Annotated in this window: 61 protein-coding genes (1 of these 61 cut by a window edge); 9 read left to right on the plus strand and 52 right to left on the minus strand. The window is 47.8% G+C overall.

What is annotated here, in order from left to right:
* Positions 1–24: 24 nt before the first annotated feature.
* Together groL and groES are read right to left on the minus strand one after the other, a co-directional pair.
* Positions 25–1656: a chaperonin GroEL gene (groL, locus tag E8L90_RS20470; RefSeq protein ID WP_017246591.1), complete on the minus strand. Its 1632-nt coding sequence runs from the start codon at positions 1654–1656 to the stop codon at positions 25–27.
* A 55-nt stretch (positions 1657–1711) separates the two neighbouring features.
* Positions 1712–1996, minus strand: a complete 285-nt coding sequence (gene groES, locus E8L90_RS20475; protein WP_007721023.1) for a co-chaperone GroES — start codon at positions 1994–1996, stop codon at positions 1712–1714.
* Positions 1997–2254: 258 nt separating this feature from the next.
* Here groES and E8L90_RS20480 point away from each other — a divergent pair, with 258 nt between their 5' ends.
* On the plus strand, positions 2255–3574 hold the full coding sequence (locus E8L90_RS20480; protein WP_137031049.1) for a CAP domain-containing protein: 1320 nt from the start codon (positions 2255–2257) through the stop codon (positions 3572–3574).
* 66 nt (positions 3575–3640) lie between these two features.
* On the opposite strand, the gene E8L90_RS20485 is transcribed toward E8L90_RS20480, so the two are convergent.
* The 6 genes from E8L90_RS20485 to E8L90_RS20510 form a co-directional block, all read right to left on the minus strand.
* Positions 3641–4060: a hypothetical protein gene (locus E8L90_RS20485; RefSeq protein ID WP_137031051.1), complete on the minus strand. Its 420-nt coding sequence runs from the start codon at positions 4058–4060 to the stop codon at positions 3641–3643.
* 100 nt (positions 4061–4160) lie between these two features.
* Positions 4161–4940: a twin-arginine translocase subunit TatC gene (gene tatC / locus E8L90_RS20490; protein ID WP_137031053.1), complete on the minus strand. Its 780-nt coding sequence runs from the start codon at positions 4938–4940 to the stop codon at positions 4161–4163.
* A gap of 21 nt (positions 4941–4961) precedes the next feature.
* Positions 4962–5327, minus strand: a complete 366-nt coding sequence (locus E8L90_RS20495) for a twin-arginine translocase TatA/TatE family subunit (protein WP_137031054.1) — start codon at positions 5325–5327, stop codon at positions 4962–4964.
* A 61-nt stretch (positions 5328–5388) separates the two neighbouring features.
* A complete protein-coding gene (locus E8L90_RS20500; protein ID WP_137031056.1) occupies positions 5389–6390 on the minus strand; it encodes a molybdopterin-binding protein in 1002 nt (333 codons plus the stop codon).
* Entirely contained in the window at positions 6384–6899 is a 516-nt protein-coding gene (locus tag E8L90_RS20505) for a MogA/MoaB family molybdenum cofactor biosynthesis protein (protein WP_137031057.1), read from the minus strand. Before E8L90_RS20505 ends, E8L90_RS20500 begins: the two co-directional genes overlap by 7 nt.
* 131 nt (positions 6900–7030) lie before the next feature.
* Entirely contained in the window at positions 7031–7609 is a 579-nt protein-coding gene (locus E8L90_RS20510; RefSeq protein ID WP_137031058.1) for a 5-formyltetrahydrofolate cyclo-ligase, read from the minus strand.
* A gap of 106 nt (positions 7610–7715) precedes the next feature.
* On the opposite strand from E8L90_RS20510, the gene E8L90_RS20515 reads away from it, so the two are divergent.
* Entirely contained in the window at positions 7716–9650 is a 1935-nt protein-coding gene (locus tag E8L90_RS20515; RefSeq protein WP_137031059.1) for an ABC-F family ATP-binding cassette domain-containing protein, read from the plus strand.
* Between the two features lie 8 nt (positions 9651–9658).
* On the opposite strand, the gene E8L90_RS20520 is transcribed toward E8L90_RS20515, so the two are convergent.
* From E8L90_RS20520 to E8L90_RS20555, 8 genes are all read right to left on the minus strand, one after another.
* A complete protein-coding gene (locus E8L90_RS20520) occupies positions 9659–11896 on the minus strand; it encodes a hypothetical protein (protein WP_137031061.1) in 2238 nt (745 codons plus the stop codon).
* A gap of 468 nt (positions 11897–12364) precedes the next feature.
* A complete protein-coding gene (locus E8L90_RS20525) occupies positions 12365–13330 on the minus strand; it encodes an alpha/beta hydrolase (RefSeq protein ID WP_137031063.1) in 966 nt (321 codons plus the stop codon).
* A gap of 182 nt (positions 13331–13512) precedes the next feature.
* Entirely contained in the window at positions 13513–14595 is a 1083-nt protein-coding gene (gene tsaD / locus E8L90_RS20530) for a tRNA (adenosine(37)-N6)-threonylcarbamoyltransferase complex transferase subunit TsaD (protein WP_137031065.1), read from the minus strand.
* Positions 14595–15050 carry a ribosomal protein S18-alanine N-acetyltransferase gene (rimI, locus tag E8L90_RS20535; protein WP_137031066.1) on the minus strand — a complete coding sequence of 152 codons (456 nt, stop codon included), beginning with the start codon at positions 15048–15050 and terminating at the stop codon, positions 14595–14597. Before rimI ends, tsaD begins: the two co-directional genes overlap by 1 nt.
* A gap of 4 nt (positions 15051–15054) precedes the next feature.
* Entirely contained in the window at positions 15055–15777 is a 723-nt protein-coding gene (tsaB, locus tag E8L90_RS20540) for a tRNA (adenosine(37)-N6)-threonylcarbamoyltransferase complex dimerization subunit type 1 TsaB (protein ID WP_137031068.1), read from the minus strand.
* A complete protein-coding gene (tsaE, locus tag E8L90_RS20545; protein WP_137031069.1) occupies positions 15758–16228 on the minus strand; it encodes a tRNA (adenosine(37)-N6)-threonylcarbamoyltransferase complex ATPase subunit type 1 TsaE in 471 nt (156 codons plus the stop codon). Before tsaE ends, tsaB begins: the two co-directional genes overlap by 20 nt.
* A 5-nt stretch (positions 16229–16233) precedes the next feature.
* Positions 16234–17250 (minus strand): thiamine-phosphate kinase, encoded by a 1017-nt coding sequence (thiL, locus tag E8L90_RS20550; protein WP_137031070.1) that lies wholly within the window; start codon positions 17248–17250, stop codon positions 16234–16236.
* A 98-nt stretch (positions 17251–17348) separates the two neighbouring features.
* A complete protein-coding gene (locus E8L90_RS20555) occupies positions 17349–17810 on the minus strand; it encodes a SprT family protein (protein WP_137031071.1) in 462 nt (153 codons plus the stop codon).
* Between the two features lie 192 nt (positions 17811–18002).
* Between E8L90_RS20555 and E8L90_RS20560 the strand changes: the two genes are divergently transcribed.
* Both E8L90_RS20560 and cmpA read left to right on the plus strand, forming a co-directional pair.
* Complete coding sequence (locus tag E8L90_RS20560; protein ID WP_047074029.1) at positions 18003–18341, plus strand: hypothetical protein; 339 nt, start codon at positions 18003–18005, stop codon at positions 18339–18341.
* Positions 18342–18417: 76 nt separating this feature from the next.
* Positions 18418–18540, plus strand: coding sequence for a cortex morphogenetic protein CmpA (cmpA, locus tag E8L90_RS20565; protein ID WP_137031072.1), 123 nt, complete (start codon positions 18418–18420; stop codon positions 18538–18540).
* Positions 18541–18561: 21 nt separating this feature from the next.
* On the opposite strand, the gene E8L90_RS20570 is transcribed toward cmpA, so the two are convergent.
* From E8L90_RS20570 to E8L90_RS20645, 14 genes are all read right to left on the minus strand, one after another.
* Complete coding sequence (locus E8L90_RS20570; protein ID WP_137031074.1) at positions 18562–20724, minus strand: Tex family protein; 2163 nt, start codon at positions 20722–20724, stop codon at positions 18562–18564.
* Between the two features lie 97 nt (positions 20725–20821).
* On the minus strand, positions 20822–21610 hold the full coding sequence (gene sigB / locus E8L90_RS20575; RefSeq protein WP_137031075.1) for an RNA polymerase sigma factor SigB: 789 nt from the start codon (positions 21608–21610) through the stop codon (positions 20822–20824).
* Positions 21579–22073: an anti-sigma B factor RsbW gene (gene rsbW / locus E8L90_RS20580; protein ID WP_137031076.1), complete on the minus strand. Its 495-nt coding sequence runs from the start codon at positions 22071–22073 to the stop codon at positions 21579–21581. The genes sigB and rsbW overlap by 32 nt, the downstream gene beginning before the upstream one ends.
* A complete protein-coding gene (locus E8L90_RS20585) occupies positions 22073–22399 on the minus strand; it encodes an anti-sigma factor antagonist (RefSeq protein ID WP_137031078.1) in 327 nt (108 codons plus the stop codon). The genes rsbW and E8L90_RS20585 overlap by 1 nt, the downstream gene beginning before the upstream one ends.
* Positions 22400–22422: 23 nt before the next feature.
* Positions 22423–23424, minus strand: a complete 1002-nt coding sequence (locus E8L90_RS20590; RefSeq protein WP_137031080.1) for a PP2C family protein-serine/threonine phosphatase — start codon at positions 23422–23424, stop codon at positions 22423–22425.
* 5 nt (positions 23425–23429) lie between these two features.
* On the minus strand, positions 23430–23858 hold the full coding sequence (locus tag E8L90_RS20595) for an anti-sigma regulatory factor (RefSeq protein ID WP_137031082.1): 429 nt from the start codon (positions 23856–23858) through the stop codon (positions 23430–23432).
* Positions 23859–24066: 208 nt separating this feature from the next.
* Entirely contained in the window at positions 24067–24417 is a 351-nt protein-coding gene (locus E8L90_RS20600; protein ID WP_005830205.1) for a type II toxin-antitoxin system PemK/MazF family toxin, read from the minus strand.
* 3 nt (positions 24418–24420) lie between these two features.
* Entirely contained in the window at positions 24421–24720 is a 300-nt protein-coding gene (locus tag E8L90_RS20605) for a CopG family ribbon-helix-helix protein (protein WP_007721089.1), read from the minus strand.
* Between the two features lie 229 nt (positions 24721–24949).
* The gene (gene alr / locus E8L90_RS20610; protein ID WP_137031084.1) at positions 24950–26152 is read right to left on the minus strand and encodes an alanine racemase; all 1203 of its coding nucleotides are present in this window, start codon (positions 26150–26152) and stop codon (positions 24950–24952) included.
* Positions 26153–26154: 2 nt separating this feature from the next.
* Positions 26155–26595 (minus strand): hypothetical protein, encoded by a 441-nt coding sequence (locus E8L90_RS20615; RefSeq protein WP_137031086.1) that lies wholly within the window; start codon positions 26593–26595, stop codon positions 26155–26157.
* Positions 26596–26780: 185 nt separating this feature from the next.
* Complete coding sequence (locus E8L90_RS20620; protein ID WP_137031088.1) at positions 26781–27863, minus strand: hypothetical protein; 1083 nt, start codon at positions 27861–27863, stop codon at positions 26781–26783.
* A 745-nt stretch (positions 27864–28608) separates the two neighbouring features.
* On the minus strand, positions 28609–29646 hold the full coding sequence (locus tag E8L90_RS20635) for an outer membrane lipoprotein-sorting protein (RefSeq protein WP_137031090.1): 1038 nt from the start codon (positions 29644–29646) through the stop codon (positions 28609–28611).
* 244 nt (positions 29647–29890) lie between these two features.
* The gene (acpS, locus tag E8L90_RS20640) at positions 29891–30298 is read right to left on the minus strand and encodes a holo-ACP synthase (protein ID WP_137031092.1); all 408 of its coding nucleotides are present in this window, start codon (positions 30296–30298) and stop codon (positions 29891–29893) included.
* A gap of 154 nt (positions 30299–30452) precedes the next feature.
* Positions 30453–30707, minus strand: a complete 255-nt coding sequence (locus tag E8L90_RS20645) for a gamma-type small acid-soluble spore protein (RefSeq protein WP_341870815.1) — start codon at positions 30705–30707, stop codon at positions 30453–30455.
* A 158-nt stretch (positions 30708–30865) separates the two neighbouring features.
* Between E8L90_RS20645 and E8L90_RS20650 the strand changes: the two genes are divergently transcribed.
* Positions 30866–31117 carry a glutaredoxin family protein gene (locus E8L90_RS20650; RefSeq protein ID WP_137031094.1) on the plus strand — a complete coding sequence of 84 codons (252 nt, stop codon included), beginning with the start codon at positions 30866–30868 and terminating at the stop codon, positions 31115–31117.
* Between the two features lie 21 nt (positions 31118–31138).
* Here E8L90_RS20650 and E8L90_RS20655 read toward each other — a convergent pair whose 3' ends face one another.
* The 8 genes from E8L90_RS20655 to E8L90_RS20690 all read right to left on the minus strand — a co-directional run bounded on the left by E8L90_RS20655 (position 31139) and on the right by E8L90_RS20690 (position 37679).
* Positions 31139–31474, minus strand: a complete 336-nt coding sequence (locus E8L90_RS20655; RefSeq protein ID WP_137031096.1) for an ArsR/SmtB family transcription factor — start codon at positions 31472–31474, stop codon at positions 31139–31141.
* 96 nt (positions 31475–31570) lie between these two features.
* The gene (locus tag E8L90_RS20660; protein ID WP_137031098.1) at positions 31571–33190 is read right to left on the minus strand and encodes a GMC family oxidoreductase; all 1620 of its coding nucleotides are present in this window, start codon (positions 33188–33190) and stop codon (positions 31571–31573) included.
* A complete protein-coding gene (locus tag E8L90_RS20665; protein ID WP_137031100.1) occupies positions 33177–33779 on the minus strand; it encodes a gluconate 2-dehydrogenase subunit 3 family protein in 603 nt (200 codons plus the stop codon). Before E8L90_RS20665 ends, E8L90_RS20660 begins: the two co-directional genes overlap by 14 nt.
* A gap of 27 nt (positions 33780–33806) precedes the next feature.
* Positions 33807–34196 carry a hypothetical protein gene (locus tag E8L90_RS20670; protein ID WP_137031102.1) on the minus strand — a complete coding sequence of 130 codons (390 nt, stop codon included), beginning with the start codon at positions 34194–34196 and terminating at the stop codon, positions 33807–33809.
* 135 nt (positions 34197–34331) lie between these two features.
* Positions 34332–35624 (minus strand): arsenic transporter, encoded by a 1293-nt coding sequence (locus E8L90_RS20675; RefSeq protein ID WP_137031104.1) that lies wholly within the window; start codon positions 35622–35624, stop codon positions 34332–34334.
* A 106-nt stretch (positions 35625–35730) separates the two neighbouring features.
* Complete coding sequence (locus E8L90_RS20680) at positions 35731–36444, minus strand: SDR family oxidoreductase (protein ID WP_137031106.1); 714 nt, start codon at positions 36442–36444, stop codon at positions 35731–35733.
* 34 nt (positions 36445–36478) lie between these two features.
* On the minus strand, positions 36479–37030 hold the full coding sequence (locus tag E8L90_RS20685) for an NAD(P)H-dependent oxidoreductase (protein ID WP_137031108.1): 552 nt from the start codon (positions 37028–37030) through the stop codon (positions 36479–36481).
* 28 nt (positions 37031–37058) lie between these two features.
* Complete coding sequence (locus tag E8L90_RS20690) at positions 37059–37679, minus strand: ester cyclase (protein ID WP_137031110.1); 621 nt, start codon at positions 37677–37679, stop codon at positions 37059–37061.
* A gap of 171 nt (positions 37680–37850) precedes the next feature.
* Between E8L90_RS20690 and E8L90_RS20695 the strand changes: the two genes are divergently transcribed.
* On the plus strand, positions 37851–38189 hold the full coding sequence (locus E8L90_RS20695) for a winged helix-turn-helix transcriptional regulator (RefSeq protein ID WP_137031112.1): 339 nt from the start codon (positions 37851–37853) through the stop codon (positions 38187–38189).
* A 65-nt stretch (positions 38190–38254) separates the two neighbouring features.
* Here the strand turns inward: E8L90_RS20695 and pstB (E8L90_RS20700) are convergent, their stop codons facing one another.
* Positions 38255–39007 (minus strand): phosphate ABC transporter ATP-binding protein PstB, encoded by a 753-nt coding sequence (pstB, locus tag E8L90_RS20700; RefSeq protein WP_137031113.1) that lies wholly within the window; start codon positions 39005–39007, stop codon positions 38255–38257.
* A gap of 234 nt (positions 39008–39241) precedes the next feature.
* Between pstB (E8L90_RS20700) and E8L90_RS20705 the strand changes: the two genes are divergently transcribed.
* A complete protein-coding gene (locus E8L90_RS20705) occupies positions 39242–41290 on the plus strand; it encodes a methyl-accepting chemotaxis protein (RefSeq protein ID WP_137031115.1) in 2049 nt (682 codons plus the stop codon).
* Between the two features lie 53 nt (positions 41291–41343).
* On the opposite strand, the gene pstB (E8L90_RS20710) is transcribed toward E8L90_RS20705, so the two are convergent.
* From pstB (E8L90_RS20710) to E8L90_RS20725, 4 genes are all read right to left on the minus strand, one after another.
* Positions 41344–42117 carry a phosphate ABC transporter ATP-binding protein PstB gene (gene pstB / locus E8L90_RS20710; RefSeq protein WP_137033539.1) on the minus strand — a complete coding sequence of 258 codons (774 nt, stop codon included), beginning with the start codon at positions 42115–42117 and terminating at the stop codon, positions 41344–41346.
* A 19-nt stretch (positions 42118–42136) separates the two neighbouring features.
* The gene (gene pstA / locus E8L90_RS20715; RefSeq protein ID WP_137031117.1) at positions 42137–43027 is read right to left on the minus strand and encodes a phosphate ABC transporter permease PstA; all 891 of its coding nucleotides are present in this window, start codon (positions 43025–43027) and stop codon (positions 42137–42139) included.
* Entirely contained in the window at positions 43028–43975 is a 948-nt protein-coding gene (gene pstC / locus E8L90_RS20720; protein ID WP_137031119.1) for a phosphate ABC transporter permease subunit PstC, read from the minus strand. It abuts the gene before it with no gap.
* Between the two features lie 89 nt (positions 43976–44064).
* The gene (locus tag E8L90_RS20725; protein WP_137031121.1) at positions 44065–45000 is read right to left on the minus strand and encodes a phosphate ABC transporter substrate-binding protein PstS family protein; all 936 of its coding nucleotides are present in this window, start codon (positions 44998–45000) and stop codon (positions 44065–44067) included.
* 182 nt (positions 45001–45182) lie between these two features.
* On the opposite strand from E8L90_RS20725, the gene E8L90_RS20730 reads away from it, so the two are divergent.
* Positions 45183–45383: a DUF378 domain-containing protein gene (locus E8L90_RS20730; RefSeq protein ID WP_137031123.1), complete on the plus strand. Its 201-nt coding sequence runs from the start codon at positions 45183–45185 to the stop codon at positions 45381–45383.
* Between the two features lie 1105 nt (positions 45384–46488).
* Here the strand turns inward: E8L90_RS20730 and E8L90_RS20745 are convergent.
* The 8 genes from E8L90_RS20745 to E8L90_RS20780 all read right to left on the minus strand — a co-directional run bounded on the left by E8L90_RS20745 (position 46489) and on the right by E8L90_RS20780 (position 56200).
* Positions 46489–47037 carry a GerMN domain-containing protein gene (locus E8L90_RS20745; RefSeq protein WP_137031124.1) on the minus strand — a complete coding sequence of 183 codons (549 nt, stop codon included), beginning with the start codon at positions 47035–47037 and terminating at the stop codon, positions 46489–46491.
* A 14-nt stretch (positions 47038–47051) separates the two neighbouring features.
* A complete protein-coding gene (locus E8L90_RS20750) occupies positions 47052–48707 on the minus strand; it encodes an N-acetylmuramoyl-L-alanine amidase family protein (protein WP_137031126.1) in 1656 nt (551 codons plus the stop codon).
* Positions 48708–48879: 172 nt separating this feature from the next.
* The gene (locus E8L90_RS20755; RefSeq protein WP_137031128.1) at positions 48880–49356 is read right to left on the minus strand and encodes a hypothetical protein; all 477 of its coding nucleotides are present in this window, start codon (positions 49354–49356) and stop codon (positions 48880–48882) included.
* Positions 49357–49397: 41 nt separating this feature from the next.
* Positions 49398–49655 carry a hypothetical protein gene (locus E8L90_RS20760; protein ID WP_007721136.1) on the minus strand — a complete coding sequence of 86 codons (258 nt, stop codon included), beginning with the start codon at positions 49653–49655 and terminating at the stop codon, positions 49398–49400.
* Between the two features lie 128 nt (positions 49656–49783).
* Positions 49784–51379 carry a peptide ABC transporter substrate-binding protein gene (locus E8L90_RS20765; protein ID WP_137031130.1) on the minus strand — a complete coding sequence of 532 codons (1596 nt, stop codon included), beginning with the start codon at positions 51377–51379 and terminating at the stop codon, positions 49784–49786.
* 136 nt (positions 51380–51515) lie between these two features.
* Entirely contained in the window at positions 51516–53168 is a 1653-nt protein-coding gene (locus tag E8L90_RS20770) for a peptide ABC transporter substrate-binding protein (protein WP_137031132.1), read from the minus strand.
* A gap of 362 nt (positions 53169–53530) precedes the next feature.
* Positions 53531–55156, minus strand: coding sequence for a peptide ABC transporter substrate-binding protein (locus E8L90_RS20775; protein WP_137031134.1), 1626 nt, complete (start codon positions 55154–55156; stop codon positions 53531–53533).
* A gap of 240 nt (positions 55157–55396) precedes the next feature.
* Positions 55397–56200: a helix-turn-helix domain-containing protein gene (locus tag E8L90_RS20780; RefSeq protein ID WP_208759437.1), complete on the minus strand. Its 804-nt coding sequence runs from the start codon at positions 56198–56200 to the stop codon at positions 55397–55399.
* A 115-nt stretch (positions 56201–56315) separates the two neighbouring features.
* On the opposite strand from E8L90_RS20780, the gene E8L90_RS20785 reads away from it, so the two are divergent.
* The gene (locus E8L90_RS20785) at positions 56316–56765 is read left to right on the plus strand and encodes an SRPBCC family protein (protein ID WP_137031136.1); all 450 of its coding nucleotides are present in this window, start codon (positions 56316–56318) and stop codon (positions 56763–56765) included.
* Positions 56766–56822: 57 nt separating this feature from the next.
* On the opposite strand, the gene E8L90_RS20790 is transcribed toward E8L90_RS20785, so the two are convergent.
* On the minus strand, positions 56823–57129 hold the 3' portion of the coding sequence (locus E8L90_RS20790; RefSeq protein ID WP_137031138.1) for a peptide ABC transporter substrate-binding protein. Its footprint extends 1343 nt past the window's final position; the window shows 307 of its 1650 coding nt (coding positions 1344–1650); the start codon falls outside the window, past its right edge; it ends in the stop codon at positions 56823–56825.

Here is a 57129-nt window from a genome sequence, read left to right on the forward strand (position 1 = left end):
TGAAGAAAACGGCGAGCCGCTTTCTTACATCATGCCCATACCGCCCATGCCACCCATATCTGGCATGCCCATAGGAGCTTTGTTTTCTTCTGGTTTGTCAGCGATTACTGCTTCTGTAGTCAGGAACATAGCCGCTACGGATGCAGCGTTGGACAGTGCGGAGCGAGTAACTTTCGCCGCGTCAACGATACCAGCTTCGAGCATGTTTACATACTCTTCAGTAGCTGCGTTGAAACCGATGCCCACTGCTTCTTTTTTCAGACGCTCTACGATTACAGAACCTTCGAGTCCTGCGTTCGCAGCGATTTGACGAACTGGCTCTTCCAGGGAACGGAGTACGATTTGTACACCTACAGCCTCTTCGCCACCTACATTGATCGCTTCAACCGCTTTGATTGCGTTGATCAAAGTAGTACCACCACCAGGTACGATACCTTCTTCTACTGCTGCGCGAGTAGAGTTCAGAGCGTCCTCGATGCGAAGTTTCTTCTCTTTCAGTTCGGTTTCAGTTGCTGCACCGACTTTGATTACTGCTACACCGCCAGCCAATTTAGCCAGACGCTCTTGCAGTTTTTCACGATCGAAATCGGAAGTCGTATCTTCGATTTGTTGACGGATTTGTGTTACGCGGCCCTCGATGGAAGCCTTGTCTCCAGCACCTTCAACAACAGTTGTGTTTTCTTTTGTAACCACGATTTTGCCAGCGCGGCCTAATTGCTCCAGCTTAGTGGATTTCAGGTCTAGACCCAGCTCTTCTGTGATCACTTCGCCACCAGTCAGAGCAGCGATGTCTTGCAGCATAGCTTTGCGGCGGTCGCCAAAGCCAGGAGCTTTAACCGCTACAGCTGTGAAGGTACCACGCAGTTTGTTCACTACGAGAGTAGCGAGCGCTTCGCCTTCAACATCTTCAGCGATGATCAGGAGTGGTTTGCCGCTTTGTACAACTTGCTCGAGTACAGGCAGAACTTCCTGGATGTTGGAGATTTTTTTGTCAGTGATCAGGATGTAAGGGTTGTTCAGAACCGCTTCCATCTTGTCAGTGTCAGTGATCATGTAAGGGGAAGCGTAGCCACGGTCAAATTGCATACCTTCTACTACTTCCAGTTCTGTTACGAATCCTTTGGATTCTTCAACAGTGATTACACCATCTTTGCCCACTTTTTCCATTGCTTCAGCGATCAGGTTACCTACTTCTGGATCGTCAGCGGAAATAGCAGCTACTTGCGCGATAGAGGATTTGTTCTCAACCGGCTTCGCGATGGATTTGATTTCTTCTACAGCTGCACGAACTGCTTTTTCCATACCACGACGGATAACCATTGGGTTAGCGCCAGCAGTTACGTTTTTCAGACCTTCACGGATCATAGCTGCAGCAAGTACAGTTGCAGTTGTTGTACCGTCACCAGCGATGTCGTTGGTTTTGGTAGCAACTTCTTTAACCAGTTGCGCACCCATGTTTTCGTAAGCGTCTTCCAGCTCGATTTCTTTCGCGATGGTTACACCGTCGTTGGTGATCAACGGAGAACCGAATTTTTTCTCAAGAACCACGTTACGGCCTTTTGGACCGAGGGTTACTTTAACCGCATTTGCCAAAGTTTCAACACCGCGCAGCATGGAGCGGCGAGCGTCTTCAGAGAATTTGACTTGTTTAGCCATCTAAACTCAACCTCCTGTTATGTGTTTATTCGTTCGACTTCCTATGTTAAGAGCCTTAACCGATGATCGCGAGGATATCGGATTCGCGCAGCACGAGGTATTCTTTGTTGTCTACCTTTACTTCAGTACCAGCGTATTTGGAGAAGATTACTTTATCGCCTTCTTTTACTTCCAAAGCGATGCGCTCACCGTTGTCAGCAACACGGCCAGAACCTACTGCGATTACGCGGCCTTCTTGCGGTTTTTCCTTTGCAGAATCAGGCAAAACGATACCGCTTGCAGTCGTTTCGTCTTTGGAGATAGCTTCGATTACCACACGGTCACCCAATGGCTTAAGCACTAAAAACACCCTCCTCAAAAAATGTAGGTAAACAATATTTCTGTTGTTAGCACTCGACTGTTATGAGTGCTAACACCCAATTCCTATAATAATGAATCACTATGTACTTTGCAAGTAGTTTCCCTCACTTTTTTCCATTTGCAACTGCTTGACTACTCTTCCTCCTATTAAAATGCATTCTCTAGCAAAAAGGTTCTAGTATTCGGACACGCTCATATAAATGAAGCATAGAATCAGGCCTAAGGAGGGAATTGTTCCATGCACAAATGGCTCTGGATTGGCTTAATTGCCCTGGGAGTCTTGGAAATCAGCCGTCTCTTCACTTCGGATACTACTTCCTTTATACGGGTCAACCTTACCCCCGCCTCCATCTATTGGGATGGTCGTGAAATCGTCGCAAGCGAAAAGCCCGGATACCATATGGAGGAGGGTAAGGAAATACCGGCTTCCCTAGAATACGAAGGAACGCTATATGTACCTCTGTCCATGATCGGTCGCCACTTGAATAAGCCTATCGGTTGGGATGAAACTTCTCAAACTGCTTGGGTCGGTGAACCTCCAGTATTCACTAGCGGACATCCTGAAAAACAAACTGCACCCGATGCAGTCCCTGCCTCTCTGCCGCTTCCCCAAAAGCCTGCAACGACCAAACCACCTGCAGCCCCCATTCAGGGGGAAAAAACTAACGCGATTTTTGACATAGCTCTTGGCATGTCTTCTAAGGAAGTACACAAGCTATTGGGTGAGCCTGCCCGCAAAGAGCCAAGCAGTCTCGGCTATCAGTGGTGGGTGTACAATCGAGAGCCTGCCCGATACGTGCAAGTCGGCATCGCAAATGACAAAGTCGTCGATGTGTACTCGCTCGCTCCGACAGCAAAGCTGGGTAACATCGGAGTCGGCACCAGCCAGCAATCACTCGAGCGTCAGTTGAATGTACAAAACATCGTTTCTTTCTCTTTTCAGGGGGCACAAATCCAGATCACCAATCAAAAGCAGCAGCGCCCTCTCGTTATGAAAGACAGCACCCCCTACCTTTATTACTTGGACAAGCAGAATGGCAACAAGGTCACCGCCGTACGTATGATGGAAACGCAAATGCTGTTACGCGGCAGTTTTTACGAAACGAAATGGACCTATCAAGGTCAGGCACCCAATTTTGATCCCCCGCCGCTTCGTGTTGGTGAACGAGAACAGGTCAATGCTGCATCTGAGCGGCAAATCCTCGATCTGGTCAATGTCTCTCGCTACCGATATAAGCTTCCTCCCCTTCAATGGAACGAAAAGGCTGCCGATGTGGCACGAAAACACAGTATGGATATGGAGGGCAACAATTTCTTCGATCACATCTCTGCGACTACCGGGAGTAATCCATTTGACCGCATGAAAAGTGCCTCTCTGGCTTATAGCATGGCCGGTGAGAATATTGCAGCTGGCTACACGGATGCCATCGAAGCCCATGAAGGCTGGATGAACAGTCCAGGTCATCGCAAAAACGTACTCGAAAAAGGGTTCACTCAGTTAGGAGTGGGCGTTTTTACAGACTACTTCACTCAAACCTTCCTCACTCCCATGAAATAATCGAAAAGCCCGGTTTCGTCACTTTTATGGACGACCGGGCTTGTTTTTACAAGAAGAAGCACCACTTTACGGTAACTTCACTTGCTCCCTCAGATGGTCAACTTTTTTGGTAAACTCGACAACGACTGTCTCATATTCCTTCGTATGCAGAATCAGCCACGGACGACGCCCCTCTTTTTTGGGCATAATGACAAACATCTCTGCAATCATCGCATCGAGACTCGCGGATTTTAACTTCATCGACTTTGGGGGGACTAGCGGAATTTTTACGATCATGGCAGAATCCAACGATGGATTAAACTCCAAGACCCGTCCGCTCACACTCTGCAAAATCTGCTGGGCTTCCTCCTGAAATCCAGCTGTATTTTCAAAGCTAGCTACAACACGCTGCTTGTCCGTATCAAACAGTTCGATAGGCTCCCCCGGCCCGGCGGCATTAGCAGTACTCCCTGAAAAGAGTAACCCCAAACATACGATCAGCCACATATTCAGCACCTCCCGGATCATAACGTCCGTAGTATTTCCCAATTTCTGCTGAAATACAAAAAAGTCCTCTGCCACTCGGGACAGAAGACTTTTCTCATGCTCATTGTTGAACGGGTTCGTTTGTTTCCTGACTGCCGTATTCTTGTTCCCACGCTTCTTGTTCTTTCAATTGCTTGCGATAAACAATACGTGATAGCCAAATGCTCAGCTCGTACAAAAGCAGCAAAGGGATGGTCACAAGAATATCGCTGATAATCTCAGGGGGTGTTAAGGTAATCCCAACGACAGCCAGTGCAAAATAAGCGTAGCGTCGTGCCTTTGCCAGCCTCATTGGATTGAGGATGCGCAGTCTCGTCAGGAACATGACGATAATCGGCAATTGGAACAGTATCCCGAACGGAATGACCATATTAAACATGAAGCCAAAGTATTGCGCGATTCCGTAGTTCGGGTCTGCACCCATCGATGCTGTAATACTGGTCATAAACTGCATGACCATCGGGAAAACGACGTAGTAGCCAAACAGGATACCAACGATAAACAGAAAACAAGCCGCCGGGATGAAGTAAAGCGTCCCGCGCTTTTCCTGTACTTCCATCCCTGGCGAAACAAAACGCCAAACGTGATAAAGTGCTACAGGCAGTGTGATGACAGCGCCCACTATGAAAGCAACCTGCATGTAAACACGAAGTGCGTCTGACGGATGTAACGAGACAATGGGCACGCCATCCGCAATCGGTTCTTGCTTTAAATAATCCACGAGTGGACCGGCGAGAAAAAAACCGACGATCAATGCGACAATAAACACGGCCAGCACCCATATGATGCGCTTGCGCAGCTCCGTCAGGTGTTCTACCACTGTCATTTCCTGATCCTTCATGGTAACCACCAACCTTACCTGTTACGCGTTCTTCTGCTCTTTTTCCATTTGCAGGCGCTCTTGCTCCAGCTTTTCGCGGATTTCTTTTTCCAAGCGCTCGCGTTCCATTTTTTCACGAACTTCACGTTCAATTCGCTCCCGCTCCGTCGCTTCCTTCTCAACGATAACAGGCGTTGTTTTGGCAGACGCTTCTTTTGCTGCTAGCTCCTTGCGTTTTTTCTCCTCAGCGTCGTCTTCATCGTCGCTTGTCAGACTGCGCGTAGCATTTTTGAATTCTTTCAAAGTATGACCTACCGCACGTCCCAATTCCGGAAGCTTTTTCGGACCGAAAAGCACCAAGGCTAAAACTAGAATTAAGATTAATCCAGGAATCCCAATTGTGCTCATACGTGTTCACTCCTTTTGCTTGTGAAGTCGCTTGCTTTTCGTTATTTGCCAGTCTAACCAGCTAGCACTTTCGTAAACCACCATATCCGAGTCTTGTCATATCGGATGCCACAATTCGCTCCCCAGCCAAAATGCGCGGCAAAAATACATCAAAGGAAGTAAACGTTTCATGCATGACCGCTCCCGGCAATCCGAGAATCGGTACATCGCCTTTGTAAGCAACCATCAGCATGGAGCCCGGCAGCATCGGCGTACCGTAGCGCACTACTTCCGCTCCTACTCCCGCAATCGCTCCAGGCGTGCGGTCATCTGGATCAACAGACATGCCCCCCGTGACCAAGATCAGATCGACCCCTTCATCGAGGAACGAGTGAATCTGCTGTTCGATCGCTTCCTTGTCATCTGGCGCAAAACGCTGGTCTACTAGAGTAGAGCCGAGAGCTTCTACCTTGTTTCGAATGACAGGACCGAACTTGTCTGCAATCCTGCCAGAGAAAACTTCTCCCCCTGTCGTAACAAGTCCCACTCTTTTATCTTGAAACGTTTTTACTTGGACAATCGGTTCATCAAACTGTTTGGCCAGCTGCTCCAGCTCGATGATTCGAGACTCTTCCATAATTAACGGGATGATTCTCGTAGCTGCCAAAGTATGTCCCGGATGCACGACCTGATCGCCGTAAATCGTGGAGAACGCAATTCCTTCGAGCTTATTCAACGCATGGACAGCTTCCTCGTTGATTTTGGCTAAACCTGTTCTCGCGGCCTTCATCGACACCTTGCCCTCATAAGGGGGCGTCAAGGTCAAGCCTTGTCCAGATACAGCCTTCGCAATACGAATGCCCGCTTCTTCCTCATGGATGTAGCCTTCTGGCATCTCCAGTACATAAATATGTTCTTTGCCAATGGACAACAGCGGCTCAATATCCGCCTCGGTGACAACATGTCCTTTTTTAAACAAGCGTCCTTTGAATTCTCCAGGCAAAATTTGCGTCATATCGTGAGGAAGCATCATTCCGATCGCTTCACGCACTGGCACTTCCCGCATCTGAGGTTTTTCTACCAATGCAATCCTCCCCAATCTTCGTTTGCTTCTCCCGTTCCTTGCAAAATATGCAAAGCGTCGGACAGCATATCGCCAATCGCATTGAAACAGATTTCTACGCCTTTCGGATTTCCAGGGAGGTTGATAATCAACGAATTACCCCTCGTTCCTGCAACTGCACGGGTCAACATCGCCCGTCTGGATTGCTTCAAACCAGCACGGCGCATTTCTTCGGCCAAGCCTGGGACTGGTCTGTCAATGACCCACGCTGTCACTTCTGGCGTAACGTCACGCGGGCTAAGTCCTGTGCCCCCCGTAACAATCAACAGATCGCATTTTTCGCGGTCTACGAGTTCAATCATATGTTCTTTCAGATCTTCCATATCATCACTAACGGCACGGTATACAGCGACATCTACGTGAAGCCATTCCCTTGTCAGATGACGAACGATTGGCATACGATCGTCCACACGATCTCCTCTGGCAATCGAATCACTTGCAGAAATAACGCCTACCTTCCATTTGCTCACGATACATTCCTCCGGTTTCTCATTCGATAGTATTGTACACTTTTCTGTCAAAAACGTCTCGTCGTTTTTCCTTGGCGGATAGCACCATTCGCGACAGTAGAAGGCATGACATAGCTACTGACACAAAACATTCAAAAATGCAGAAGACCTTTTTCGGTAACAACTGCATCTAGCAAAACATCATGAGGCTCTAAGGGCACATGCTCCACAACCTGAATAGAGAAGCCGACTCCAACCAAGAACGGGAGCTTTTTCAGCGTTGCCAGGAAGCGATCATAATAACCACCGCCATACCCCATACGTCCGCCCTTGCTATCAAAAGCAACACCGGGAACAATGATCGCATCCAAGTGTGAAACGTCCGCTTCCTCTGCCAGAGCAGGGTCTGGCTCCCAAATCCCGTAGACTCCTTGCTTTAGCATGTGCGGGCCTGTATACCGATAGGGAATGAGACGTCTCTCGGCAACGTTTGTGAACGGTAGCCATATGTCTTGGCCTCGCTTTTTTGCCTCATGTAGAAAGGGCAGGATATCCAGTTCATCGCCAAAAGGATGGAAAGCCATAATTACTTTGGCATCAGCCAGCCTTTCATTAGAAAGCAAATGATCGCACACTTCTCTGGAAAGCTGCTCCCGTTCCTTTGCAGACATGGACTTGCGCCTCTCCAAAATATGGCTCCGCAGCTGTTTTTTATTCGTTTTTTGGTCCATGACAACCTATCCCTCTTTCGTCACACGCATGGGACATTCCCACGAGGCTTGTCCCATGCGCTCTCTCTAGGCTACACTGGCATTAGTATATAAAGAGGTGAATCCGATGATTTTGCTACAAGCTGAACATATAGAAAAAACGTACGGTATCGAAACCATTCTACAAGACATCTCCCTGCAAATTCAAACCGGGGAACGGGTTGGGCTGGTTGGCGTAAATGGTGCAGGCAAATCGACGCTGATGAAGATCCTCGCCGGCGAGCTAAGCTACGACAAAGGAATTATCCGCATTCCAAAGGATGTAACCCTCGGGTATTTAGCACAAAACAGCGGCCTTGAATCGGAACGATCAATTTGGGATGAGTTGCTCTCCGTATTTTCCCATTTGCAAAAGGAAGAGCTGGAGCTTCGTGAGCTTGAGGCCAAAATGGGAGATCCGGCTATTCTCGCTGATGAGAAGCGTTACCAGCAGCTGTTGGAAAATTACTCTCACCGCTCGGAAGCCTTTAAGGAAAAAGGCGGATACAGCTACGAAGGGGCGATTCGTGGGGTCTTGCATGGTCTGCGCTTTGCGGACTTCGATTACACGACGCCGATCCGCACATTGAGCGGCGGACAAAAGACTCGTCTGGCATTAGCCAAGCTGTTGCTCCAATCCCCTACCATTCTCCTGCTGGATGAGCCGACGAACTACCTGGACATCGAGACATTGACTTGGCTGGAGATGTATTTGCAAAACTACGAGGGCGCCATTCTCGTAGTTTCCCATGACCGTTACTTCCTGGACAAGCTCGTGACCGTGGTATATGAAATCGAACGGACACGCGCTACCCGCTATGTCGGTAACTATAGCCGCTTCCTCGATGAAAAGGCGGCTCGGCTCGAACAGGACCTGAAGCGATTCGAAAAGCAGCAGGATGAGATTGCCAAGCTGGAGGATTTCATCGCGCGAAACATCGCTCGGGCTACGACGACCAAGCGAGCGCAGAGCCGACGCAAGACGTTGGAAAAGATAGACCGCTTGGACAAGCCGATTATGAACAACAAATCCGTCCACTTCTCCTTTGATGTGGTGAAAATGAGCGGCACCATTGTGATGAAAGCAAACAACGTCGGGATTGGCTACCCGGATGCTGTCCTTTCTCAAGGCCTTACGTTTGAAATCGAGCGCGAAGAACGCGTGGCCTTGGTCGGTCCCAATGGTATTGGGAAATCGACGCTGTTAAAAACGATTGTGGAACAGTTGCCGAAGCTGCGCGGCGATATTCATTTCGGAAGTAATGTAACAATCGGGTACTACGACCAGGAGCATCGGAACCTGAACGAACGGAATACGGTACTCGGCGAAATTTGGGATGAATACCCGAACATGCTGGAAAAGGACGTCCGCACCTTGCTCGGCAACTTCTTGTTTAGCGGTGATGATGTACAAAAGAAGATCAGCGACCTGTCTGGAGGAGAGCGTGCACGCGTCTCTCTGGCAAAGCTCATGCTGAAGCAAGCAAACTTCCTGATCTTCGACGAGCCGACGAACCACTTGGATATTTTCAGCAAGGAAGTGCTCGAGAACGCCCTGTACGATTATCCAGGTACGATCCTGTTCGTCTCCCATGACCGTTACTTCTTAAACAAGATTGCCACCCGCGTCTTAGAGCTGACAGGTGATGGCGTGACCAGCTATTTGGGTAACTACGATTACTTTGTGGAGAAAAAGCAGGAGCTGGAAGAGCTCGCAGCCGAACAAGCAGCGCAGCCCGCAAAAAAACAAGGCGGTACCGTAGCGGCACAGCCTGAGAAATCCTCTTATGAGCTGGATAAGGAAGCGAAGCGTCGCGAGCGTCAACGTCAGCGCCGTTTGGAAGAGATTGAGGTCACGATCCAAAAACGAGAGGCCGACATTGTCAAATGGGAAGAAGAGCTCTGTCTCCCGGAAATTTATAGCGATCATGTGCAGGCAAAAGAACGCAACGATCAAATCCATGCTGCCAAGGAAGAACTGGAGCAGTTGTATGACGAGTGGAGTGCGCTATCAGAGGAGTAATCCCCTCTTCACGTAGAACAGCGCTCCTGCGCAGGCTCCTCCAAGGCGGCATAGAGAGCAGGAATCACCAGAAAGGTTATGCAGGTAGCTGCTGTGACGATGCCCGAGTCATTGAGGATCAGCCCAGCTAGTGCTCCCACAATGACACCAGCAAAGCCTTTGACCAAGTAAGGCGTGTCCTTCGCTAGATGGTGCAAAAAGCGGTCGTTTTTCAAGGTGAGAACGCCTAGAGCAATCAGGGAGACGACAAATGCTTTGCTCCAAATGGAAACGCGAATCAAGCGGAGATTCATCGCCAGCTTGCGTTCAATCATCTGCCCTACCTCGGACCATTCCCCATTTACAATCTGCTGGGAAAGACGTCCGACATGAGTCAAGGGCTGATCTGACATGAGACTGATTGCCATCAAACAGCATATACCCATAACCAGGCCGCCTGCCAACAGCAGGAGGCCTTTTTTTCCGATTCGCCAGCCCTCAAGACGTGACAATGCCACGGTAAATCCGATCAGCCCCGCAAGAAAACCGCCTGCGTCCGTTCCCAGGTTCGGTGCCACCATATAGTAAAGCACGACACTGTATATGACCACGGAGACAGCAGGCAACCATTTATTTTCCCCACTTAGCTCTTTTTGTCCCCCATGCATTCTCTCGTATAGCGAAGCCACAAGCATGATCGTGCTGCCGATCAGGACCCCTTCGTATTCATTTCCTAACCCGTAAAACCTTGCTCCGATTACTGGATCATATCCGAGGTACGATTGCCGCATCAAATGAGCGCCAGTCCATCCGTCTACCAGCAGAATGGCTGTCGTGACCCCGCTAACTGTCATCACGATTCGCTGGAGAGTATGAGCTTCCTGCCAAAAAGCCGCGATCAAGGCAGTCATGATGAGTCCTCCCAAGACAATCACGCCAGAAACCTGCCAGTCGAGCAGGCTCTCTGCCAAAAGCAATGCAGGAAACCATAATAAAGCCAGCAGCGCGAGACGTATTCCTCTACGAAGCCACAAAAGTCCTGCTCCTTCCCCCTTCCGACCGTACCACCAGAGAACGACCGCACACCCTACAATGACAATCTGCAGCATGACGTAGGTATAGAGCACTGCTGGCCGTGTCGCATATGTATGATGAATCTCGTCTACCTGATTCTGTAGGGCAGTGAGACCGTTCCCTTTTTCGGTACGTATAACATGACCAGCCAACCCTTTTGGTACGGATATGTCCAGCCAAGACAGTATAGTTGGTACCATATCCAGTCCGCTGACTAATCCCGACTGCCTCGTGGTAGATGATGTCAAAACTCCACTCGTTTTCTCTCCCCAAATCATCACTGGAGATAAGAGAGCCTTTTCTTTTGTCGCCATATGATTGACGGCTGGCGATGCCAATACAATGCGTTGGTGTGGTTTACGTTCCACAAGGAGCTGTTCAAGGAAAAGGGACAAGTCGCGCAAAACGTGCTGATACTGCCGGGTAAACTGACCTGGGTCCATATCTGCACTCAACTGGTATAGCCGGGATAAATCTGAGAGTTGTGCAATGATCAAGCCTGCTTGATGCTCATTGTGGATTTTCTCAAGCAAGTAAGCGTAGTTTGTCTTGATCCCGTACGGATAGCCACGAAGGAGCTCCATGCTTTTTGCAGAAATGTCCCCCGTCGGAACCCTTCCTTGTTGATCCATCGCAAACAGAACGGCATGTCTCTGTCGGGTATCCTCATAGTCACCATTTCCATATAAAGCGACCTGAATGTTGTTTGCTGCAAGCACGGTCCCAAGAAGCCCGATTTGCGCAGAATATGGTTTCTCCCGATTATCTGCCAAGAGCCGGAAAATACCCGGAAAAATGATCGAGGAGCGCGCTACCTCCGTCGCCTGATCACTGCCTAGCTCTTGCGCCCGTTCACCGGCTGTTTCCTTCGACGAGAGCGCTTCATACGGATGATAGCCTGTCCCGCTCTTATCCGAGTAAAGCGCTTGACCTCCGCTCCCCATGAGCAGATAGCCGTTTGCGGCTGTGCGCGATCCGGGTGTTCTTATGGACAGAGCCCCAGCTCCTGCACCATCCAACCATTTATCCACAGTCGATAACTTTTTTAGCTGCTCAAGATCATGAAACGACATCCCCTCCACAAACAGCATGATGACCTGTTGTTTTTCCTTTGCTACCAATGGTTTTCCTATATTTGTAGCAAGAGACAATATCAGGAATAACAAGTAAATCAATGCGAGTTTCTTTCTCACGAGTCTCCCTCCTGTTGATAACTCGACTTTTTTATCCACATTTTCCACAGAGTAATCCACAGGGTGTATGCGGTTTTCCCGGTCATTTTCTCGTGTTATCACCAGTATTCACAGGAGTAGATGTGAACAACCCAGAAAGTTATCCTGTGATGTGGATAAATTGTAGGTAGATAGACGGAAACAGCTGAACCTTTTTGCCTCTGCTAGCGAATATAGGAGTGTAATAGTTCTGGAGGAACGCCAAGAAGATTATCAGGAGAATGAGAGCTTCTTGCAGGAAGCGAAATTCGAGGAGTTTTCTGCGATTATGAAACAAATCGTCGATCTGAAAATGAAGGTTACGGTAAAGCATCTCTGATTTAACTTCAGAGATGCTCAGCTTGACGAGATAGCCTGGTATCGTGGAAATTCTGAGGGCATGGTCCAAGAGGTAGGGAAACAGGAGCCGGATGACTGGGGGAAGCCCGATTATTTGTCTTTACTGATCAGAGTAAGTGTTTCTACAATTTTCTTGAGAACGACCTCTTTATTCGACCAATGGATGTAATGTTGAGAAGCCGGAATTGTTTCCCGAACGCTCTTGTTAGACCAATGTAAAAGCTGCTGTTGCACTTCGTCCCAATCACTTCCACTCTCTGATGATAAAATCAGGAATGGAATATCTTTCAAATATCCTCCATCCATTACTACTTTCGCATTTTCATTCATGTGGCTTATAAAATTGAGATTACTAGAGTCCCCTAGATGCCTATAGTACATAGCGATATCGATTTCTTTCATTTCGTTTGGAAGTAAATCATAACGCAAATTTTCTCCAGCGAACGGGAGCAAAATGCCTGCACTCCCTAATGCTCTGGCAATCCCTGTGACTCGCAGTCCTGCCGTGAATCTATTTAGGATTAACGACTTGGCTTCTAAATCATTTGCATAATATTCGGGACTACCGCTATCCAGTAATAGGATTCCTTTTACTTCATCAGGATATTGCTGGGCAAAACGAATAACCTCCAATGAAGCAAGAGAATGTCCCACTAAAAGGTATGGCGGCGATTCATTTGCTTTTTTAAGTAGCTCATGCAATTCTTCCACGATCGTATCAATTGTCCTTGGAATGTTTGTTTTTTCACTCCAGCCAAACCCCGCACGATCATAGCTAACGGTTCTCGCATATTGCTGCAATTCTTGCTGGTAATAATAATAATCGGTAAAAGCATTGGGTGTTCCTGAACCTGCAATAAAAACAATAGTGGTATTACCCTCACCCAAACCGTATAAATGCATGTTGTGAGAATTGATTGTATATAAATTTCCTTGTGGCAAAAACTTACGAGATTCTTTGTCTATCATCACGTCTTGCCATATACTTCCGATACCTAGCAGTAAGAGTACCACTATTAAATTTTTCAGCATACGTTTTTTTACGGTAGTTTTCATCGCTTAGTCCTAGATTTTGAATTTAGTGACAAAACTCATTTTAGTTAGATAAGTTCATTTTATCATCAATGGAAGCTCTATGTAATTATAATAATTATAGTAAATTAACGCGGTGTCGCCTTAAAACCAAGTGAAATAAAAATGGCTGTCGACTTTCTCGACAGCCTGAGCATCCATTCACTCTATTGCTCTGAAAGCGACAAACTTGGGACTCCGTTCAAATCAAGGCCCTCAAACTGTCCTTTTTCATACTTGATAAAGCCTGCTGCCGCAATCATCGCAGCGTTGTCTGTGCATAGCGTGATCGGTGGGATCACCAACGGAATTCCTTCTGCCTCGCACCTTGCCTGCAACCGCTCACGCAATCCGCGATTGGCCGCAACGCCGCCAGCCAGCAATACCTGCTTCGCTCCATGAGAACGAGCTGCCCGAATCGTCTTTTCTACGAGCACTTCCGTTACAGAGTCTTGGAAGCTCGCAGCTAGATTCGCCGGTTCGATCGTCTCTCCTCGCTGAGCTGCATTGTGCAAGGTATTGAGCACAGCTGACTTCAAGCCACTGAAGCTAAAATCGTAGGAGTCTGGCGCAAGCCAGGAACGAGGGAGCGGTACATTTGCCTTTCCTTCATGTGCGAGGCGATCAATATGCGGTCCACCTGGATACGGCATATTCAGCGCTCGTGCTACCTTGTCGTACGCTTCCCCTGCAGCGTCGTCGCGCGTTTCTCCCAAAATCTCGAACTGACCGTGCTCCTTCATCCAGACAAGCTCTGTATGCCCGCCTGATACGACGAGTGCGATCAGCGGAAACTCCATTTCCTGCACCAGACGATTCGCGTAAATATGACCCGCGATATGATGCACGCCAATTAGCGGGATTCCTCTGGCCATAGAAATGGCTTTTGCTGCTGCCACGCCAACTAACAGGGCTCCGACAAGCCCGGGCCCGTACGTCACCGCAATTGCTTGGATGTCATCCAACGTTTTCCCAGCCTCGGTCAGAGCCTCTTCGATGGTAAGCGTAATGTTCTCTACATGTCTGCGAGAAGCCACCTCCGGCACGACTCCGCCAAACCTTTTATGGATATCGGCTTGGGAAGCGATGACGTTCGACAGTACCTCTCTGCCATCACGGATGACAGCTGCTGATGTCTCGTCGCAGCTTGTTTCAATTCCTAAAATATAAGTAGGAGCACCTGATTCCCTATGTGCTTCGTATTTTTGCTGTATGCGCTTCTCGTAGCGCGACGTATACGTCTTGTTCATTACAATGTCACCCACATAATGATTGCGTCCTCATTGTTATCTGAATAATATCTCTTGCGCCGCCCATGCTCTTTAAAGCCGAGCTTGATATACATGTTCCGCGCGACTGTGTTCGAAGGTCGAACTTCCAGCGTCATGCTATGGGCACCCTGCATCTTGGCAACACCCATCATTTTGATCATCAGTGCCAATCCAACCTTTTTTCCACGATATAGTGGATGGACGGCGATATTTGTAATATGTGCCTCATCGATCACGATCCACATGCCACAATAAGCAATAATCCGATTTTGATGAGCGACGACTACATAGCGTGCATTTGGATTTATCGTCAGCTCGTTGACAAATGCATCATGCGGCCATGGAGTTGTAAAAGCCAAACGCTCCAGCTCTGCCACAGCCCCAACGTCCTGCATCGTCATATAACGATATTCCAAATCGATTGGTTGACTCATGCTTTTACTCCTTTACGGCCCCCGCCTGCTTTTGGGCAAGCCACTTCGCTTCTGCTTCTGCCAGTTGCAAATACTCTGGAACCAGTTCATGCGCATTTCCGCCGTCTTGAAGCTTGCGCAGTGCCACATAGCCGATATGAGCAGCACGTGGGTGATTGAACGCTGGAGAAGCAAATTGCGCCTGATTCCCGAGCTCTTGCACAATTGTCTCCCGATGCAACCTTACATCTTCACCCAAGAACAAGATCGGCTCTCCTTGCGCCAGGTCTCGCAACAGTGGCAGCCATTCTCGCAGCAGGATGATTTGTTCTGTGGACTGCGCTCGCACCGCCTCCATGCCATCGGAACGATAACAGCCGGTATACACTTGACCTCTGCGCGCATCGAACAACGGTACAATCAATCCAGAGAAGCCTGTGGCATTCATGGCAATTACCTCCAGACTGGATACACCAATGACCGGGACATTCAGCGACCAAGCCATGCTTTTCGCAGAGGCAACGCCGATTCTCACGCCCGTATAGGAGCCCGGTCCGTTTGCCACCCCGAAGCCGCTGAGTTCCTCTGGCGCTGTTCCTGTTGCATCGAGCAGTTCACTGACGCAATCCATCAGACGCACGGAATGGTTTTTTTGCTGGTTCGTCGTCATTTCGGCCAAGACTCGCTCTTCCTCTACCACAGCTACACTTAGCACCAGATTCGATGTATCAATCGCCAGTACGCGCATCAAAATCAAACTCCTCACACAATTTCACATAACGATTCCCTTGAGGAACCAGCTCGATCATCCGCTGTTCCTCCCCTTCTCTACGCAGGAAGACGGTCACCCGATCTGTCGGCAGGACATCCTCGATCAAAGAAGCCCACTCTACGACACAGACACCTTCGCCAAAAAAGTAATCGTCCAGACCAAGAGAGTCTGGATCATCGCCTACCCGGTAGACATCCATATGATAAAGCGGCAAGCGCCCCTGATATTCTTTTATGATGGTAAAGGTCGGACTGTTCACTACTTGTCGGATTCCTAGTCCTTTGGCCAACCCCTGGGTAAAAGTCGTCTTGCCCGCTCCCAGATCCCCCTCCATCGCGAGGAAGTCACCTGGTTCAAGCAGACTTGCCAGTTGCTCGGCAAAGCGCTGCGTCTCCTGCGCTCCCGTGAGCCTCCATGTATAGCTCATCTCTTTCATCCACTCCTAAAATGGTTGAATCCCGCTTTGGGCAACGGGAGCTGTTGATCATCGCGCTGAAGCATCAATTCTGGTTCATGCCTTTTTTCTACCACCTCACCGATGACAGTAAAGGGTACACCACTAGCGGCAAATTGCTTGCTTACGGCTTCGTAGTGACTTTTCGCAAGCGTTCCGACCAATTGATAATCTTCACCGCCATAAAAAGCCCATTCCAGCGGATCTTTTTCTACATGCCGTGCATACTCCCGAACTTCGTCATGGATCGGTACCGTTGCAGCATCGACCAAGATCGATACACCACTCGCCTCAGCAATCTCCCACAGCTCTGAGGCCAGTCCATCACTGACATCATTCAGCGCACTGCATGCCCCTGATTCCAGGAGCAGTCTGCCCGCCTTTATTTGGGCAACGGGACGCTGATGGGCATCCATTAATGTCTCCCAAGGTAAAGAGACGCCTCTTTCAGCAGTCTCGCCTTGCAGGAGAAGATGTAGTCCTGCTGCAGAAGTTCCGACATGCCCTGTAACAAAAACAAGCTGCCCAGGCTTTGCCTGTGAGCGGCGAATGGCACGCCCTTTTTCCACCTCACCCAATACGGTCACACTCAGGTGTAGGGCATCAGGGGCGGAAACGGTATCGCCACCAATGACACGAACTCCATATGCCTGACAAGCCTCGTAGATACCTTCATAGATTTGCTGGCATTCGTCAGGTGTCCATTGCGGACTGACCGCGATACTGACAAGCGCATACCGGGCAACCCCGCCCATCGCTGCAACATCGCTCACATTGCTGATAACAGCCTTATATCCGATATCACTAGGATTCATCGTTTTCTTCAAAAAATGAACCGTCTCTACCATCGCATCGCAGCAGGCCACGACTTCCATTTCTGGTGCTGGGGAGAAGACAGCGGCATCATCCCCTATCCCGACGGTCAAACCGTTCCCTTCCTGCCCCGCAGAACGACTCGTCCATTGCCGGATCAGGGAAAATTCGTCGTGTGCCACTTCAAACGCTCCTTTTCCTTCGCGGAAAACATTTTTCGTCTGTTCATTATACCCCTGCTGTCAAAAGTCGCGCAAGAAAGCCAACACCCTCTGACTCTTTACGTCGTTAGCTCGTGCAGCAGCAGCTTTCCTTTGCAGCGTCCGCAACGATAGCGGCTCGGGTTCATCTTTCGTTTGCGTTTGTAGCTCATGCCACATGCCTTGCAAACCAGCTCGTAGCGATAAGGCAGGGTCGTCCGACCGTTTCCTACCTGTTGGCAGTATCGACTTCCCCCCACCTGGTGCAGAAGCAGTTGAAAATCCCGATCAGCGTGACGATACCCGCGCTTTTCTATGTGCAAATGATAATGGCAAAGCTCATGCTTGATGATCGCAATTAATTCCTCCGCACCATGCTCCTGCAAATGCTTCGGATTCAATTCAATGTCATGCGAGCGCAGCAAATACCTCCCGCCAGTCGTGCGCAATCTGCTGTTAAAGCGGGCCTGATGGCGAAAGGGCTTGGCAAAAAATTCGCTGGATATCTGCTCTACCAGCATTTGCAGTTCCGAATCGGTCATCTCATCTCCTCCGCTTCCTTCCTTTCACCATAGCAGTTCCAGTTGAAAAGTGCCAGACAGATAGGCTACACTGAGTGCAAATAAACGGTTGTGACCGTTTATTTGCCGACCGCATGCGGTCATATCCTGTTTAATGAAAAACGTCTAGACGTTTTTCACAAATACACGGTAGACAGAATGGTGGAGGAGCTCATGCGCTATTTGTTGTTGCAGTCCAGTGACGGACTACAGTTTGTCTCTTTGCCCGAAACGCATATGTACCAATTAATCGCTCTATTGAAACGACTTTACAAGGAAATTGACAAATTGACGATCACAGAGCGCCCGGAATTGCCTACGGTTCTGGCAGACTGTGCGGATGTGGAACGGTTAGAGAGCGGGCTTTCGATCGTAGATGGTTTGGAGTACGTCAGTGGTCTGGAGCGCCGCTTCGCTGCCCTACAAGAGACCGAGTATCCACTCATCTCATTATTGACAGAGATCCGGGCCCTTCAAGCCCAATTGGAGTATTTGCACGAAGAAGAAGAGTAAAGTAAAATTCTAGGCACCTCCTGCTCGTCTCGGCGCATACATTGCCTATAGACGAATATCTCCAGGGGGTACTTTCATGCCACAATGGATGCGCAGGCAGTTGCAACGTGCCTTTAATGGGAAGGACGTTCGCCAAATTCGTGTGCTCAACAGTTGCTGGTTCTTATATTTAGAAAAAAGTGGCGGCCGCCCTGACTGACAGGAGGCCGCCTTTTCACATTTATCCTTCCGTTGGTGCGATCATGGTCATCCCTACACGCTGACGTTTCTCGTCAATTTCTACTACCCATACATCTACGATATCGCCAACAGTCACCACTTCAAGCGGATGTTTCACAAAGCCCTTTTTCAAACGGGAAATGTGCACGAGACCGTCGTTTTTCAGACCAATATCCACAAACGCCCCGAAGTCGACCACGTTGCGCACAGTACCTTGCAGCTTCATGCCCACCCCTAGATCAGACAGCTGGAGGACATCACTTCGCAAGAGTGGTTTTGGCAGCTCATCACGCGGGTCGCGACCAGGACGCAAGAGACTGTCTACAATGTCTTGCAGTGTTGGCTCGCCAATCCCGAGCTTCGCAGCGGTCTCTTTTACATCCAAAGACTGTACGCGTTCCTTGCAGTTGTCACTGCCAATCTCCTGAGCGCTAATGCCCAGCATCGACAATAGCTGGTGGGTCGCATCGTACGATTCCGGGTGAATTGGCGTTTTATCCAGTGGATTCGCTCCATCCATCACGCGGAGAAACCCGATGCACTGCTCGAACGTTTTAGCACCCAAGCGCGGAACTGCCTTCAGCTGGGAGCGCTCCGTAAACTTCCCGATCTCGTCCCGTTTTTTCACGATATTCCCCGCCACTTGACGGCTGATCCCTGACACATATTGCAATAGAGAAGGAGAAGCGGTATTCACATCCACCCCGACATGGTTTACCGCAGATTCAACCACAAACTGCAAACTGTCTGCCAGTCTCGATTGGGAAACATCGTGCTGGTACTGTCCGACCCCGACGGACTTTGGATCGATTTTGACCAACTCTGCGAGCGGGTCCTGCAAACGACGCGCGATCGAAGCTGCACTTCGCTCAGCTACATCCAAGTCCGGGAATTCTTCCTTGGCCAGGGTGGAAGCAGAATACACGGATGCACCTGCCTCGTTCACGATGATGTACATTACCTCTCGCTTCAGCTCTTTTAGTAGCGTGGCAATGAACTGTTCTGTCTCGCGCGAAGCAGTACCGTTGCCAATCGCAACAACCGTGACTCCATAGGTTTCGATCATCTGCTTCACTTTCACTGTAGCCTCTGCCACTTTATTGGCCGGAGGGGTTGGATAAACGACGGCAACCTCGAGTAGTTTCCCGGTTTCGTCTACAACGGCGAGCTTACAGCCTGTCCGAAACGCCGGATCGACCCCAAGTACGATTTTGCCTTTTACAGGCGGTTGAAGCAGTAAATTGCGCAGGTTTTCTGCAAAGATATGAATCGCACGTTCCTCGGCTGCCTCTGTCAGCTCGGCGCGCACCTCTCGTTCAATAGAAGGGGCGATCAGACGTTTATACGCGTCCTCGACTGTCAAGGTCAGTAGATCGCGGGCAACTGTATCACGCGGAATGGTTCGTTTTTGCATCCAAGCCACAATCTCTACGACAGGCGCTTCAATGGAAACCTTCAAAATACCTTCGTTTTCTCCCCGATTAATGGCCAGTACCCGGTGTGGAACGACCTTTTTCAGAGGCTCACTATATGCGTAATACATTTGGTATACATTTTTCTCATCTGCTTCTTCGGCTTTCTGCTCCGTCAAAAGCAATCCTTTTTGCACGGAGCGTTGACGAACCCACTGGCGAATTTCTGGGTCATCAGACAGAAGTTCCGCCACGATGTCCATTGCTCCTTGCAGAGCTTGCTCAGTCGTCTCGACGCCTTTTTCCGGGTTGATATACGGTTTTGCTTCTTCTTCCGGATTCCCGGTTTTCGGTAAACTCATGAGGTAGTTGGCAAGTGGCTCTAGTCCCTTCTCCTTGGCCATGGTTGCACGCGTTCGGCGTTTTTGGCGATAAGGGCGGTACAGGTCCTCTACCTCTTGCAGCTTTGTCGCACGCTCAATAGCTGTGCGCAGCTCGTCCGTCAGCTTACCTTGCTCATCGATGAGCCGAACGACTTCTTCCTTCCGCACTGACAGGTTGCGTAAATAGCGAACGCGTTCCTCAATCGCTCGAATTTGTGTTTCATCTAGCTGCCCCGTCATTTCTTTGCGGTAGCGGGCAATAAAAGGAACCGTGTTTCCTTCATCCAGGAGGGCAACCGTACGCTCCACCTGGTGAGGTTTGACACCCGTATCTTGGGCGATTGTCTGGATCATCAACGTAAGCTCCATACCTGTCCTCCTGCGCTCATTCTTCGTCGTTTATTGTACCACATTTGCTAACAAGGACTGGAAAAAGGGAAGAAAAAAGAGGAGCCACTTGGCCCCTCTACGTCGCGGTTTCCAGCTGTTCCACTTTCAATGCTTCTCTCAGCTTGCCCAACGCCCTGCGCTGAAGGCGGGAAATATGCATCTGCGACATCCCCATGATGTCCCCCGCTTGCTTTTGACTCAAATTTTGATAAAAAGTTAATTGAATGATTTCCTTTTCACGGTGATCCAAAATTTGCAGGGCCCGCTCCAGCATCAGATTCTGCTCGACTGCTCCGTATCCTTCTTCCGTCGTCCCCACTAGGTCTAGTAAAGAAATAGTGTTGCCGTCCAGATCCGCTTCCAGCTCGCTGTCCATAGAGAGAGAGTGATAACTGCGCCCCATCTCCAATGTCTCTAGAATGGCTTCCTCTGTAACGCCGAGGCTGTTGGCAATGTCTGCAATTTGGGGAGATCGCTGCAGCTTGATCGTGAGCTCGTCGACCACCCTTTTGATCTTCGGGCTCAGTTCCTTTACTCTGCGTGGAACATAGACACTCCATGTCTTGTCCCGAATATAGCGCTTTATCTCCCCCACGATAGTCGGAATCGCAAAGCTCTCAAATGTCCGCTCAAAGCTAGGGTCGAACCGACGAAAGGAAGCAAGCAGGCCGATTAATCCAACTTGCACGAGGTCTTCATACATGACTTGTCCGCGAACAAACCTCTTCGCTAACGATTCTACAAGAGGAGTATAGGCCCTCACCAGTTGTTCCTGTATCGCAGGATCTTTTGTTTCACCATACAGGTGGATGAGCTCCTTCAACTCCTCTGGACTATATTTCTGCTTCCGAGATTGTCCAGTCATTGCCAGCCACCCCATCCTGCCGAACATACTTGGTCATGGAGACTACTACTCCTGATTCAGAGCGAATCTCCACCTCATCCATAAGCGTGTGGATGAGATAGAGCCCGAGCCCGCCCTCATCCAAATCCTCAAGGTTTTTCCCTGCATAAATCGGCGTCAGTTGCTCAGCAATGAGCTCATTTGAAAATCCAACGCCCTGATCGCTTACCTCGATCAGCAACCGATCTTCATAAACGTGGCATTGGATATGAATGGAGCCAGGATTCTCGATTTCCTTGTATGCATGTCTTACTACATTCGTGCATGCTTCTCCGACGGCAAGCTTGATATCCTCAATCTCTTCATAAGAAAAGCCCATGCGGTTGGCTATACCGGATACAGTCAGACGGGCTACTCCCAAATACTCCGCCTTGCTTGGCAAAGTCAATTGAATCACGTCTGCCAGAGGTCGATTTGGACCCATTACTCGCTCTCTCCTTTGCGGATGGCAATATGATCGTATAAGCCAGTGATTCGAAATAGCCTTTCCACACGCGGAGACAATTTGTGCACCTCAAATGTACGATTTCGTTGGAAGCACTCTTTCATAATCCCGATGAAAATTCCGATTCCGGTACTATCCATGTATTCTACTGCTTCCAAATCAACCGTAATGTGATTGATATCTGGCTTGGTGACGAGTGACATGAGTGTTTCCTTTACTTTCGGTGCTGTAAAAGCATCAATATCTCCACCAAGGACCACTCGGTGCTCAGTTTCAAGGCTCGTTGTCTGAATTAGCAGGTCCATCTGCGTCTCCCCCCGTACGTTGCTTAGGTTCTTCGAAGTACAATCATGGTGTAATCATCCAGCAGGTCAAACTGGGAGAGCAGAAGCAGTCTATTGTACAGGCCGTTTGCCATCTTTTGGGCAGATTCGCCCACCTCTTTTTGCAAATGGTGTACAAGCTCTTCCCTTTGCAAATAATATCGGTTATTTTTGCATTCTGTTACACCATCCGTCAGAAGAATCAGAACATCATTTATTTCTAAATGAATCTCCTGAACCTCGTATTCACTGTTTGGGCATAAACCGAGTGCATTCCCTCGCCCTTCGAGATCGTAAAACTTTCCTTCTGCCGACCTGTACAAAAATCCTGGCTCGTGTCCTGCCATCGCATAACGGAAACAGTGTTCCTTTGTGTCATAACTGCCAAACAGCATCGTCACAAACATGCTCGGATCAATATTTCTTCCCACGATCCGGTTTAAATGGTGCAGCATTTCATCGGGACCCAGCTCCATTTGTCCAAGGCTGTCTATCGCATATTTCACCATCGACATACACATCGCAGCAGGCATTCCTTTTCCGGTAATGTCTGCTATGGCGACACCAAAACGCCCTTCACTTTGCTCAATGAAGTCGTAATAGTCGCCCGAGATTTGTTTCGCAGCAATACTCACTACGCCAATCTCCAGCTCTGAATAGAGTGGAACCTCACTTGGCAAAAGTGATTGCTGCATCGCTTTCGCCACGGCTATTTCTGATTCCATCTGCTGATGGCGATTGCGCCAGCTATTTACGGATCGGTGCTCGTTCCCATATTCAATCATGACCTCTGTCAAAATGGAGAAGGAGGAGCGCACAAACTCTGGCACTTCCCCGAGCTGCTCAAGCGCTTGCGCATGCAAATCCGTTATTTCTTCTGGCGAAATATCTCGAGATAGCATCCATTTACCCAACTGCTGGGCTCCGTAAAGCTGGTCCTCCCCTTGAGCACTCAGGTAATCCCGAAGAATTTTTACATACTCTTCCTGGAAGCTCCGGGTTACCATCTATCTCATTCCTCCTTTACTTGATCGCTCCACTTCACAACAATGACACGCGTCCCTTCTCCCAGGGTACTGTGGATCTCAAATTCATCCATCATGCGCCTGACACCCGGTAATCCGGCCCCGAGGGCACCCGAAGTCGAATAGCCATCATCTAACGCCTGGCGAATATCAGGAATCCCTGGACCGCTGTCAGTGGCTGTTATTTTCAGGCCAATCACTCCTTCGCGCTCAATCGGTGAAATAGTGATCGTCCCCGTACCCGCATACAAATAAATGTTGCGAGCTAATTCAGAGATTGACGTGGCGATGCGGGACTGCGTGATCGTGCCAAAGCCAAACAGCTTCGACATGTTTCGCCCCACTTGCCGCGCCGTCACGATGTCTGATTCTTGTTCTATATTGATTGTCTCAGGAGAATAGTCTGCCACAACCAAAAAAACCCCTTCCGCCTCGCTTGGTAGGTAGAAATGAGTTTTTTCTCTACCTCGAAAAATAAATCATATTGTGTCACATTTTGTCTGATATTCTCTTTTCGAACAGTTCGATGTGCACCTACGAAATCCCTGCAAATTTGACAGCAAAAAACCACTTGCTTCACTCAAGTGGCTTTTCCTATCAAATAGTCTGATCTTTTTTCACACGTTAAAAATCAATGAGTCCTAAACTGATTTGCAAGGATTCATTAACCCGATCCATCATCTCGTCATCGAGATGCGTAATTTTATCAGTTAGACGTTGTTTGTCAATGGTTCGTATTTGTTCCAACAGAATGACGGAGTCACGATCAAATCCATAAGTTTTTGCGTCAATTTCCACATGCGTAGGCAGCTTCGCCTTTTGAATCTGCGCCGTAATGGCTGCGACGATGACCGTCGGACTAAATCGATTTCCAATGTCGTTTTGAATGACTAAAACAGGCCGTACGCCTCCTTGCTCAGAGCCAACGACCGGGGACAGGTCCGCGAAAAACACATCGCCACGTTTGACAATCACCAGTCACACCCCGCTAACTAAGCGGACAAGAGTATGGTCAGCCTCTTCTTCAGCGCCAAAAGCCTCCGATGCCATATTCAGATTGATCTTCGCCATCTCCATGTACCCTTTTTGCATGGTCTCACGGATTGTGCGTTTTTTTCGCTCTTTCAAATACAAATGCATCGCTTGACGAATAAACTCGCTGCGATTGGATTTTTCCTTTTGAATAACGCCATCCACTTCCTGAAGCAAGTGTTGTGGCAAGCTGATCATGATGCGTTTCGTGTTTGACTTCGACAAGACAAATCCACCTCCAACCATGACCGTAACTTCCATCCGCAATGCTGGTTCTAGAAAGAACAGCCAATATGAACAATACCATTATGTCGAATCCATTGCAAAAATATACCTACTGTCGCTTTTTCGGTGTGAAAACGTGAGTGTAAACAATCCAAAGATGCAGGTGAAGACTTCGTTTACCCAAAAAAGCCAGCTTTTTCGCTTAACTAGTATTCGTGTTCCACGGGAAAATTCCTGCTGATTTACCCTGCTAGTTATTTCCATTTTCGTAAGAAGAGTGCTTCATCGTCAATGGGTGAAATACGTCCGTTACTTTCTGGGCGCGCAAATAGAGGCGCGGAATTCGGTAATTCAGCATACAAGGAACCTCGTAATTGATGGTTCCCAGTAAATCGGCAATTTCATCCAAGGAAATTTCCTCGTCCCCTTGCTTGCCATACAAAACGACCTCATCATCGACATCTGCTTCTGTCGAATTCAGGCTGACCATGATTTGGTCCATGCAAACTCTGCCTGCAATCGGGTAGCGCGATCCGTTGTACAACACCTCACCACGATTGGACAAAAGGCGAGAATAGCCATCTGCGTATCCGATCGGCAGCGTTGCAATCCACTCGTCAGGCTGTGCTGTATACGTAGCACCATAGCTGACCGTGAATGGCTCATCTCCCTTTTTTACGTGGGCGATTCTGGTCTTGAGCGCCAGGGCTGGGGCAAGAGTGACATCCGCACGTTCTTTCATGTACAAAGAAGGATACAATCCGTATAAACCTATGCCTAAACGAATCGTATCATACCCCCAATCGGGAAATGCAATAGCCGCAGCCGTATTACAGCAATGAACGGTCGGCAATGCTTTATTTGCTTCACGCAGTGCTTGCAAAAAGGATTGAAACAAGTCGTGTTGTCGTCGCACATGGGTTGTATCTGGTTCATCCGCGCAGGCAAAATGCGTAAAAATGCCTGTCCACTTAAGCTTAGGGGATTCTTCAAGGGCACCGACCAACGCAAGCAAATCTTTCTTTGTCCGAACGCCCAAACGTCCCATGCCGGTATCGGTCTTCACATGAATCCCGACAGGCTTGTGATCGTTTTTCTGAAGAATGTCGTTCGCTTCCGTGATCCATTCGACGCTGTAAGCGGTTAACTCCACTTCCAGCTCGCTTGCAGTGACAATGGATTCGACAGGTGTGTATCCCAACACTAAAATCGGCGCTTTGATCCCTGCCCTCCGCAAAATAAGCGCTTCATCGAGCAATGCGACTGCAAGTGAATCTGCACCGCTCGCCAACGCTTCTTTTCCAACATGGACCGCGCCATGACCATACCCGTCTGCTTTCACAACAGCCATAATACCTGTTTTTTCTGGCAAATGACGTTTGAATGTCTCGAGGTTCGCCCGGATGGCATCCAAATCAACCTCTACCCAAGTGTCACGACAAAACGATTTCATTCCTATCTCCTCTTGTTCCCTTTTTTATAGTAAAACAAGCGTTCATTTAAATGACTGAGAAATTGCCTGGAAACCATCAGTGATTCCTTTTTGCCGCCTACAAGATAAAAATGACGGCCTTCATAAATTTGCTCGACTTCAGATAGCGGGTAGCTCTTTTCCTGTCCTGACATGGATATAATCAGGTGGGTCTTGGTCAGCTTGTACACCGGACGCAATACCGATTTGTACATAAACGGAGACAATCCAACAACAGCAATGGCAATGGCGAAAACAAGCACCTTGAATCGCGTGTCATTGGTCTGGAAAAATTGAGCGAGAATCATCATTCCCAGCACAAACATGATAGTCTCGTTAATGCGCATTTTCCAGCTTTTTCGCAGGAGCATGTCTTTGTAGGTCGATGCTTCCTGGTACAAAACTTCGTTAGACGGTTTCTTCATGTAAAGCATGCCACCTCATTCAATAAGTTACTCTGAATGTATCGTGTTTTCCCGCTGTGTGTCAATTCGCGGATTGTCCTTTCACCTCATTCGCACGTTGGTTTTTATGTACAAATCGACGCACATCGACCAATCCCAGAGAAAATAGAAAAGCAGATGGGATTGGCTCCCACCTGCTGACTTTTCTACTTGGATTTCTTCTGGTCTTTTTCCCCTTTTTCATGTCTTGGGAAAACGACTTTTTCAAAGCTGCCATCCACCATCTTTTGCACCATCGCTGTCAATTCCTCGCTGCGCTTGTCTGCTTGCTCCTGTGTGAGCTTGCCTGCCTTTACGGCTTCTTTCAGCTTAGCTTCTTGCTCACCTACCAAGAGCTTGATGACGTCATCCACTTTTACGCCTTGCTCCTTGGCGATGGTCGCCAATGATTTCCCTGCTTTTTGCTCTTCCTTCAGCTTGTCTGCATCCAGCTTGAGGAGGGACAGCAGTTCTTCATTTTTCCCGATACCCATTCCTTTACCCGGTCCACGTCCGTGATGCTTGTTTTGAACCATTTCTTTTACTCGCTCGCTCGCATTTTCATTCATCTTGTCTGCTTGCTTCTGCGTGAGCTTGCCTGCTGCTACCGCCTCTTTCAGCTTGGTTTCCTGTTGTTTTACCAACAAAGCCACCAGATCATCCACAGATACGCCTTGGGCCTCTGCGATTGTAGCCAGCGATTTGTCCGCTTTTAGCTCTTCTTGGAGCTTATCCGCATCCAGCTTTAAGAGGGACAGCAGTTCTTCGTTTTTCTCGAAGCCACCGATGAAGCCTCCTTTGCCGAAGCCTTTATCTGGTTTCATGTTTTCTACCTGTTTTTTTACGCGATCGCTCAGATTTTCAGACAGCTTATCTGCCTGCTCCTGCGTGAGCTTACCTGCTGTTACTGCTTCCTTTAGTTTGGCTTCTTGCTGTTCAACCAGAAGTGCGACGACATCAGCAGTGTCGACTCCTTGAGCTTGTGCAATCACTGCGAGTGTTTTTCCTGCCGCAAGCTCTTCTTTCAGCTTGTCAGCATCCAGCTTCAACAGCGAGAGTAGCTCTGTATTTTCTTTGAAGCCAACTCCACCGTGGTGGCCCATCTTGCCTGTTTTGAATTTTACTTCAGCGGGTTTATTCAATGAAGTTGGTTTTGCTGAATCGGCTGCCATTGCTCCGCCTATGCTCCCCAGACTCAGAACCACTGCCATCGTTCCCATCAGCATTCCCATTTTCGTTTTGCTAAACATATACACTCAACCCTTTCGTCTATGCTCGTGTAGTGTGCTTGTTCTTTGGTACAAGACCAAGTGTACATGGGTATTTTTAGATTCCCGTTTGAGAAAAAAGGAAAACTTGAGGGAAAATCGTAGAAAACTATGAAGGGCATTTGGGTTTGAGTCAACATAGTGGAGGAAAAGAAAAAGCACAGTTCTCTTCGACTCTGACACGCCAGCGGTGGTGATGGACTGTCCGTCTCCACTTCAAAAAGAGGACCGTCGAGCCAAAGCCACCCTACGGGCGGAAGTTTCTCAGAGAAGAAGTGTTCGACAAGCGTGGTCCTCTTTTTGAAGTTCCGACTGGGTAGGCGTTGTCAAGGTCTGCGAGCCCTGCGCTTTTTCTTTTCGCCAGCTTTTTGGATTCATCGCTCCCTTTAAAACTTGGAAGATCATCCTTTGAGTATCAACAGGGGGATTTTTCTTAGATAGTAGAACAAAGCCGCTTGGGAAGAAGTGCATTTCCAGTCCAAGCGCCTCTGGAGCCCACCTGAGCGTAGGATTGAATGTCGGGGAATTTCAGCTTCACTTATGAACTACTTCATCGAAACTTCTACGTTTGAAGCGCTCCCGACATTCAATCCGGAGCGGACAGTCTAACCCCTTGTAGGGCGTAGGCCGAAGCGTAGACTGGAAATGCGCTTCTTCCCCACCACTGCAGCTACTTTCCAAAGCAAGCAAAAAGAGGACGGCATTCACCGTCCCCTCTCCCACACTTTTATTTCGCGCTGAGGCCATATGTCGACTGTGCGACATTCACCATTTCTTCCTCAGGAAGATCCCCCGCGATTGTATATTCGATGCCGTCGAGCTCCCATGTCAGAAGTCGCTGATTTTCACCTGTCTGTGCAAGCACACCAACCGTAAAGCCGAGGTTTACAGGCATACCTTGCTCATACGACACGGATGCTGCTGTCGGGCGCCCTTCGATGACCTTGTAGTTGTAGGTCCCTTTGTAGGTCAAGATAACTTTTCTCTCCCCATCACGGGTGACTGGCTCGATATCTCCTTGCTTAACTCCTTCTGGTATATACGTAGGGACGATGACACCGAATTGGCTGTTCGGCTGTTTCACGACCTGTCCATTTGCTCGCGCCATTGTTGGGATCGTTGTCAACGAGCTCGTTGTCATGTTGCGCTCTTTGTCAAAGGAGTCTTTGTCAAACATAGGGTTGAACGAAAAATCAGTGAAATCAATCCGTACCAGCGGATTCATGCTAGCATCCATAATCTCGGCGTGCGTCGGTTTGAAATCTTCTGTCAGCCAAATTTTTTGCTTGGTCAAAGAACGATTGCCGCTGTAGTTCGCTTTCACTTCGAATACATACTGCTTTTCTTCCATCTTCATTTGGCGCTCAGTGTCATCGATAATGCTCTTGGCCAGCGTTTCGTATAGATACAACGGTCCGTTGTTCTCAGGCCAGCCACTTTGGAAGCGGAAGCTCTTGTTCAGATGAGGGGTCAGTACAAAGACTCCTTCATTGTTTCGCAAGATGATTTGTGTAATGCCACGCTGCTTCGAGGTGAGAGCTACCCGATAGTTGGTTGGCTTTTCATACCAGACCTGAACATCGTACTCCATGGGGGTAGAGCCTGTCTGCATGGTCAAAACAGCCTGAGACTTGTACCCAGTCATTTTTCCCAGCGTACCGTTCAGGTCGCTCACCACATCTTCTGGTGTTTTCTGACCGAAACAACCGCCGAGGAACAGGGTGAAAACCAACAATAACACCAGTGGTAAAGCTACCCGTTTCATTCAATGAACTCCTCCTTGTCAATATTTTCGACAAAGAAGGGCATCCCTGTCTATTTCCTGGGAAATCTGTCAGTCTCTCGCCCATGCAGCGCACATCGTGTCAATGGTTGCAAATGGATACGAAGTTGGCGATATATCGCTTGGATCGGCTACAGACTTAGCCTTCCTATGTAAGAGCAGGTAGTCCCTCCTGATCTACGCGATATAAATGTATGTCCATCCTCGTCCCAATATGCAGACAAGTTTATCGAGGTTGTTCAAACATCGATCGATCCTCTAGAATGACTTGTGCAATCGCATGCGTCTTGCTATGCGAAATGCTCACATGAATATGAATGCGGGCGGGGTCCAGATCGAGTTTGCTGTACACCTCGTGCTTTATGGTCATGACCGGCTTGCCCAAATGATTCGGGAGGATTTCCATATCCAAAAAGCTGAGTACGGCACCAATGCCTGTCCCAAGAGCCTTTGCTCCCGCTTCCTTGGCAGCAAATCTGCCTGCAGCCATTTCCGCCTGTCTTGTCTCTGACTTTCCATGCAGAAGCTGTTGTTCATCTGTGGTCAAAAAGTGTTTGATCGCACGCTCTTGTCTTTTTATCAAAGTAGCGATGCGCTCTATTTCCACTATGTCTACACCTGTTCCAATGATCATGAGCACTTGCCTCCTAGTGGCCTGATTTACGAATCACAGTATCATCCACTTCCACGCTTTTGCAAGTGCGAGGATAAAAACCACATTCCATGCATAGACTTTACGTAAAAAAATAAAACCCCCGCAAATTGCGAGGGCTTTTGTCCGCTGGCTCCTACTCAGTAGCTTGGCCAGAAGATTGTTGTGCAGCCGATTGTTGGTTTTGACGGCGAACTTCCGCAACATTTGTCTCACTTGCGAACTCAGTCGCAGCGCCTTGGGAAGCAGCGCGTTGTGCGGATTGTTGGTTCTGACTACGAACCTCTGCTGCGTTTGTTTCACTTGCGAATTCAGTCGCAGTGTTTGCTGCTTGGCTAGCTTGGTTCGCTTGGCCCATACCTCTGTTTTGTTTAGGCATCGTTACTTTCACCTCCTCGACGTCACTGAATATAATTTGTACAGCCCCCCATGTGTGTATCCATCCTTATTTTCCCAATTTGTGTTGTTGTTTACTTGCTTTGTCGCCACCGATCATTCATATTGGAAAGTGCAAGGCTTCTATTCTGCTTTTGAAAGGAGCAATTCTGTATGGCTCACAAGGTTATTATCTATACCCAAGTCACTTGCGGTCCTTGTCAGGAAGAAAAAATGTGGCTGACCTCAAACAACATTGCTTTCGAAGACAGAGACATCCGTCAAAACCAGGCTTATTTCCAGGAAGCCATTCAATTAGGTGCGAGCATGACACCTGTAACCTACATTGAAAAGGAAAACGGCGAGCAAACCGTTATCCACGGATTTGACAAGGAAGAACTAAAAAAAGCGTTGGATCTCAATTGATCCAACGCTTTTTACGACTGATCAGCCAAATGAAGGTTCACTTGCAGCTGATTTTTGTTTGACGATTGGCGACATATCCGGCAAGTTAGACAAAATTTGCTTAACTTCAGGTCCGCATTCTGCATTAACGGAGTAATATACCCACGGTCCCTTCCGACGCTCTTTGACCAAACCATGAGTTTTGAGCTTAGCCAAGTGCTGGGAAACAGAAGGCTGAGAAGTTTGCAAAATTTCCACGAGATCACGAACACATAAGGACTGTACTTGCAGGAGAGCCATGATCGTCAAGCGCGTCTTGTCACCAAGTAGCTTATAAGTCTCTGACAAAAACAGAACCTGCATCAAATCCATTTCCATAAGGATACCCACCTTTGCCTTACATATCTGTTTATCAGTATACTATATGGCTTATATGATGGGGAAGATAGAACGCAAAAGTTATGTGAACCCTGCTTATACATCTTGCTTTTTCATCGCCTCAATGATCTTGTCTGCAGTGCGCGCAGCCAGCGCCATGACTGTATTTGTCGGGTTGCTGCCACTCGAGGTAACGAACGTAGAAGCACCTGCTATGAAAAGATTGGGTATGTCATGTGACTGCCCATATTCATTCACAACAGAGGTCTCCCTGTCATTCCCCATCCGGCACCCCCCCATGAGATGAGCAGTATCAGACACCACATGCTCCGGCTGCCCCCCCATCGCTTCTATAATCCGGTTCATTTGCCCAATGGCATGCTTATAAAGCTGTTTGTCGTTCTCCTGATAACTGAACGTTACCGTAGGGACTGGCATACCGTATTCATCTTTTTCCCCTGAGAGCGTCACTTTGTTATCGGGATGAGGCAGTACTTCCCCAACTAAGGTGATCCGTGCGTACATATTGTAATCTAGCATGGTCTCTCGAAGTTGTTTTCCCCATAAATACGAGCCGTCTTCCCTCTCGGCAGCAATAGCAGCCGCCATCCCGACTGGACGTGACCCGTGTGCACTCAATGTATATCCGCGGGCAAACCCTCGTTCCCGGTCTGTCTCATAAAAATGCTGGGTCAAGGCAAGTACTGGTGTTCCCTTATACAACCGCACTTCCTCCGGGAGGCGTCCGTATACATCATGACTGGAGTGGGGCATAATGGCCTTCCCTACCCATCCGCTCGAATTCGCCAGCCCTTGCGGAAACTGCGCATTCGCCGAACTGAGCAGCAATCGGGGAGTCTCTACCACAAACCCGGCCAAAATGACCACACGAGCCATTTGCCTGTGCGTCAAACCATTATGGTTGAACAACACGCCACTGACCCGGTCGCCAGCCATTAAAATTTCCGTCACCATGCAGTCGGACAGCACCTCTGCCCCCTCCGCTATCGCTTTGGGGATATGATGAATCAACCCGCTGTACTTGGCATTTGGCATGCACCCTTGATTGCAAAAGCCACGATTGATACAGGGGGGACGTCCATCAAAAGGACCCGATAAAATCGCCAGAGGGGCGACCACACTCTCGATCCCGAGCTTCTCGCACCCTTCCCGGAACAGCTGGGCATTGGCACTGATGGGCTCCCGAACGGGGTACGGATACGGGCCTTGAAAGGTACCCCACGGGAAATGATCCGGACCTGAAACCGCAATCTCCCGTTCAATCTTGTCGTAATACGGGGCAAGATCCTGATATGTAATCGGCCAGTCTTCCCCTACGCCATCTACAGTCTTTGTCTTAAAATCACTCTCGTGGAACCGCAGGAACACCCCTGTAAAATGCACGGTGCCTCCCCCAATTCCTCGTCCTGAGTTGTTATGCCCCAAACGCAGTGGGTCTTTGCCTGCTACCAGCCTCGTTTCCTGCCAGGCCAATCTCCGCATCGACAGCTCATCACTGGCAAAATCGTGTTGCGGGTCCCAAAACGGCCCTGCTTCCAGTACGACTACACGCAACCCGGCCTTTGCCAACTCATAAGCCAGTACTCCCCCTGCCGCTCCAGCACCTACGATACATACATCTGCGTCATCAGCGTACTTTCTTTGATCCACAGGAGTCGGGCGATGAGTAATCGTATGATGGTCATGACTCGTCATTTGCTTTCGCCTCCCATGGGTCCGTCAATCCTTTTTCCACCCGTACATAGCCGCGCGGATAAGCGGGTCCGCCGTAGCCAATATCCGACCAAACCAACGGATGTGAATAGTACGCACTGACTGTGTCATGCAGCAACCGCTTGAAAAAATCTGCGGGAGCAAGGTCTTTCCACGCCTCCTGGTTTTGGATGCCCCCATTCGCGATGTGCTGAAGAACAGCATCCTGCTGGTCTAGCTTCAACGCAACAAAATCAGTTCCATAAGCAGCATGGCTCTCCGCATCAATCCCTTTCAAGCCAGAGCGATAGAGCTCTTTTTTGGGCGGAAGTCCGACTTTTCGTTGCGACTCGCCGATATTACTAGCCGTCGTATTATCCAGATGCTCCACCACAAAGGTCAGCACCTCCAAACGGTGATCATGGACCAATACGCCTACGACTGTCTGCAAGAGTAAGGATTCAGGCTTCGTAAAAAATTGGTTGGCAATCGCAGGCATTCGTCTGGCCCCTACTACTTTCCTGGTGTGAGCATCCCACTCTGTATGCTGGTCCCAAACATCATAGGATGGGTAACGTCCAGGCTTCTCCATGTCCTCTCACCCCTTCGAAAACGATTTTTACCAAAACAGCGCAAGAAGCCCTAATGCTGACATTGCTGTGATCAGTAAAGGAAGAATCACAGGAGGACCGACAAGAAAATTTTGACCTTGTGAATAACCTCCCACACGCTGCCCAACCCCGACCGTATGCAAATAGGCTCCGTACAAACCACCAGCCACACCAACCACCATCATCAAGGCAAACACCCAACGCAGCCACCCCGCATTCACAAACGATAAAACAATAGCAGTAACCGCAAATACAGGGAGCTCAAGCACAGGAATCCACATTGCCCAATGTCGGAAGTTTTGTCTGGAGTGAAAAAGTGTGACCTGAACCGCAATCAGGGCAAACGCCAATCCAGCAAAAAGAATGAGTACGCGTTCGATCGGCCAGCCATGCCACATGGAAACATCCTCCTTTTTATGTACGTTGCGCCTATTTTTTCCGTCCTTGCCAGGTCCTATTCTGCCTATTTCACTGCAAGCAGCGTGATGAATAGAAAAAAGCCTGCTGACCATTAACCAGCAGGCTTTCATTCCCTATGAAAAATAAATCAACGTCAGATACAAACCAATCAAGGTTACCGTCAATGTCGGTACGGTCAAAACAACCCCTGTCCGAAAATACTGTCCCCACGTAATCGTCACGTCTTTGCGTCCCAAGACATGCAACCAGAGCAAAGTGGCCAGTGATCCAATCGGGGTCATTTTCGGCCCTAAATCGCTCCCGATCACATTCGCATAAATCATGGCTTCCCGCAATACTCCGTCTGCCTGTGTCTCGGCAATCGCCAACGCGTTGAACATGACAGTCGGAAGGTTGTTCATGACAGAGGAAAGAACAGCAGCGAGAAAGCCTGTTCCCAAAGTCGTTGCTAATAAACCATGCCCCATGAACCAATCCAAGGTGTCCTTGACCAAGTCTGTCAATCTCGCGTTGTGTAGCCCCCACACCACGACATACATGCCAATCGAAAAAACAACGACTACCCACGGCGCTTCTTTTATAATCCGCCGCATGGTGATTGCTTCACTTTTTCTTGCAGCCAAGCAAAAAATGATGGCTGCCCCTGCAATGATGATAGACACCGGCGTATGGATGGACTCGCTTATAAAAAAGCCAATCAACAAGACCGCAAGAATCGGCCATGCTAGGCGAAACATTCTGTGGTCGCGAATCGCTTCCACCGGATTTTTTAGATGGGAAAGATCAATCTGCGCTGGGATGCTTTTGCGAAAATATAGGTACAAAACCAACAGACTTCCACCAATCGAAAACAAAGTCGGCATGATCATTTTGGCCGCATACGCAGCAAAGCCAATATCAAAGTAGTCAGCAGAAACAATATTCACCAGATTGCTAATCACAAAGGGCAAAGAACTCGTATCTGCAATGAACCCGCTTGCCATGACAAATGCCAAAACCGTTTTCCCATCCAACTTCAGTGCCCGCACCTGTGCCAACACAATCGGGGTCAGGATCAAGGCAGCCCCATCATTCGTAAACAAAGCCGATACGAGTGAACCAAGCAGGATGACATAAACGAACATAAGCCGCCCATTCCCTTTGGCAAAACGAGCCATATGGAGCGCAGCCCATTCAAAAAAACCGATTTCATCCAATACGAGCGAGATGATGATAATCCCGATTAGCGCTAGCGTCGCGTTCCACACAATGGTGGTTACCTCTGCGACATCACCGATCGTGACTACCCCGATCATCAAGGCCAACAGTGCTCCACCGACAGCCGGATAACCAATCGACAGCCCCCTCGGTTGCCAGATAACCAATATCAACGTAATCAAAAAAAGGAAGAATGAAATCCAAACCACTGCATGTATCTCCTTTCCAAAAACCAAAAAGAGCGGACCTCGAAAAGTCCGCTCTTCTACCATACTACATATGAAAATGATCCGAAACATCCAGCAATGGAATCTTTTAAAGTAAAATGTGGCCGCCTTCTACATGAAGGACCGTTCCGGTTACAAAACTATTTTGGAGCAGGTATAGTACGCTTTGTGCGACGTCTTTCGCTTGTCCAACTCGTTTCACAGGAAGCTTATCTGCCAATGTTGCATAGAAGTTTTCGCGCACTTCTTCAGGCATTTTACTGCGTGATGGCGTATCAATAATGCCAGGTGAAACGATATTCACTCGGATTGGCGCCAGTTCCAAAGCGAGGGTTTGCCCCAGATTCGAAACCGCCGCATTGACTGCACCAAGAGCAGACGAACCAATCATCGCTTTATAGGCGACAACCCCGGAGAATAAGGTGATAGAACCGTTTGTTGAAATCTTCGACGCACCGTATTTCGCCGCGTAATATTGGCCCCAAAATTTGTTGTCGAACAGCTTCCGCGCTTGGGCTGTATCCGTTTGAAGGAATGACCCACCTGATGTTTCCGCTGCGCTGACGACCAGATGATCAAACGCGCCTACTTTTTCAAAAAAGGCCTGAACTTGCTGCTCGTCGGTGGTATCCAGCGTATACGCCGACGCTTTGGAGCCCAAACTCTCTTTTGCCTTCTGCAATTTATCTTCGGAGCGGCTGGCAATGATCACTTCTGCACCAAGGGCTACTGCCTGTTTGGCTGTCTCCAAACCAATTCCGGAGCTTCCGCCGATGATGACTATCTTTTGATTGTGCAACATGATAGAATCTCTCCCTTTTACTGTGAGATTTTTATTAGAAACGCAATACCTGTTTGAGATGCGCCTCGAGCTCGGATACAAACCGATCGATCTGCGGATTTTTGATGACATCATAGCAAGCAAAGCTCTTTACAGGTTGCATGCCCAAAAATTCCTGTACGCGGTGCAAATGGCTGATTGCATCCTCTAGACTTTCTCCTTTAAAGAATTGGGTTGGATCGTTAAATGCTTTTTCTGGAGCATTCCAAGTCGTCGAGAACATATATTTTTTGTCGGTTAATAAACCGCCTCTTCCGTATTGATTAGCCCCCTTGAAAAACAAGCCGTACGCATATACCTCATCCATATATGTTTTCAATAATCCAGGGACACTGAACCAGTAGATAGGGGTTTGATAAATGACCATATCTGCCCAGAGAAATTTCTGTTGCTCTTCTTCGATTTTGTATCCATTTTGAATAATGGTAGTTCGTACATCGTTCTCTTTTTCGAGCAGACTCACCATATGATCCATCAACGTTTGGTTCAGTTTCCCCTCCGATGAGCCATATTTTTGGTGACCATTGATGATAAGGATTTTTTTCATTTTTCACATCTCCTTTACGTTAGGACTTTCAATTCGCTATGACGCCGATTTGCTGCATAAAAGTTAAATTGTCTTCCAGGTGCCAGTCTTCAACAAGCTTCCCATCCTTGATGCGCAAAACATCGATTGCCATAAATTGAATGGGCTTCCCGGTCAGAGGTTTTCCCATAAACTCGCCTTTGCTCGTACCCGTAAAGGAAAGACGAGCTGTTACCTTGTCTCCCACTACCAGTAAATCCTCCATTTTGCATTGCAAGTCGGGAACTGCTTTACGAAAGTTGCGAGAAGCGAATAACAAGCCATCGGGGCCTTGAGGTCTTCCTTTCGGCAACGTGTTATCTATGAAACTTGGGGAAACGGTTTGTGCAATGAGATCCTCATTCCCCGTGTTCCAGAATCCGTAGAAACGTTGTGCAGCCTGTACCATCTCGGTAGCTTTCGTTGAATCCAAAGAGGAATCAATCGTCATCGAAACGGGTTGAGGAAGATCCTTCAATAGTTGTACGTCTGTCTTGGCGGACAACACAGCCGTTTGTTTATCATAAGCAGACGTTTTCGAATCAGTAGCGCATGCTGTCGTGAGCAGCATCGTCCCGAAGATGACAGCAATACCAGCTATCGAACTCATTTTTTTGGTAAGTGGAATCATGTCGTTCTAATCAGCTCCTTATTTAGAGGGGAAGTATCGGTTGATATTGCTATTGTAATGACACTAACTTCATTTACGGAAGTAGTGATATTTATTTCATATAGTTTCCCAAAAGATACTATTGCGCTATAATAGCCAAAAACCCTACTAATTTTTTTGGAGGATATTCCGATGAACGTTATTGAGCCAATCGAACTGAACAAAGGAACCCCAGGGCAACCTTGCCCCATTGCCAAGACGCTTGACGTAATCGGGACCAAATGGACCTTTTTAATCATTCGGGACCTGCTTATAGAAGGAACGCTGCGTTTCAGCGACCTGCTGAAATCCATGGATGGGATTAGCCCAAAAACACTGTCGCTCAGACTGAAGGAATTGGAGGAGCACGGTATATTGGAGAGAAAGGTGTTTCCGGAAGTACCTCCGCGCGTGGAATATACGTTAACAGAGAAGGGGAAACGATTGGAAGGTATTTTCATTGAGTTGAAGAGGTTTGGCTTGCATTTATAAACGTTTTTCAAATCAAAAAGAGCGGACCTCGAAAAGTCCGCTCTTTTACCATCATGCCTATTGAATTATCCGAAACGTCCGGTAATGTAATCCTCTGTTCTTTTGTCCCGAGGATTTTGGAAGATCGTCGGGGTACTGTCAAACTCGACTAGCTCACCATTCAAGAAAAACGCAGTCTTATCGGAAATACGTGCTGCCTGCTGCATGTTGTGCGTCACGATTACAATCGTATAACGGTTCTTCAGCTCTTCCAACAGCTCTTCGATTTTGGCTGTCGAAATCGGGTCCAAGGCAGAGGTTGGCTCATCCATCAAAATGATCTGTGGCTGAACAGCGAGAGCCCGTGCGATACAGAGGCGTTGCTGCTGTCCACCGGAAAGCCCTGTTGCTGGCTTTTTCAGTACATCCTTCACTTCATCCCAAAGAGCCGCTGCCTTGAGGCTTGTCTCTACCAACTCGTCCAGCTTGTTACGATCGTTCATGCCGTGGAGTCTCGGCCCGTACGTGATGTTGTCATAGATGCTCTTCGGAAATGGATTCGGATGCTGAAACACCATGCCGATATTTTTGCGAAGTCGCTCAACTTCTACGCGATTACTATAAATATCCTCGTCGAACACTTTTACCGTTCCCGTAATTTTGGTGTTCGGTACAGAATCGTTCATTCGATTCAACGTCCGTAAAAAAGTAGACTTACCGCAGCCGGACGGACCAATTAAGGCTGTAATGGAATCAGGCTCTACATCCAGATTTATATGATAGAGGGCTTGCTTATTACCGTAGAAGAGATTCAACTCTCTCACCGAAATAACGCTCATACGGTCTTCGCTCCTTCGTGGTTGTTCGTCCTTTTACTTTCCCCACTATAGCGCACCAATGTTAGGGTTCCGTGTGATGTTTATTAAGTTTCGATAAAGTTTTTGTTTTAGGACTTTTTACATAGGTCATTTTACATTAAGTTATGGTAAATCTTGCTGGTAAAGCATATACGCTCCCCTAGGTACCCCCTACAATGAAACTGAACGTTTTGACGAATAAGGGGAGAACAATGAATGCCAGACATAAGAAAACAATGGGGTCACTCGTCGTTTCATTATCGTTCAATTTTCACCAGGCTGTTTGCAGGCATTATGGGGATGGTTGTCTGCATGATGGCAATCGCCGCTTTCTTCATCAGCTATCAATCTGAAGCCACGCTTAATGAAAAAACAAAGCAGCAATTACACGAAGCATCAGGTGCAGCTCTACAGAAAGTCCATAGCAGGGTCTATGACATCGTGACCGCCTTGCAATCATTTGCTTCCACTTATAAAAACAGTAAGGTCACCAACAATCAGATCTTTGGCATTTTTACGGATTTGTCTACCAGCAATCCTACGATTTCCGAATTACAGATCGTCACCACAGACGGAAAGTATTTGACCTTTCCGGGATCACCCCTCGACAGTTCCTACGATCCGCGAAAAATGGACTGGTATGAGGGAGCATTGAATCAACCGCAGCAGGGGATTTTTGTCTCAGATGTCTTCCAGTTTTCCGAGACGGAGTTTCCCAAGATCGCCGTCTCACTCCCTTTGCGCAATGAAGACGAGGAGCCTGTAGGTGTCGTCGTGGCATTTGTCTCTGTTCCGAAGCTGAGCGAATCCATCGGGCAGATTAAACTGGGGGAAACCGGATATGCCATGATCGTTGATCAACAAGGCAAGCTGGTCGCTCATCCCGATCAATCCTACGCGTTGCAGCGCCCCCTCCTCACTGACCTTGCCATCGTACAAAACGTCATGGCCGGTCAATCTGGGTACGAGCCGAGCAGGATCAATGGGGTGGACTCTTTTGCCGCCTATCAATTTGACGCCTCCCTAAAATGGGGAGTAATCGTCGCACAGTCGGTATCCGAGGTAAAGCAAGAGGTCCGTCGCCTTCAGCTAACCATTTTGGCCGTTTCCCTCGTCGGACTCGCTGCACTTGCCCTGATGCTGTATGTGTACGTACGACGAATTATCAAGCCAATTAAGGAAGCCCAACAAAAAATGTCCGCCTTTAGCCAGGGCGATCTGCTGCAAACCATGCACGTACAAAGCAATGATGAAATTCGCCAGCTGGCTGACAGCTTCAATCGAATGAGTGAACAAATCCGGACGATTATCGGTAAAATCCAGTATGTCATCTCAGACGTCAAGCAGGTAGCCGATCATGTAGGAAAAGGCTCCCGCCATTCACACGCCATGCAGTCAGAAGTCGTAACCGTAACAGAGCGGCTTGCCCAAGAAATGGACAACCAGCAGGAGCAGATCGATGATATCCACACTACGATGGCCGACATCACGAAAGAAATGTCCCGGATTACAGATTCCATGGAAAAAGCAATTGTACAAAGCCAGGAATCACGTCAGCAAAATGTAAAAGCAGCAACCTCCATCGATTTGCTAAAAGAAAATATGCACAGTATCTCAGAGGATATGAAAGCTTCTCTGCATGCCATGTCCTCCATGAGAGAAAGCATGAGCGACATCAACGAAATGCTCGGCCTGATCTCCGCCATCTCCAAGCGAACCAAGCTTTTGTCCTTCAATGCCCGAATCGAAGCTTCCAGGGCTGGACAAGCCGGAATCGGCTTCAGCGTCGTAGCAGACGAGATTCGCTTACTGTCCGACCAGACCGAAGAGGCATCGGCCCGTATTCAAAAGGTAATTGAATCAGGGGAAGAACGAATGGAGCACGTAGCCTCCTGCTTGCAAACAACCGATCATGCTACTGTAAATGGCATTCAAACCTTGCACCAGGCCGCCTCTATCTTTCACAACACGATCCAGCTCAGCGAAGCGTTGACTGCACAATTTGAATCGATCAGAATGCTCACAGGAACAATCTCGACACAGAGCCAAGCCATTTCACAGCGGGTAGACAATCTGTCTGCCTCTGCACAGCAAGTCGTATCAGGCACACAGCAAGCCGTAGCCGCCAATCAAGAAAGTCTATCCTTATCGGAGCAATTTCTCGATGACTCCCTGCGTCTGGCAGATATCGTTGAGGATTTGGAGCAAGCGATCAAATTTTTCAGAGCGGAAGACAGTCCCTCTCTCCAAAGACAATCATCATGATAAGAAAAAGCCCTCCTGCAAGCATAAGTGCTTGGGAGGGCTTTGCTTTTCTATTAACCAAAACGTCCGCTAATATAATCTTCGGTTTTTTCGTTTTCTGGTGATGTGAAGATTTTCCCTGTCTCATCCATCTCGATCAGCTCACCCATCAGGAAGAAGGCGGTTTTCTCAGAAATTCGCGCTGCCTGATGGAGGTTATGGGTAACGATCACGATTGTATATTCATCTTTTAGCTGCATGACCAGCTCTTCGATTTTCATGGTAGAGATCGGATCGAGAGCGGAAGCCGGTTCGTCCAACAGCAAAATGGTTGGCTGCATCGCAATTGCACGCGCGATACAAAGCCTTTGCTGCTGTCCACCAGAAAGCGAGAGCGCTGAGTCGCGAAGACGATCTTTTACTTCATCCCAAAGCGCTGCTTTTTGCAGGCTCGACTCAACCAATTCGTCCAAATCACGTTTATTGGTCATCCCGTGGAAACGCGGTGCAAATGCGATGTTTTCATAGATCGATTTAAAAAATGGATTCGCTCGTTGGAACACCATTCCTACCACTTGGCGCAGGCTCTCGATGTTTACTTGCGAGCTATTAATGTCGATACCATCAACAATAATGGAACCCTCTACACGACAAGAAGGAACCAGATCATTCATCCGGTTCAAGCTCCGTAGAAGCGTCGATTTCCCGCATCCGGACGGACCAATAAAGGCCGTCACGGAGTTTTTTTCAATATCCATGGATATATTTTTTACGGCGTGCTTCTCTCCGTAGTATACATTCACGTTATTCGTCTGAATGATCGTTTCTTGCATGGTCAGTACGGACATGGCTGCCACCTACCTCTTCTTAGTTTGATCCTGACGTCATCTTTTTGTAAACCCAATTCCCGAACCAACGAGCGGAAAGGTTAAAGAGCAAGACGGCAATAATCAGAACAGCAGCCGCGCCATCTGCGACATCACGTGCATCCGGTGTCAGCCCCTCGCTGTTTACCTTCCAAATATGCACGGCCAAGGTCTCGGCAGGACGGAACGGATTCAGAGGTGACGTCGTACTGTTCATCGAGAAGTCGGTGAAATCCAGATTCGGTGAAGACATCCCTGCCGTAAACAGCAAGGCAGCCGCTTCCCCAAATACACGGCCAGAAGCCAGAATGGCCCCCGTAAGGATACCCGGGAGTGCTGCTGGAAGGATGACTGACACGATGGTACGCCATTTGGTTATACCAAGCGCGAGACTCGCTTCCTTTTGACTGCGTGGTACGTTGCGCAGTGCATCCTCTGTTACACGAACTAAGAGTGGCAGGTTAAATACCGTCAGCGCAAGTGCTCCACCAAACAGGGTATAGCCCCAGCCTGTCATATTTACGAACACGAGCAATCCAAACAAACCAACTACGATAGACGGAAGGGAAGACAATACTTCTATACTCATGCGGATAAACTGTGTAATCTTGTTATCCGGCGCATATTCAGCCATATAAATACCTGCTCCGATCCCGAGCGGCAACGCGATCAGCATAGTCAGGACCAGCAAGTACAACGAGTTGAAAAGCTGTGGTCCAATCCCGCCACCCGCATTGACAATATCCGGCGCAGAGGTCAAAAAGTCGAGATTCAGCTTATGCCAGCCTTGTGAGAGAATGAAGCCCAATAATCCCACCAAGGTACCGATAATCAGTACGGCAATCAGTGTCAAAACAACAGTAGCAGCGCGGTCCATCAGTCTCGCTTTCATCTATTTCGCCAACCTCTTTCTGCCCAACAGGCGCAAAATCACGATAAAGATGAAAGACATCGCCAAGAGCAGCAAAGCCATTGACCATAGAGCATTGTTATACGGAGTTCCTTGAATCGTGTTCCCCATGTTCAATGTAATACCGCTAGTGAGCGTACTGATCGGGTCGAGCAAACCGCCTGGCAGCTTCGTTGTGTTACCGATAACCATTTGCACAGCCAAAGCTTCCCCAAAAGCGCGAGACATTCCCAAAACAATGGCCGTCAAACAGCCAGGAAGTGCGGAATGCAACACGACATTCCAAATCGTTTGCCAGCGCGTAGCACCAAGTGCGAGCGAAGCATTGCGCAAATCTTGCGGAACAGCCTCAATAGCATCTGCTGCCACACTCGTAATGGTTGGCAAAATCATCAGGGCAAGAACAAGTCCCCCTGCCAATAAGCTGAAGCCAAGAACATCAAATTGTTCGCGAATAAAAGGAACAAGTAAAGTTAGTCCGACATAACCGTAAACGACCGATGGAATACCAACCAACAGCTCGATAACCGGCTTCAACACTTTTTTCCCGAAGCCAGGAAAGATCTCTGTCATAAAAATAGCGGCACCGATTCCGAGTGGCGCGGCAATCAAAGCAGCCAGTGCCGTTACGAAAAACGAACCGAGGATAAAGGGCAACACACCATACGCAGATGGCTCACCCTCTGGGTCCCATTTGTCATGGGTTAAAAATTCTTTGAAGCTTACTCCATCGACAAAGAACGTCGACAGCCCTTTTGAAGCAATAAAATAGGTGATCGATAAAACTACAATAACGAGCAAACCCGCACAAATCATCGCGATGGTTCTGCCGGTAATATTCTCTGTTTTTTGACGCTTGTTCGTTGTCAGCATTTTTTGCGCAATCATCGATTGACGCTCTGTATTTACCCCTTCAGTACGATGGCCCATGTTCTCCCTCCTGGAAAGAAAACGACTGTACGCAAGCAAAATGAGGGGAAGGCCCCCCTACCCCTCTATTTTGCTGTTGACGATAACGCTTATTTTTGAGTTACTTTGCCTTCTGCATCACGTTCCACTTTCATGTCTGTGATTGGCAGGAAGCCCAATTCTGTAACAGTTTTCTTTTGTACATCGTCAGTCAGGATGAAGTCGAGGAATGCTTTTGCATCGCCAGTTGCTTCACCTTTGGTGTACATATGCTCGTACGCCCATACTGGATATTTGTTCGATGTAATGTTTTCTGCGTTTGCTTCCACGCCATCCAATTTCAGAGCTTTTACAGTGTCATTGAAGTAGGACAGTGCCAAGTAACCAATTGCACCTGGTGTTTCTGCAATGATTTTGCGAACAGTACCAGAGGAATCCTCTGTGATACCTTCTGCTTCTTCTTTGCCATCCAACGCGAATTTGCTGAATGTCGCGCGAGTTCCTGAAGATTTCGGACGGTTAACTAGCGTGATCTTCATATCCTCGCCGCCAACTTCTTTCCAGTTGGTGATTTTTCCAGTGAAGATGTCGATCAATTGTTGCTTAGACAAGTTGTCCACTTTTACTTGTGGGCTTACCGCTGCTGCCATTCCGACAACGGCTACTTTATGGTCTACCAGTTCGTTTGCTGGAATGCCTTTTTTCTCTTCTGCAAAAATATCGGAGTTACCAATCGTTGCTGCACCACTTGCTACTTGGCTCAAGCCCGTGCCGCTTCCTCCGCCTTGTACTTGGATTTGTGCGCCTGCATTTTTTGCCATAAAGTCTTTGGCCGCTTGCTCGACCAGAGGTTGTAAAGCGGTAGAACCCACTGCAGTGACAGGTTCACCGGAAGTTTTTGTTGTCGAACCAGAGTTGCTTTGCTCCTGAGCTGGTTTTTGCGCTGGTGCTGGTGTTTGTGTCTGCGCAGTGTTGCCGCTTCCGCACCCCGCGAGTAATGCCCCTACACATGTCAGCGCAATAAACATTTTGCTGAGTTTTTTCATTGGATGAAAATCCTCCTTAAAAGGTTCGGTTTTTTTTCTCTCTTACAAGTACAAACTATACAGCGGGAATGTTGTCGTATTATGTTGTGAATGTAAAGCTTTCTTAAAGATGCAGGGAGTCCTGTTGTAAAACGGCGCAAGCATGGCAATACTGTCCCTATTCTTTTGGTGGGGGTGTCCATGTGGAACGGCTAGCCTTGCTTTTTGTGATCATAGGTGCCTTAAACTGGGGATTAATCGGGTTATTTCAATTCGATTTAGTCGCGAGCTTGTTTGGTGGAGCGGAATCTATCGTAAGTCGAATCGTGTATACGTTGGTAGGCTTGTTTGGGGTGTATGCCATCAAGGTTCTATTTACGGATCGGGAAGAAACACCAACATAAAAAAACCTTTCTCCAGCTGTTGGGGTGAGGAGGAAACAGGAGAAAACGCTCAGCTTCTTGTCCCACCCGCTGAGGGATTCACTGCCCGCCTCCATGCAAAAAGCGAAACCGCGTCCAAAGTGGTAACTTCAGGATGTGTCTCAGAGGTGGACGCTTAAGAACGTGTTTCGCTTTTTGCATTCCGTCTCGGTCGGTGTACCAAAGATCTTCGCTTTTTTCTCCTGTTTCCTCTACGAGCTTTCAGTGTTATTCGGTTTATAAAAACCTTAAAAGAATGTAAGGATATAATCAGTCACGACAGAGAAGAATATTTCCAGACGTAGCGACTTGTGGAGTCCTTTCGAGTGGAGAAGCGATTAGCGGGCAAAAGAAACGCAACGTGCCAGAGCTACGAAGCGGATACTACTTTTGCGTTTCCCCGCTAATCGCTTCGGAGCGGACAGTCTAAACCCCCAGCAGGACGGAGCCTGGAGCCTAGACTGGAAATATTCTCCTCTCCACCGTAGCTACATAATTAGAGACCTTAGGTTGTTGTTGTAGTGCTGGGGAGGAAACAGGAGAAAACGCTCAGCTTCTTGTCCCACCCGCTGTGGGATTCACTGCCCGTCTCCATGAAAAAAAGCGAAACCCGCGTCCAAAGTCGTTCATTCAAGAGGTGTCTCAGAGGTGGACGCTAAAAGCTTGTTTCGCTTTTTTTCATTACGCCTCGGTCGGTGTACCAAAGATCTTCGCTTATTTCTCCTGTTTCCTCTACGAGCTTTCCGTGTTATTACGATTTTATAAGCCTTAAAAGAATGAAGAACGTATACAATCACGACAGAGAAGAATATTTCCAGACGTAGCGACTTGTGGAGTCCTACCGAGCGGAGAAACGATTAGCGGGCAAAAGAAACGCAACGTGCCCAAGCGACGTAGCGGCTACCACTTTTGCGTTTCCCCGCTAATCGCTTCGGAGCGGACAGTCTCACCCCCAGCAGGACGGAGCCTGGAGCCTAGACTGGAAATATTCTTCTCTCCACGACAGCCACTTTACGCGAAACACAATATCTATGAAAAAAAGGCGGCACATCCTGATAAACAGGGTGTGCCGCCTTTTTGGTGATGATTAATTGTCGCGTTTCAGTGGCTCGGTGAGATCTACGTGCCCCATCAGCGTTTCTACTTTCTTGCCATCCTCCAAGAAGACAATCTCCTTTACTTCCGAGAACTGAAAGAATGTATTCTTCAACGCATCCAAAGCCATCGTCTCGCCACTTGAACCCATGTTGAACTGATTTTTGCTATCTGCATCAATCGTCAGGGTTCCTTTATCAATTGTGATCGAATGGTATTTAAAGTTTCTCCACAGTGGAGTGTGCACGTCTGGCTTTACAGGCGTCTCCAGCAGGGCAAGTGTCTTTTTGTACTTCTCAATATCTTCTGCAAACGTGATCTCTTGCTCTTCTTTTTGCAGCTCCATCACATTATTATCCGAATAGTAAACGGTGACCATTTGCTTTTTCAGAGTCGGCTCTGTTGTCGATGGATCAGTGTTTGAACCAGATGGCTGTTCTACTGGTGTGGTTGGCTGTGATGTTTCTGTCGCGTTTTGCCCACATCCGGCCAAAAGCAGCATCACTAACGCTGCCATCCAGATCGCTCGACTTTTTTTCATCGTGAAAAGCCCCCTTACTGATAAGACTCGTAGTATTCACGAATAGCCGCAACAATGGCTTTCGCGATTTTATCTTGGAATGCCGGATTCGTCAGCTGTGCGTTCTCCTGTGGATTGGAGAGGAAGCCTGTTTCGGTCAATACAGCAGGCATTTTCGTGTTTTTGATCACATAAAAGCCGCTCTTCTTGAAGCCTCGATCCGGGAACTGCGTTGCCCCACGCAAATATTTATGTACCACTTGGGCAAAGTCTTTACTGTTTTCATTATAATAGAAAGTTTCTGTTCCTGCAGCCGTCGGTTTCTCGAATGCGTTGGCATGAATAGATAAGAACAAGTCGGCATCTAACTCATTGGCAACAGCGGCACGCTCTGACAGTTCATAAAACACATCTGTTGTGCGTACAGGAACGACTTGAAACTCTGGATATTGCTTCAGTAAAGCCACAATCTTATTGGAGACAGCCAAATTGTAATCTTTTTCATTGTTGCCAGCGGAGCCCTTCGTGCCTGGGTCTTTTCCGCCATGACCGGCATCAACGACGATCAAGTAGCCTGTTTTCTTCGGTTTTGGCGTCAATTTTACTTCGATACCGTCTTTCGTGTAAGCCAGCTCATAGGTGCTCTTTTGGTTCAGCTCAATGACGACGCGAACCGTTTCAGGGGATGCACTGTATTGGCTGTAACGCAGGTTAGCGATGAGAGGTTCTTCTTTCGCTTGTTCTGCCTGCTTCTGTTCGTCAGAATCTGAATCTCTGTCTTGGTCTTCATGATCAGCGGAGGCCGTTCCCTCGGATTCGCCTACGCTATCGTTCTTCTCGTCTTGACGCTTTAGATCTCCGATTAAATCGTCATCCAATGCGGTTTGTGGGAGATCCAAGACGATCCGGTGTGGACCTGTCATCACAAAGGACTGCGGAATTACAGGTATGGTCGTTTCAATACGAACACGGGCGCCGTCTTCCGATACACCTTTCAAAATATTGAGCCGATCGATCTTAACCTGATTATTTTTCTTGTCCCACGCAAATGACCCTCCAAGCTCGTCCTCCAACTGACGTAGTGGAAGGACCAACTGATCATCAATCATCATCCCGCGCTCAGGTCTTTTCCACGTAAAGCCTTTTTGTCCCACTTGCTCAGCTACAGCTTCTGCGGACGCGTACACCGAGTCTTCCACTTGATACAGCTTGATCGGCTGGGTTGTCACCTTGCCGTTTAGCTTGACTTGTGGTGTTTCGTTGGCAATGACAGTTCGTGTACTGTTGTCCCACCCGACTGTAACACCAAGCGACTCCCCGACAAAACGCAGTGGTAGCAGCATACGCTTTTGTGAAATAACAGGCGGCGTATCGAGCTTCACTTGTTTGCCGTTCAATACTGCTGTACGGGAGTCAAGCGTAAGGGAGAGCTGCTGTGTGCCTTTGGTAATGACTGCTGTTCGAGTGGCGTCATTCCAATCCACTTTTGCACCTAGCCCTTCGGCGATGACACGAACGGGAACCAACGTGCGTCCATTCTTGATGACTGTCGGCACTTCAGCATTTACTGCTTGTCCACCAATCATGAGATTGACAGCTTCCTCTGAGGCACTGCTTGCTGCAACCGCCCAACCGGGGATTAGCAGCAGGACCAGTAGCGCAAAAAGCAGAGGGTAAAATCGTCTCTTCATCCTGACCTCCTCCGTGATGTCTGTTTTCTTCGTTATGTGGCGTCAGCCAATGTGCAACGTTCACCATTCTATTAGACGCTAGATGATCTGTAAAGTTTATAGTCTTTTGGTACCAAAATGAAAAGACCGCCTCCGCAAGCCCCGCGAGACAGTCTTTGCAACTGAGCATTTGTTACCGAAAAAATCCCCTTCTCTCTTGCCTACTTACTTGTTGAATCGGTTTTTTTATCATGTTCAAGCCCCCGTTAGCAAGAAATTGCTGGATCAGCGAAATCACAGCTGGATTCGACAGTACCTTAATGGAGTCGGCTACCTTGGGGTTTTTCAATTGGGGAATAGCGTCGCCTAGATGCGGTAAAAGCGGCAGTAAATCTTCGATAGAAATGGCAGGCTTTTGTGGCGGGGGTACAGCTTCCACTTGGGCGGTATTCCGTCGTCCTCCAAACAGCAGACCTCGCCGTTCTCCTGTACTTCTTGGAGGTGCTTGTTTGAGACGCGCCAGTGAATTCTTCATATCCTGTAGCTCCTGCCGCACCTGATTCATTTCTCTCATCATTTTTTCATTGCTTGTATGCTGCGCATCCGCAAGTTTGTTGATCGATTCTAGCAAATGATTCTTGGGGACAACCTGCTTCTTTTTCGCTTTCATCTTCTCAACGATAATCCCACCTCCCTCCTCACTCTACCCCCTTATCTAAAACGTTTTTTTATATTTTCCAAATCCTTTGCAGTGACACCTTTTTTCGAAAGCTTATTCAACAGACTTCCGACATTTTCTGTTTTCTGCATCTGACGAAACTGCGCAGCATAACTGTTAACCTCTTGCTCGGTCAATTTTTTCCCTGACTTTCTGGCCATTTCACGGATGACTTCCTTAATTCCCGCATCTGTCCTCAGCTTTTCCTTAGGAATGGATTTAACAATGTTGAGCAAAGAACCAATATCCATCAAAATCCCCCCTAGTTGCAGTTAGTTCCTTTTTACTCTATGTAGCCAAGGACGTAATGGATTGGTCATTTGTCCATGAGACTAAAAAAAAGAAGAGGACACGAAAAGTGCCCTCTTCTCCTGCATTTTTATTTTTTGGTGAGGTCAGCATATTTGAAATCGATAGCACCCAGACCATCGATTACAACGTCTTTCAAATTCTCGTTCTGAACCCAAGAGTTCACGTAGAAGTAGATTGGCATAATCGGCATTTCGTCCATCAGGATTTGCTCAGCCTCCATGAGAATTGCTTTTCGCTTCTCTGGGTCTTGCTCCAGAGCGGATTGGTTCAGGAGCTCTTTGTACTTTGAATTTCCCCAACGTGTATCGTTGTTTCCGCCGTCTTTTTCCTGGAACATTTCCAAGAAATTGATGGGATCATTGATGTCACCGAACCAGCCTCCACGAGCGATTTGATAATTACCTTCGTGTACGTCGTCTAAGAACACCTTCCACTCTTTATTTTCGAGCTTGATATCTACACCGAGGTTTTTCTTCCACTGATCCTGTATTTCTTCTGCGATCTTTTTATGACCTTCGGATGTGTTGTAGCTGAGTGTGATTGGCGGGAGTTTGGAGATACCCTCTTCCTTCATACCTTCTACCAGTAATTTCTTTGCGGCTTCCAGGTCATTGTCTTTGAAGTATCCGTCTTTGTTTAACGCCGTGCTCGGTGGTACATAGCCTGTTGCTGGCACTTGACCCGCTTGCAGGATATTGGAGGTGATGCTTTCACGATTAATGGCATACGCGAACGCCTTACGAATTTTTGCGTTGGTAAACGGTGCTTGCTCTGTATTGAAACGGTAGAAGTAGGCACCAGCGATTGGCTGTGTCTTCAAGAAGCCGCCTTCCCTCAAAATCGGAAGTGCGTCGATTGGCAGAGCGTTCATTGGCGCACCCGCCCAATCCAGTTCGTCGTTATCAAACAAGGACAACTCCGTATTCTCATCCTCTATCATGATGAATTCGATCTTATCCAAGTTTACATTGGCTTTATCCCAGTACTTCTCGTTCTTTACGACATTCAGATTGCTCTTGTGTTCCCATGTTTCCATTTTGAATGGTCCGTTGCCAACAACCGTCTTTGCCTCGTCAGCCCATTTTTCATTGCCTTCGACTACCTTCTTGTTCACCGGGAAATATGTTTTGAAAGCAACGAGCTCCAAGAAAAATGGCGTCGGGTTTGTCAGTTCCACTTTTAGCGTCTTATCGTCAATTGCCTTTACGCCAACGTCCCCTGCCTTGCCGATCCCTTTGTTGAAGTCTTCTGCACCTTTCACATAATACAACTGGTAGGCGTAGTTGGAAGCTTCCTTTGGATCGAGCGCACGTTTCCAAGCATATTCAAAGTCATGTGCCGTTACTTGATCGCCGTTGCTCCATTTTGCTTCACGAATCTTGAATATATAGGTTTTCCCATCCTCAGAAACCGTATAGCTCTCTGCCGCGGCTGGGTGCACCTTTCCGTCTTTTCCGAGACGGGTCAGACCTTCGAATATAGCAGTGATGATCGTGTTAGAGCTAGTATCCTCTGCAATTCCTGGGTCTGCTGTAGGCGGCTCCGATTGCAGATTCACTCTTAATACCTTAGGCTCAGCTGCTTGGATAGCGCCTTCGTACCCTGTCATTATTCCACCGAAAACAAGGACTGAACTCAAAGCCAGAAAAACACTCTTTTTCATCATACACCCTCCTATTTTCCTTAATAAGAATCTTCCAAAAATTATTATACAACAAAAGTAAATATTTGGATGTTAAATAGACAAAAAAAAGAAGAGAGGTGAGTAAAACACCGCTCTTCTTTTACCTGCACGACTATTATTTCTTCTCTACGAAATCCGCGTATTTGTAATCTACAGCACCCAGACCATCGATGATAACATCTTGTACTCTGTCGTCCTTCACCCAAGATTGAGTATAGTAGTAGATTGGCATAATCGGCATTTCATCCATTAGGATTTGCTCAGCCTGAGCCAGGATTGCTTTACGTTTTTCTGGGTTTGCCTCCAGAGCGGATTGGTTCAGGAGTTCTTTGTATTTCGGATTTTCCCAACGAGTATCGTTGTTTCCGCCGTCTTTTTCCTTGAACATTTCCAGGAAGTTGATTGGATCGTTGAAGTCACCCAACCAGCCTGCACGCGCCACTTGGTATTTACCTTGGTGTACGTCATCCAGGTATACCTTCCACTCTTTGTTCTCGAGCTTCACGTCTACGCCCAGATTTTTCTTCCATTGGTCTTGGATTGCCTCAGCAATCTTTTTGTGACCTTCGGAAGTGTTGAAGGAAAGAGTAAGCGCCGGGAATTTGGTGAGACCCTCTTCTTTCATACCTTCTTCGAGCATTTTCTTCGCTGCTTCGATGTCGTTATCCTTGTAGAAGCCGTCTTTGGTCAACGCCATGCTTGGTGGTACATAGCCGGTTGCAGGAATTTGACCAGCTTGCAGGATGTTGTCGATCAAGCTTTGACGATCGATTGCGTACGTAAAAGCTTTACGGATTTTTACATTGTTAAACGGTGGTTTTTCTGTGTTGAAACGGTAGAAGTAAGTACCCGCGATTGGCTGTGTTGTCATTTTGCCGGAATCCTTCAAAGCCGGAATCGCATCAGTTGGTAGTGCAGAAGTTGGAGATCCCGCCCAGTGCAGCTCACCATTTTCCCACATGGACAGCTCTGTATTCTCATCCTCTACCATGGAGAATTCGATTTTGTCCAATTTTACGTTGTCTTTATCCCAGTAGTTATCGTTTTTGGAAATGACGAGCTTGCTCTTGTGCTCCCAAGAATCCATTTTGAATGGACCGTTACCAATAACTGTTTTCGCATCGGTAGCCCATTTCTCGTTGCCATCCACTACTTTTGGATTAACTGGGAAGTATGTTTTGAATGCAACCAGCTCCAGGAAGAATGGAGTTGGGGTTGCCAGTTCTACTACGAGTGTTTTATCGTCAACTGCTTTTACACCAACGTCATCTACTTTACCCTTTTTCTTGTTGTAGGCTTCTGCGCCCTTCACATAGTACAGTTGGTATGCATAGTTGGAAGCTGTTTTTGGATCAAGAGCGCGTTTCCAAGCATATTCGAAATCTTTTGCCGATACAGGATCGCCATTGCTCCATTTGTTATCACGAATTTTGAATGTATATGTTTTACCGTCGTCAGAAATAGTGTAGCTCTCTGCTGCTGCTGGATAGTATTTACCGTCTTTACCAACGCGAGTCAGACCTTCGAAGGTAGCAGTGATGACGGTGCCGGAAGTTGTATCTTCCGCGATACCCGGGTCAGCCGTTGGCGGCTCGGAGTGCAGGTTCAGTTTCAGTACTTTAGGGCCGGTTGCCGGTGCAGAATTTTCTGTCTTTCCTGCCGATGTATTGCTATCTGCTGGTGCCGCCTGGTTTCCGCCACCGCATCCTGCGAGTGCCGCACCAAGAACGAGGATAGAACTCATTGCCACGAAAACATTCTTTTTCATAGAAGTAATCCCCCTTTTCTAAATCTTTTATCAATATACATGATTTTATATATTTTTTAAATATGTTTTAGAATGATTTAATAAATTTTTATTTATTTATAAAGAGAATTAATAAATTGTAAAATATATTGATCGATAAATATTTTTTCCAAAAAATTCCCACTCCGATATTTCTAAGAATAACCGCATAATATCAAGCTTTATCATAGTTGAGGATTCAGACCTCATTTATTGATCTATTTTTCACTCACCTAAATTTCCCCACAATCCTCCGCTCGATTGTTCTCTCTTGAAATGATTTACAAAAAAAGGAAGGGCGCCGTAGCACCCTTCCTTTTTTACAACGAGTTATGCGCTTTTTCTTATTGAATGTCTGCCCATTTCCAGTCTGCAAAACCGAGACCGTCGAGTACTACACCTTTTACTTTGTCTTTTTTCACATAAGAATGTGTGTAGTAGTAGATTGGAGTTGCTGGCATTTCGTCCATGAAAATGGCTTCTGCTTGTGCCAAGATTTGTTTGCGTTTTTCTGGGTCCTGTTCCAGAGCAGATTGGTTCAGCAGCTCTTTGTACTTCGGATTTTCCCATTTCGTGTCGTTGTTACCGCCATCTTTGTCCTTGAACAGATCCAAGAACGTGTATGGATCGTTGTAGTCACCAGTCCAGCTAGAACGCGCGATTTGGAATTTACCTTGGTTCACATCTTCCAAGAATACTTTCCATTCTTTGTTCTCCAGCTTAATGTCTACGCCGAGTGCTTTTTTCCATTGGTCTTGGATAGCTTCAGCAATTTTCTTGTGGCCTTCAGACGTGTTGAAGGAAAGAGTCAGGGTCGGCATTTTGGTGATGCCTTCTTCCTTCATACCTTCTGCCAGCATTTGTTTCGCTGCTTCTACATCGCCATCTTTGAAGTACGGGCTTGTTGCCACTGCCATTGTTGGCGGGATCAGACCCATAGCTGGTTCTTGGTTTGCTTGCGTGATGTTTTCGATGATAGATTTACGATCGATTGCATAAGCAAACGCCTTACGGATTTTCGCGTTGTTGAACGGCGGAACTTCCGTATTGAATTTGTACAAGTAAGTACCCGCGATTGGGCGCGTTTGCATTTGACCGGATTCTTTCAATGCAGGAATCGCATCGGTAGGAAGAGAGGTCAAAGGCGCTCCGGACCAATCCAAATCGTCATTTTCGAACATGGACAGCTCAGTATTTGCATCTTCAACCATGGAGAAGTTGAGCTTGTCGAGTTTTACAGCGTCTTTATCCCAGTAAGTATCGCTCTTCACGAGAACCAATTTGCTCTTATGTTCCCATGTTTCCATTTTGAATGGACCGTTACCTACGTGTGTAGCAGCTTCACCCGCCCATTTATCGCTGCCTTCCACTACTTTTTGGTTAACTGGGTAGTACGTATAGAACGCAGTCAGCTCCAAGAAGAATGGTGTTGGGTTTTTCAAAGTTACGACGAGTGTTTTATCGTCTGTCGCTTTTACGCCAACATCATCTGCTTTTGCTTTCCCCTTGTTGTATTCTTCTGCATTTTTCAGATAATACAATTGGTAGGAGTAGTTAGATGCTGTCTTCGGATTGAGCGCTCGCTTCCAAGCGAATTCGAAATCCTTTGCAGTAACTGGCTCTCCATTGCTCCATTTGCTGTCACGCAGGGTGAATGTATAAGTAAGACCATCTTCGGATACGTTAATTTTTTCTGCCACAGATGGATGTGGTTTGCCATCTTCGCCAATACGAGTGAGACCATCAAATGTTGCACGCAGAACCGCACTGGAAGTAGAATCCTCGGCCAATGCAGGGTCAGCAGTTGGTGGCTCGGACGTCATGTTCATTCTCAATACTTTAGGACCACTTGTTTGCTCCTTAGAAGCATTGCCTTGCTCGCCTGCTTTCTCACCGCCGCCGCCACAGCCTGCCAGCGCCGCACTAAGAACCAGGATAGAACTCATTGCTGCAAAAACGCTTTTTTTCACGGTGTTGACCCCCTATTTTCTATCGGTAAAACTTCATAGATCACTACTCCACAAATATACTGCATTTTTAGTAATATTGAAGACATTTTAAGCAAAATTAATTATGTTTTATTCAAACATCAAATTCTATTAAAGGAAATAAAAATAGTAGTTTCATCATGATGAAGTATGCCTCGTACATAAAAATTTATGCAGCAAAAAAACAACCCCTCAGCCAGAAGGCGAAGGGGTTCACTATGATTAAATGTGGGCTCGTCGATACTCGTTCGGCGCTACACCGACGATTGCTCGAAAATCTCGAATGAAGTGAGAGTGATCGTAGTAGCCTAGAGAGGTAGACAGGTCCAGCCAATCTTGGACCGTCCCTTGGTCAATCTGCTCCGCTGCCTCATGCAATCTGTATCGTTGGATGACGGACTTCGGGCTAACCCCTACATAACGGTCAAACAAGCGCTGCATCGTCCGCATGTTCATACCGGTCAATTGTACCGCATCCTCGACCCTGAGTACGGATCGATCCGCCTGAATCATCCTGACAATTTCATTGATGCGCGCAACATTCGGGTCAGGCTTCGGCAAATGTTCGAATAGAAAGACTTCTACCCTTTTCATCATTTGCTCATCATCTGGCAAGCTTAGCACTTCTTTCTCAAGCTGGTCAGTGGCAACACCAAACACGGCTTCCAGACTCGTAGAAGTGCCGCTCAGCTTTGATATCGGGGCATTCAGAAACGGATAAAAACCTCCGGGCCTGAATTTTACTCCGAAAACGTGACCTTGTCCCGTTAAAAGATGCGAGGAAGTCGTGCGGGCTACACCAAAAATGCCTGTTGCTCCTTTTTCAAACACCAGATTCACATTGGGATGAGCCAGTACAGTTTGCAAGTAAGGTAGTTCTGTACGCAAATCCCAGCGGACGACCCAGTAATGCTGCACGAAGTAGCTAATTTCAGCGGATGGCTCGTATCTGCCCAGCGAAAATTTCTTCTGCCCAATCATGGCATGCAGTACACCCTTTGGGAGCTTGGTAGTCTGATTTTCCAAGGCGCGCCTCCTGTCGTGTTTTTACAATACACACTACCGAATTCTTCTTATAGTAAGAGTAGTAGTTGGGAGACTTGAATACAATTCCTAAATGAAAAAATCAGGGGGTAAAACGATGGATCTTCGCTTCGATTACTACATTGATGCTACGCCAGAGCAGGTCTGGCATGTCCTTACTACCGATGAAGGCGTAAAAAGCACTTTCTTTGGGTGTACGATACGCTCGACTTTTCAAGTAGGCGATGAAATGGCTTATGTTGGTCCGGGAAAAGACGGTGACGATACGGTGCATGTTTACGGGAAAATCTTGCAGTTCGAGCCTCATCACATTTTCAGTTTCACTGAACATCCTGGTCCTGCCTATTACGAAAATCATGCGGAATTGCAGACTCGCGTCACCATTACCTTAGAACCGATTGGCGGCTGCACCAAGCTAACACTGATCCACGATCATTGGACAGAAGGCCACCCCTCCTACGCAAATACGAGCAACAATTGGTCGATGATGCTCTCGTCGATCAAGACGTATGCGGAGACAGGCAAGGCACTTGATTTTGGCTACTAATAGAAAAGAATCCCGAGACCATCCGTTTCGTTGGCCTCGGGATTTTTGTTATTTTCGTTACTCCGTCATTTCTGCCCACTTCAAGTCAATAAATCCGAGTCCATCCACTTGAACGCCTTTCACCTTGTTGCTTTGTACCCAGATATCCACATCCGTGAACATGGGAATCAACGGCATAGCATCCATGAAGATTTGCTCAGCCTCGCCAAACAGTTGCTTGCGCTTCTCTGGATCAGTTTCTACCGATGCCTGTTTCAGCAGCTCTTGGTAGCGCGGGTCTTCCCAGCCCGTGTCGTTGTTGCCTGTATTACCATCACGGAACATTTCCAGGTAATTCATTGGATCATTAAAGTCTGCATTCCAA

The sequence above is a fragment of the Brevibacillus antibioticus genome, assembly GCF_005217615.1.
Lineage (GTDB): Bacteria > Bacillota > Bacilli > Brevibacillales > Brevibacillaceae > Brevibacillus > Brevibacillus antibioticus.

Excerpts from the sequence above, each read along its gene's own strand:
- E8L90_RS20745 (WP_137031124.1), bottom strand. The coding sequence starts at position 47,037 with ATGAAAAAAAGTCGAGCGATCTGGATGGCAGCGTTAGTGATGCTGCTT.
- tatC (WP_137031053.1), bottom strand. The coding sequence starts at position 4,940 with ATGAAGGATCAGGAAATGACAGTGGTAGAACACCTGACGGAGCTGCGC.
- cmpA (WP_137031072.1), top strand. The coding sequence starts at position 18,418 with ATGCCACAATGGATGCGCAGGCAGTTGCAACGTGCCTTTAATGGGAAG.
- E8L90_RS20510 (WP_137031058.1), bottom strand. The coding sequence starts at position 7,609 with ATGGACCAAAAAACGAATAAAAAACAGCTGCGGAGCCATATTTTGGAG.
- E8L90_RS20480 (WP_137031049.1), top strand. The coding sequence starts at position 2,255 with ATGCACAAATGGCTCTGGATTGGCTTAATTGCCCTGGGAGTCTTGGAA.
- E8L90_RS20590 (WP_137031080.1), bottom strand. The coding sequence starts at position 23,424 with ATGGTAACCCGGAGCTTCCAGGAAGAGTATGTAAAAATTCTTCGGGAT.
- E8L90_RS20665 (WP_137031100.1), bottom strand. The coding sequence starts at position 33,779 with ATGGAGAAGCCTGGACGTTACCCATCCTATGATGTTTGGGACCAGCAT.
- alr (WP_137031084.1), bottom strand. The coding sequence starts at position 26,152 with ATGAAATCGTTTTGTCGTGACACTTGGGTAGAGGTTGATTTGGATGCC.
- acpS (WP_137031092.1), bottom strand. The coding sequence starts at position 30,298 with ATGATCATTGGAACAGGTGTAGACATAGTGGAAATAGAGCGCATCGCT.
- E8L90_RS20695 (WP_137031112.1), top strand. The coding sequence starts at position 37,851 with ATGAACGTTATTGAGCCAATCGAACTGAACAAAGGAACCCCAGGGCAA.
- sigB (WP_137031075.1), bottom strand. The coding sequence starts at position 21,610 with ATGACTGGACAATCTCGGAAGCAGAAATATAGTCCAGAGGAGTTGAAG.
- E8L90_RS20585 (WP_137031078.1), bottom strand. The coding sequence starts at position 22,399 with ATGGACCTGCTAATTCAGACAACGAGCCTTGAAACTGAGCACCGAGTG.
- E8L90_RS20765 (WP_137031130.1), bottom strand. The coding sequence starts at position 51,379 with ATGAAAAAGAGTGTTTTTCTGGCTTTGAGTTCAGTCCTTGTTTTCGGT.
- E8L90_RS20770 (WP_137031132.1), bottom strand. The coding sequence starts at position 53,168 with ATGAAAAAGAATGTTTTCGTGGCAATGAGTTCTATCCTCGTTCTTGGT.
- E8L90_RS20680 (WP_137031106.1), bottom strand. The coding sequence starts at position 36,444 with ATGTTGCACAATCAAAAGATAGTCATCATCGGCGGAAGCTCCGGAATT.
- tsaD (WP_137031065.1), bottom strand. The coding sequence starts at position 14,595 with ATGAACAAGACGTATACGTCGCGCTACGAGAAGCGCATACAGCAAAAA.
- tsaE (WP_137031069.1), bottom strand. The coding sequence starts at position 16,228 with ATGAGCTATACATGGAGGCTCACGGGAGCGCAGGAGACGCAGCGCTTT.
- E8L90_RS20525 (WP_137031063.1), bottom strand. The coding sequence starts at position 13,330 with ATGAAAACTACCGTAAAAAAACGTATGCTGAAAAATTTAATAGTGGTA.
- E8L90_RS20570 (WP_137031074.1), bottom strand. The coding sequence starts at position 20,724 with ATGGAGCTTACGTTGATGATCCAGACAATCGCCCAAGATACGGGTGTC.
- tsaB (WP_137031068.1), bottom strand. The coding sequence starts at position 15,777 with ATGCGCGTACTGGCGATTGATACATCGAATCTGGTGCTAAGTGTAGCT.
- E8L90_RS20560 (WP_047074029.1), top strand. The coding sequence starts at position 18,003 with ATGCGCTATTTGTTGTTGCAGTCCAGTGACGGACTACAGTTTGTCTCT.
- groL (WP_017246591.1), bottom strand. The coding sequence starts at position 1,656 with ATGGCTAAACAAGTCAAATTCTCTGAAGACGCTCGCCGCTCCATGCTG.
- E8L90_RS20660 (WP_137031098.1), bottom strand. The coding sequence starts at position 33,190 with ATGACGAGTCATGACCATCATACGATTACTCATCGCCCGACTCCTGTG.
- pstC (WP_137031119.1), bottom strand. The coding sequence starts at position 43,975 with ATGGGCCATCGTACTGAAGGGGTAAATACAGAGCGTCAATCGATGATT.
- E8L90_RS20555 (WP_137031071.1), bottom strand. The coding sequence starts at position 17,810 with ATGACCGATTCGGAACTGCAAATGCTGGTAGAGCAGATATCCAGCGAA.
- pstA (WP_137031117.1), bottom strand. The coding sequence starts at position 43,027 with ATGAAAGCGAGACTGATGGACCGCGCTGCTACTGTTGTTTTGACACTG.
- E8L90_RS20725 (WP_137031121.1), bottom strand. The coding sequence starts at position 45,000 with ATGAAAAAACTCAGCAAAATGTTTATTGCGCTGACATGTGTAGGGGCA.
- E8L90_RS20690 (WP_137031110.1), bottom strand. The coding sequence starts at position 37,679 with ATGATTCCACTTACCAAAAAAATGAGTTCGATAGCTGGTATTGCTGTC.
- pstB (WP_137031113.1), bottom strand. The coding sequence starts at position 39,007 with ATGAGCGTTATTTCGGTGAGAGAGTTGAATCTCTTCTACGGTAATAAG.
- rimI (WP_137031066.1), bottom strand. The coding sequence starts at position 15,050 with ATGAGTCAACCAATCGATTTGGAATATCGTTATATGACGATGCAGGAC.
- E8L90_RS20670 (WP_137031102.1), bottom strand. The coding sequence starts at position 34,196 with ATGTGGCATGGCTGGCCGATCGAACGCGTACTCATTCTTTTTGCTGGA.
- E8L90_RS20685 (WP_137031108.1), bottom strand. The coding sequence starts at position 37,030 with ATGAAAAAAATCCTTATCATCAATGGTCACCAAAAATATGGCTCATCG.
- E8L90_RS20655 (WP_137031096.1), bottom strand. The coding sequence starts at position 31,474 with ATGGAAATGGATTTGATGCAGGTTCTGTTTTTGTCAGAGACTTATAAG.
- E8L90_RS20485 (WP_137031051.1), bottom strand. The coding sequence starts at position 4,060 with ATGTGGCTGATCGTATGTTTGGGGTTACTCTTTTCAGGGAGTACTGCT.
- E8L90_RS20750 (WP_137031126.1), bottom strand. The coding sequence starts at position 48,707 with ATGAAGAGACGATTTTACCCTCTGCTTTTTGCGCTACTGGTCCTGCTG.
- E8L90_RS20605 (WP_007721089.1), bottom strand. The coding sequence starts at position 24,720 with ATGGTTGGAGGTGGATTTGTCTTGTCGAAGTCAAACACGAAACGCATC.
- E8L90_RS20650 (WP_137031094.1), top strand. The coding sequence starts at position 30,866 with ATGGCTCACAAGGTTATTATCTATACCCAAGTCACTTGCGGTCCTTGT.
- rsbW (WP_137031076.1), bottom strand. The coding sequence starts at position 22,073 with ATGGGTCCAAATCGACCTCTGGCAGACGTGATTCAATTGACTTTGCCA.
- E8L90_RS20620 (WP_137031088.1), bottom strand. The coding sequence starts at position 27,863 with ATGTTTAGCAAAACGAAAATGGGAATGCTGATGGGAACGATGGCAGTG.
- E8L90_RS20705 (WP_137031115.1), top strand. The coding sequence starts at position 39,242 with ATGCCAGACATAAGAAAACAATGGGGTCACTCGTCGTTTCATTATCGT.
- E8L90_RS20635 (WP_137031090.1), bottom strand. The coding sequence starts at position 29,646 with ATGAAACGGGTAGCTTTACCACTGGTGTTATTGTTGGTTTTCACCCTG.
- E8L90_RS20755 (WP_137031128.1), bottom strand. The coding sequence starts at position 49,356 with ATGAAAGCGAAAAAGAAGCAGGTTGTCCCCAAGAATCATTTGCTAGAA.
- pstB (WP_137033539.1), bottom strand. The coding sequence starts at position 42,117 with ATGTCCGTACTGACCATGCAAGAAACGATCATTCAGACGAATAACGTG.
- E8L90_RS20515 (WP_137031059.1), top strand. The coding sequence starts at position 7,716 with ATGATTTTGCTACAAGCTGAACATATAGAAAAAACGTACGGTATCGAA.
- E8L90_RS20615 (WP_137031086.1), bottom strand. The coding sequence starts at position 26,595 with ATGAAGAAACCGTCTAACGAAGTTTTGTACCAGGAAGCATCGACCTAC.
- E8L90_RS20785 (WP_137031136.1), top strand. The coding sequence starts at position 56,316 with ATGGATCTTCGCTTCGATTACTACATTGATGCTACGCCAGAGCAGGTC.
- E8L90_RS20495 (WP_137031054.1), bottom strand. The coding sequence starts at position 5,327 with ATGAGCACAATTGGGATTCCTGGATTAATCTTAATTCTAGTTTTAGCC.
- E8L90_RS20760 (WP_007721136.1), bottom strand. The coding sequence starts at position 49,655 with ATGGATATTGGTTCTTTGCTCAACATTGTTAAATCCATTCCTAAGGAA.